General features: G+C 29.9%; 62 protein-coding genes and 1 riboswitch (1 of these 63 running past the window's edge). Of the genes, 49 read left to right on the top strand and 13 right to left on the bottom strand.

Annotation, left to right across the window (positions count from 1 at the left end; all coding sequences use genetic code 11):
• Window positions 1-203 carry the end of a porphobilinogen synthase gene (hemB, locus tag ABF633_RS10340; protein WP_415523622.1) on the top strand. The gene continues 766 nt to the left of window position 1, outside the view, so 203 of the gene's 969 nt are visible here — the last part of the coding sequence; its start codon lies off the left edge, out of view; its stop codon occupies window positions 201-203.
• A gap of 273 nt (window positions 204-476) precedes the next feature.
• Here the strand turns inward: hemB and ABF633_RS10335 are convergent, their stop codons facing one another.
• Window positions 477-1,043, bottom strand: coding sequence for a hypothetical protein (locus ABF633_RS10335; RefSeq protein ID WP_415523620.1), 567 nt, complete (start codon window positions 1,041-1,043; stop codon window positions 477-479).
• Window positions 1,044-1,770: 727 nt separating this feature from the next.
• Between ABF633_RS10335 and ABF633_RS10330 the strand changes: the two genes are divergently transcribed.
• From ABF633_RS10330 to ABF633_RS10305, 6 genes are all read left to right on the top strand, one after another.
• Window positions 1,771-3,018 (top strand): transposase, encoded by a 1,248-nt coding sequence (locus tag ABF633_RS10330; protein ID WP_415523619.1) that lies wholly within the window; start codon window positions 1,771-1,773, stop codon window positions 3,016-3,018.
• 336 nt (window positions 3,019-3,354) lie between these two features.
• A complete protein-coding gene (locus ABF633_RS10325; RefSeq protein ID WP_415523618.1) occupies window positions 3,355-3,852 on the top strand; it encodes a hypothetical protein in 498 nt (165 codons plus the stop codon).
• Window positions 3,840-4,304, top strand: a complete 465-nt coding sequence (locus ABF633_RS10320; protein ID WP_415523628.1) for an HNH endonuclease signature motif containing protein — start codon at window positions 3,840-3,842, stop codon at window positions 4,302-4,304. The genes ABF633_RS10325 and ABF633_RS10320 overlap by 13 nt, the downstream gene beginning before the upstream one ends.
• 101 nt (window positions 4,305-4,405) lie before the next feature.
• Window positions 4,406-6,757 carry a DNA phosphorothioation-dependent restriction protein DptF gene (gene dptF / locus ABF633_RS10315; protein WP_415523617.1) on the top strand — a complete coding sequence of 784 codons (2,352 nt, stop codon included), beginning with the start codon at window positions 4,406-4,408 and terminating at the stop codon, window positions 6,755-6,757.
• A gap of 1 nt (window position 6,758) precedes the next feature.
• A complete protein-coding gene (gene dptG, locus ABF633_RS10310; RefSeq protein ID WP_415523616.1) occupies window positions 6,759-8,171 on the top strand; it encodes a DNA phosphorothioation-dependent restriction protein DptG in 1,413 nt (470 codons plus the stop codon).
• Window positions 8,152-8,625 carry a hypothetical protein gene (locus tag ABF633_RS10305; RefSeq protein WP_415523614.1) on the top strand — a complete coding sequence of 158 codons (474 nt, stop codon included), beginning with the start codon at window positions 8,152-8,154 and terminating at the stop codon, window positions 8,623-8,625. The genes dptG and ABF633_RS10305 overlap by 20 nt, the downstream gene beginning before the upstream one ends.
• Here the strand turns inward: ABF633_RS10305 and ABF633_RS10300 are convergent.
• Genes ABF633_RS10300 through dndB form a run of 4 tightly spaced genes read right to left on the bottom strand, consistent with a single transcriptional unit; the run spans window position 8,577 to window position 13,732 of the window.
• The gene (locus ABF633_RS10300; RefSeq protein ID WP_415523613.1) at window positions 8,577-8,885 is read right to left on the bottom strand and encodes a DndE family protein; all 309 of its coding nucleotides are present in this window, start codon (window positions 8,883-8,885) and stop codon (window positions 8,577-8,579) included. The genes ABF633_RS10305 and ABF633_RS10300 overlap by 49 nt on opposite strands.
• A gap of 1 nt (window position 8,886) precedes the next feature.
• Entirely contained in the window at window positions 8,887-11,040 is a 2,154-nt protein-coding gene (gene dndD, locus ABF633_RS10295) for a DNA sulfur modification protein DndD (protein ID WP_415523611.1), read from the bottom strand.
• 2 nt (window positions 11,041-11,042) lie between these two features.
• Entirely contained in the window at window positions 11,043-12,644 is a 1,602-nt protein-coding gene (gene dndC, locus ABF633_RS10290) for a DNA phosphorothioation system sulfurtransferase DndC (protein ID WP_415523610.1), read from the bottom strand.
• 2 nt (window positions 12,645-12,646) lie between these two features.
• On the bottom strand, window positions 12,647-13,732 hold the full coding sequence (dndB, locus tag ABF633_RS10285; protein WP_415523609.1) for a DNA sulfur modification protein DndB: 1,086 nt from the start codon (window positions 13,730-13,732) through the stop codon (window positions 12,647-12,649).
• A gap of 712 nt (window positions 13,733-14,444) precedes the next feature.
• Here dndB and ABF633_RS10280 point away from each other — a divergent pair.
• Genes ABF633_RS10280 through ABF633_RS10270 form a run of 3 tightly spaced genes read left to right on the top strand, consistent with a single transcriptional unit; the run spans window position 14,445 to window position 16,268 of the window.
• A complete protein-coding gene (locus tag ABF633_RS10280; protein ID WP_415523608.1) occupies window positions 14,445-14,795 on the top strand; it encodes a helix-turn-helix transcriptional regulator in 351 nt (116 codons plus the stop codon).
• Window positions 14,788-15,600 carry an ImmA/IrrE family metallo-endopeptidase gene (locus ABF633_RS10275; protein ID WP_415523607.1) on the top strand — a complete coding sequence of 271 codons (813 nt, stop codon included), beginning with the start codon at window positions 14,788-14,790 and terminating at the stop codon, window positions 15,598-15,600. The genes ABF633_RS10280 and ABF633_RS10275 overlap by 8 nt, the downstream gene beginning before the upstream one ends.
• On the top strand, window positions 15,600-16,268 hold the full coding sequence (locus ABF633_RS10270; RefSeq protein WP_415523606.1) for a hypothetical protein: 669 nt from the start codon (window positions 15,600-15,602) through the stop codon (window positions 16,266-16,268). Before ABF633_RS10275 ends, ABF633_RS10270 begins: the two co-directional genes overlap by 1 nt.
• 140 nt (window positions 16,269-16,408) lie before the next feature.
• On the opposite strand, the gene rfbD is transcribed toward ABF633_RS10270, so the two are convergent.
• Window positions 16,409-17,074 carry a dTDP-4-dehydrorhamnose reductase gene (gene rfbD / locus ABF633_RS10265; RefSeq protein ID WP_415523627.1) on the bottom strand — a complete coding sequence of 222 codons (666 nt, stop codon included), beginning with the start codon at window positions 17,072-17,074 and terminating at the stop codon, window positions 16,409-16,411.
• A 686-nt stretch (window positions 17,075-17,760) separates the two neighbouring features.
• Here rfbD and ABF633_RS10260 point away from each other — a divergent pair.
• The 12 genes from ABF633_RS10260 to ABF633_RS10205 all read left to right on the top strand — a co-directional run bounded on the left by ABF633_RS10260 (window position 17,761) and on the right by ABF633_RS10205 (window position 30,028).
• Window positions 17,761-19,215, top strand: a complete 1,455-nt coding sequence (locus ABF633_RS10260; RefSeq protein ID WP_415523605.1) for an FTR1 family iron permease — start codon at window positions 17,761-17,763, stop codon at window positions 19,213-19,215.
• Window positions 19,216-19,243: 28 nt separating this feature from the next.
• Window positions 19,244-19,672 (top strand): hypothetical protein, encoded by a 429-nt coding sequence (locus ABF633_RS10255; protein ID WP_415523604.1) that lies wholly within the window; start codon window positions 19,244-19,246, stop codon window positions 19,670-19,672.
• 82 nt (window positions 19,673-19,754) lie between these two features.
• Window positions 19,755-19,942, top strand: a riboswitch (cobalamin riboswitch).
• A gap of 275 nt (window positions 19,943-20,217) precedes the next feature.
• Window positions 20,218-21,063, top strand: a complete 846-nt coding sequence (locus tag ABF633_RS10250) for a sirohydrochlorin cobaltochelatase (protein WP_415523603.1) — start codon at window positions 20,218-20,220, stop codon at window positions 21,061-21,063.
• A 2-nt stretch (window positions 21,064-21,065) separates the two neighbouring features.
• Window positions 21,066-22,589, top strand: a complete 1,524-nt coding sequence (locus ABF633_RS10245) for a cobyric acid synthase (protein ID WP_415523602.1) — start codon at window positions 21,066-21,068, stop codon at window positions 22,587-22,589.
• Window positions 22,586-23,554, top strand: coding sequence for an adenosylcobinamide-phosphate synthase CbiB (gene cbiB / locus ABF633_RS10240; RefSeq protein WP_415523601.1), 969 nt, complete (start codon window positions 22,586-22,588; stop codon window positions 23,552-23,554). The genes ABF633_RS10245 and cbiB overlap by 4 nt, the downstream gene beginning before the upstream one ends.
• 55 nt (window positions 23,555-23,609) lie before the next feature.
• Complete coding sequence (locus ABF633_RS10235; protein ID WP_415523600.1) at window positions 23,610-24,404, top strand: MerR family transcriptional regulator; 795 nt, start codon at window positions 23,610-23,612, stop codon at window positions 24,402-24,404.
• Window positions 24,405-24,415: 11 nt separating this feature from the next.
• Complete coding sequence (locus tag ABF633_RS10230) at window positions 24,416-25,075, top strand: GyrI-like domain-containing protein (protein WP_415523599.1); 660 nt, start codon at window positions 24,416-24,418, stop codon at window positions 25,073-25,075.
• Window positions 25,076-25,349: 274 nt separating this feature from the next.
• Complete coding sequence (locus ABF633_RS10225) at window positions 25,350-26,141, top strand: CPBP family intramembrane glutamic endopeptidase (RefSeq protein ID WP_415523598.1); 792 nt, start codon at window positions 25,350-25,352, stop codon at window positions 26,139-26,141.
• 92 nt (window positions 26,142-26,233) lie between these two features.
• Window positions 26,234-27,283, top strand: a complete 1,050-nt coding sequence (locus ABF633_RS10220; RefSeq protein WP_415523597.1) for a pyridoxal phosphate-dependent aminotransferase — start codon at window positions 26,234-26,236, stop codon at window positions 27,281-27,283.
• A gap of 174 nt (window positions 27,284-27,457) precedes the next feature.
• The gene (locus ABF633_RS10215) at window positions 27,458-27,997 is read left to right on the top strand and encodes a cob(I)yrinic acid a,c-diamide adenosyltransferase (protein ID WP_415523596.1); all 540 of its coding nucleotides are present in this window, start codon (window positions 27,458-27,460) and stop codon (window positions 27,995-27,997) included.
• Between the two features lie 4 nt (window positions 27,998-28,001).
• Window positions 28,002-29,318 (top strand): cobyrinate a,c-diamide synthase, encoded by a 1,317-nt coding sequence (locus ABF633_RS10210; protein WP_415523595.1) that lies wholly within the window; start codon window positions 28,002-28,004, stop codon window positions 29,316-29,318.
• On the top strand, window positions 29,315-30,028 hold the full coding sequence (locus ABF633_RS10205; protein WP_415523594.1) for an MBL fold metallo-hydrolase: 714 nt from the start codon (window positions 29,315-29,317) through the stop codon (window positions 30,026-30,028). The genes ABF633_RS10210 and ABF633_RS10205 overlap by 4 nt, the downstream gene beginning before the upstream one ends.
• Window positions 30,029-30,137: 109 nt before the next feature.
• On the opposite strand, the gene ABF633_RS10200 is transcribed toward ABF633_RS10205, so the two are convergent.
• Together ABF633_RS10200 and ABF633_RS10195 are read right to left on the bottom strand one after the other, a co-directional pair.
• Entirely contained in the window at window positions 30,138-30,587 is a 450-nt protein-coding gene (locus ABF633_RS10200) for a GyrI-like domain-containing protein (protein ID WP_415523593.1), read from the bottom strand.
• 72 nt (window positions 30,588-30,659) lie between these two features.
• Complete coding sequence (locus tag ABF633_RS10195; RefSeq protein ID WP_415523592.1) at window positions 30,660-31,631, bottom strand: helix-turn-helix transcriptional regulator; 972 nt, start codon at window positions 31,629-31,631, stop codon at window positions 30,660-30,662.
• Between the two features lie 350 nt (window positions 31,632-31,981).
• On the opposite strand from ABF633_RS10195, the gene ABF633_RS10190 reads away from it, so the two are divergent.
• From ABF633_RS10190 to ABF633_RS10090, 21 genes are all read left to right on the top strand, one after another.
• Window positions 31,982-32,734 (top strand): nitroreductase family protein, encoded by a 753-nt coding sequence (locus ABF633_RS10190; RefSeq protein WP_415523591.1) that lies wholly within the window; start codon window positions 31,982-31,984, stop codon window positions 32,732-32,734.
• A complete protein-coding gene (locus tag ABF633_RS10185) occupies window positions 32,724-32,906 on the top strand; it encodes a hypothetical protein (RefSeq protein WP_415523590.1) in 183 nt (60 codons plus the stop codon). Before ABF633_RS10190 ends, ABF633_RS10185 begins: the two co-directional genes overlap by 11 nt.
• A gap of 298 nt (window positions 32,907-33,204) precedes the next feature.
• Window positions 33,205-33,651: a GNAT family N-acetyltransferase gene (locus ABF633_RS10180; RefSeq protein ID WP_415523589.1), complete on the top strand. Its 447-nt coding sequence runs from the start codon at window positions 33,205-33,207 to the stop codon at window positions 33,649-33,651.
• A gap of 94 nt (window positions 33,652-33,745) precedes the next feature.
• Window positions 33,746-34,375, top strand: coding sequence for a precorrin-8X methylmutase (locus ABF633_RS10175; RefSeq protein ID WP_415523626.1), 630 nt, complete (start codon window positions 33,746-33,748; stop codon window positions 34,373-34,375).
• A 43-nt stretch (window positions 34,376-34,418) separates the two neighbouring features.
• Window positions 34,419-34,967, top strand: a complete 549-nt coding sequence (locus tag ABF633_RS10170) for a hypothetical protein (RefSeq protein ID WP_415523588.1) — start codon at window positions 34,419-34,421, stop codon at window positions 34,965-34,967.
• Window positions 34,968-35,077: 110 nt separating this feature from the next.
• A complete protein-coding gene (cbiD, locus tag ABF633_RS10165; protein ID WP_415523586.1) occupies window positions 35,078-36,169 on the top strand; it encodes a cobalt-precorrin-5B (C(1))-methyltransferase CbiD in 1,092 nt (363 codons plus the stop codon).
• 53 nt (window positions 36,170-36,222) lie between these two features.
• Window positions 36,223-36,555 (top strand): divalent cation tolerance protein CutA, encoded by a 333-nt coding sequence (gene cutA / locus ABF633_RS10160; RefSeq protein ID WP_415523585.1) that lies wholly within the window; start codon window positions 36,223-36,225, stop codon window positions 36,553-36,555.
• A gap of 48 nt (window positions 36,556-36,603) precedes the next feature.
• Complete coding sequence (cbiE, locus tag ABF633_RS10155; protein ID WP_415523584.1) at window positions 36,604-37,221, top strand: precorrin-6y C5,15-methyltransferase (decarboxylating) subunit CbiE; 618 nt, start codon at window positions 36,604-36,606, stop codon at window positions 37,219-37,221.
• Window positions 37,202-37,780: a precorrin-6Y C5,15-methyltransferase (decarboxylating) subunit CbiT gene (gene cbiT, locus ABF633_RS10150; RefSeq protein WP_415523583.1), complete on the top strand. Its 579-nt coding sequence runs from the start codon at window positions 37,202-37,204 to the stop codon at window positions 37,778-37,780. Before cbiE ends, cbiT begins: the two co-directional genes overlap by 20 nt.
• Entirely contained in the window at window positions 37,777-38,217 is a 441-nt protein-coding gene (locus ABF633_RS10145; RefSeq protein ID WP_415523582.1) for a YiiD C-terminal domain-containing protein, read from the top strand. The genes cbiT and ABF633_RS10145 overlap by 4 nt, the downstream gene beginning before the upstream one ends.
• 140 nt (window positions 38,218-38,357) lie before the next feature.
• The gene (locus ABF633_RS10140) at window positions 38,358-39,023 is read left to right on the top strand and encodes a cobalt-factor II C(20)-methyltransferase (protein WP_415523581.1); all 666 of its coding nucleotides are present in this window, start codon (window positions 38,358-38,360) and stop codon (window positions 39,021-39,023) included.
• Window positions 39,024-39,039: 16 nt separating this feature from the next.
• Window positions 39,040-39,816 (top strand): precorrin-4 C(11)-methyltransferase, encoded by a 777-nt coding sequence (gene cobM / locus ABF633_RS10135; protein WP_415523580.1) that lies wholly within the window; start codon window positions 39,040-39,042, stop codon window positions 39,814-39,816.
• Window positions 39,788-40,876: a cobalt-precorrin 5A hydrolase gene (cbiG, locus tag ABF633_RS10130; protein WP_415523579.1), complete on the top strand. Its 1,089-nt coding sequence runs from the start codon at window positions 39,788-39,790 to the stop codon at window positions 40,874-40,876. Before cobM ends, cbiG begins: the two co-directional genes overlap by 29 nt.
• A 190-nt stretch (window positions 40,877-41,066) precedes the next feature.
• On the top strand, window positions 41,067-41,783 hold the full coding sequence (cobJ, locus tag ABF633_RS10125; protein WP_415523577.1) for a precorrin-3B C(17)-methyltransferase: 717 nt from the start codon (window positions 41,067-41,069) through the stop codon (window positions 41,781-41,783).
• Complete coding sequence (locus ABF633_RS10120; RefSeq protein ID WP_415523576.1) at window positions 41,780-42,553, top strand: cobalt-precorrin-6A reductase; 774 nt, start codon at window positions 41,780-41,782, stop codon at window positions 42,551-42,553. Before cobJ ends, ABF633_RS10120 begins: the two co-directional genes overlap by 4 nt.
• 65 nt (window positions 42,554-42,618) lie before the next feature.
• Window positions 42,619-43,134 carry a GNAT family N-acetyltransferase gene (locus ABF633_RS10115; RefSeq protein WP_415523575.1) on the top strand — a complete coding sequence of 172 codons (516 nt, stop codon included), beginning with the start codon at window positions 42,619-42,621 and terminating at the stop codon, window positions 43,132-43,134.
• 60 nt (window positions 43,135-43,194) lie between these two features.
• Window positions 43,195-43,974, top strand: coding sequence for an alpha/beta fold hydrolase (locus ABF633_RS10110; RefSeq protein WP_415523574.1), 780 nt, complete (start codon window positions 43,195-43,197; stop codon window positions 43,972-43,974).
• Window positions 43,975-44,073: 99 nt separating this feature from the next.
• Complete coding sequence (locus tag ABF633_RS10105) at window positions 44,074-44,409, top strand: YnfA family protein (protein WP_415523573.1); 336 nt, start codon at window positions 44,074-44,076, stop codon at window positions 44,407-44,409.
• A gap of 188 nt (window positions 44,410-44,597) precedes the next feature.
• Window positions 44,598-45,083 (top strand): ECF transporter S component, encoded by a 486-nt coding sequence (locus ABF633_RS10100; RefSeq protein WP_415523572.1) that lies wholly within the window; start codon window positions 44,598-44,600, stop codon window positions 45,081-45,083.
• Complete coding sequence (locus ABF633_RS10095) at window positions 45,074-45,820, top strand: alpha-ribazole-5-phosphate synthase (protein WP_415523571.1); 747 nt, start codon at window positions 45,074-45,076, stop codon at window positions 45,818-45,820. Before ABF633_RS10100 ends, ABF633_RS10095 begins: the two co-directional genes overlap by 10 nt.
• Window positions 45,821-45,900: 80 nt before the next feature.
• On the top strand, window positions 45,901-46,761 hold the full coding sequence (locus tag ABF633_RS10090; RefSeq protein ID WP_415523569.1) for a kinase: 861 nt from the start codon (window positions 45,901-45,903) through the stop codon (window positions 46,759-46,761).
• A gap of 101 nt (window positions 46,762-46,862) precedes the next feature.
• On the opposite strand, the gene ABF633_RS10085 is transcribed toward ABF633_RS10090, so the two are convergent.
• Complete coding sequence (locus ABF633_RS10085; RefSeq protein ID WP_415523568.1) at window positions 46,863-47,018, bottom strand: hypothetical protein; 156 nt, start codon at window positions 47,016-47,018, stop codon at window positions 46,863-46,865.
• A gap of 428 nt (window positions 47,019-47,446) precedes the next feature.
• Here ABF633_RS10085 and ABF633_RS10080 point away from each other — a divergent pair, with 428 nt between their 5' ends.
• Window positions 47,447-48,013 (top strand): ECF transporter S component, encoded by a 567-nt coding sequence (locus ABF633_RS10080; protein ID WP_415523567.1) that lies wholly within the window; start codon window positions 47,447-47,449, stop codon window positions 48,011-48,013.
• Window positions 48,014-48,043: 30 nt separating this feature from the next.
• On the opposite strand, the gene ABF633_RS10075 is transcribed toward ABF633_RS10080, so the two are convergent.
• On the bottom strand, window positions 48,044-48,208 hold the full coding sequence (locus ABF633_RS10075; RefSeq protein ID WP_415523566.1) for a zinc-ribbon domain-containing protein: 165 nt from the start codon (window positions 48,206-48,208) through the stop codon (window positions 48,044-48,046).
• 569 nt (window positions 48,209-48,777) lie between these two features.
• Here ABF633_RS10075 and ABF633_RS10070 point away from each other — a divergent pair.
• A complete protein-coding gene (locus ABF633_RS10070) occupies window positions 48,778-49,863 on the top strand; it encodes a diguanylate cyclase domain-containing protein (protein ID WP_415523564.1) in 1,086 nt (361 codons plus the stop codon).
• A gap of 109 nt (window positions 49,864-49,972) precedes the next feature.
• Here the strand turns inward: ABF633_RS10070 and ABF633_RS10065 are convergent, their stop codons facing one another.
• A complete protein-coding gene (locus ABF633_RS10065) occupies window positions 49,973-50,800 on the bottom strand; it encodes an RMD1 family protein (RefSeq protein WP_415523563.1) in 828 nt (275 codons plus the stop codon).
• Between the two features lie 213 nt (window positions 50,801-51,013).
• Between ABF633_RS10065 and tyrS the strand changes: the two genes are divergently transcribed.
• The 4 genes from tyrS to ABF633_RS10045 all read left to right on the top strand — a co-directional run bounded on the left by tyrS (window position 51,014) and on the right by ABF633_RS10045 (window position 55,238).
• A complete protein-coding gene (gene tyrS, locus ABF633_RS10060; RefSeq protein ID WP_415523562.1) occupies window positions 51,014-52,234 on the top strand; it encodes a tyrosine--tRNA ligase in 1,221 nt (406 codons plus the stop codon).
• A 349-nt stretch (window positions 52,235-52,583) separates the two neighbouring features.
• Complete coding sequence (locus ABF633_RS10055) at window positions 52,584-54,041, top strand: hypothetical protein (RefSeq protein WP_415523561.1); 1,458 nt, start codon at window positions 52,584-52,586, stop codon at window positions 54,039-54,041.
• A 135-nt stretch (window positions 54,042-54,176) separates the two neighbouring features.
• Window positions 54,177-54,473 (top strand): EscU/YscU/HrcU family type III secretion system export apparatus switch protein, encoded by a 297-nt coding sequence (locus tag ABF633_RS10050; RefSeq protein WP_415523560.1) that lies wholly within the window; start codon window positions 54,177-54,179, stop codon window positions 54,471-54,473.
• 72 nt (window positions 54,474-54,545) lie between these two features.
• Window positions 54,546-55,238, top strand: a complete 693-nt coding sequence (locus tag ABF633_RS10045) for a metallophosphoesterase (protein WP_415523559.1) — start codon at window positions 54,546-54,548, stop codon at window positions 55,236-55,238.
• A gap of 55 nt (window positions 55,239-55,293) precedes the next feature.
• Here ABF633_RS10045 and ABF633_RS10040 read toward each other — a convergent pair whose 3' ends face one another.
• Window positions 55,294-56,280 carry a methyl-accepting chemotaxis protein gene (locus tag ABF633_RS10040; protein WP_415523558.1) on the bottom strand — a complete coding sequence of 329 codons (987 nt, stop codon included), beginning with the start codon at window positions 56,278-56,280 and terminating at the stop codon, window positions 55,294-55,296.
• Window positions 56,281-56,359: 79 nt separating this feature from the next.
• A complete protein-coding gene (locus ABF633_RS10035; protein WP_415523557.1) occupies window positions 56,360-57,232 on the bottom strand; it encodes a DUF2225 domain-containing protein in 873 nt (290 codons plus the stop codon).
• Window positions 57,233-57,671: the final 439 nt, after the last annotated feature.

Raw genomic sequence — 57,671 nt, 5'->3', positions numbered from 1 at the left:
GGGCAAGAGATAAATTTAATTATCCTGTAGCTGCTTATAGCGTAAGTGGTGAGTATGCCATGATTAAGGCTGCTGGAAAGCTTGGAGTTATAGACGAGAAGGCTACAGCTTTAGAGGTCTTGGTATCGCTAAAGAGAGCAGGGGCGGATATAATAATCACATATTTTGCATTGGATGCTTGTCACTGGCTGAGAGGGGAATAGTTTTAAAATGAGTTTCAAAACAGTGATGTAAGAAAATATATAATGTAAATTTTTTATTTTAGATAATCACTTCTAAACTTTAGGTATAAAAAATATATCTGAAGCTTAGAAGGCTGTTTCTATTGCTTACTTCAAGTCAAAAACTACATCGAAGTGTAGTTTTCAATTAAGTTGGTGTAAAATATTTTTGAAGTACGAAATAAAAACACCGTAAAATTCTTGATTGAATATGTGGTGCTTAAATAAAATATTTAATTTTTACGCTTACTTCATTTAATAAGAAAGATACAACATAACTGAAGCTAAAATTATGGGAACGTACATAGATTTGTGTAAATCAAATCTATGTACGTTCCCCAGTTTTTCTTTAATTAACCATTTTGTAGCATTAATGCAGTTTTTATCTGAATTCCAAAAGTTTCGTGGAACATTTGGTAATTCCCATTCTTTAAATTTATTAGGATAAGCAGCATTTATAGCTTCAAATGGGCTAGAATTAAAGCATCGTTGTATCATTCCATATAAGTTATTAGCTTTGTAAATCTGCCTTGAATAATTTTTCCTAATATCATCATCGCTCCATTTTAATTTATATTCAATCAGCCATTTGACAGCAAGTATACCTTCTTCTACAGTCCAATAGTCGTTTCTTACATGATCGCCAATTTCCCATTTTTTAAATTTTCCTGGATATATTGAATCTATGGCTTCAAATAGATGACAGTTAAAGGCTTTCTTTAACATGCCAATTAGATTATTATCTTTAAATACATCTTGATTTAAATTCTCTGTAATTTCTCTTTCAGACCATTTAAGCTTTTCTTCAATTAGCCACTTCATAGCAGCTATGGCATTTTCTCTTCCTTTTTCACCTTGCCAGTACTCATTAGGTGTATTAACAAAGTCACGCGCATGGAAGTTTTTCTCTGGATAAGCAGATGTAATTGCAGCAAATGCACCATCATTATATTTAATGCATAATAAACCTCCAAGACTATTTTTTCTAAATGTGTTTTTACGGATTTTTTTCTTAATATCTTCATCAGACCAATTTAATATATTTTCAATTAAATATCTTGTAAGCTTAGGCGCATATTCATTGCTTTCGTCACATTCTCAAAAGTACATTGGGAATTTTTTTAACTTCCCACTTCTAACTAATTCATATATTTCTATAACAGTAAGTTCAGATAAGTTGTATTTACTAGAGTTTCTATTAAAAGATTTCAAGCTAATCAAATCCTTTCAAGTAATTAAATAGAGTATACTGGAATTGGGATTTTAATTCTAGTTAATTTGATTATAACTGGGATAATGAAAATGAAAAAGACTTTGTAGAATTATTGGTTGCAAAATCAATAATATTAATTTACATTAGTCACAGAAGTTTCGCACTTGAAAATTTTTTAGGACGATAGTCCGTTGATTTATAACAATTCGTATCAGATTCAGGAAAAGTAATTAATTCTGATTTTTACTGGAAATTATAGATAAAAAATTTGCATAATAAAAGCATCCTTTTTATAATGGTTTTGACTAGAAACACAAAAGAAAAGGATGCTTAAAGATGGGAAAAAATTGTTTAAAACAAATTCTCACCTACATTAATAAGGTATATGATGTTGGTGAAAAAATCAATAGTTTGAAAAATAAAAACAAATCGCCAGTGAAAATTTCTACTATTTCATTTATCGTATTGTTTGGATTTATGCTCCAAATTAGCAGTTTTAATAGATTAGAACGCCTGCTTATAAGAAATAGATTTAAAAAGTTGTTACCTAAGAAAATAAAAATGCCCTACATTGATGCCGTTAGGCGATCACTTAGTGATTTCGATTTGGATGGGTTAAATGATTTTCATAGTCATATAGTAAAAACTACTATTGAAAATAAAGTTTTCAGAAATGGAACTATTGATGGTTTAAAAGTAGTTGCAATAGACGGGACAGAACTATTTGAAAGTACTAAAAAATGTTGCGATAAATGCCTTACGCGTAATGATAAAAATGGCACCAAACATTATTTTCATACATCCATTGTATGTGCCACAGTAGGCTCCGATCCACATGTTATTATGGGGCAAGAAATGCTGAATCCAAAGAAAGATAGTTCAGATAAAAATGAAGGTGAAATTACAGGTGCAAAAAGACTTATAAAGAAACTATATGAAGAGTTTCATCACTTTGCTGACATTATTGTTGCCGACGCTTTATATTGTAAATCTACTTGGGTTAAAGAGGTTCTTTCAATAGGCATGGATGCAGTTATAAGAGTTAAGAAAGAAAGGCTCCATATTGTTAAAGATGCATTAGCTTTATTTAAATGCCGTGAGGCAAATAAAGAATTGCTTATAAAACAAGATAATAAAAAATATACGATAATTAAAGTCTGGGATGAAGATAACTTTGAAATGTCAGATTCGAATATTAAAGTTAGATTTTTAAAGTTTGTAGAAGAAATCCATATCGGAGATAAAATAGAATTCAGAGAAGTATGGATTATAACAACAGACAAATTCACATCATCAGAAACTCTGTGGAAAATAATGCATAATAGATGGCATATCGAAAATAATGCATTTCACCAATTGAAAACTGAATGGCATTTAGATCATTGCTTTCTTCATAGCCCTGCGGGCGTTGAGGCGGTATTAATGTTTATAATCATTGCTTTTAATTTAATGCAGTTATATTTTTTTAGATGTATAAGAAATTTTAGAAAGAAACGATTGCTTCAAATAGATTTTATTGAAGATATAAAAGATGAACTTATCATAATAAATAATTGGATAAATCTTATATTTGAAACTGGATGACTTTGATTTGAACTGGAAAAATAAATATGAATAACTTTTGGGGTAAGGGGAAGTTATATTCATTATCACGACCTATCGGTCTGCGTGCTTACCAGCCCTTTAAGTAAGTGTAAAAATTAACAATTCCAGTAAAAATAAAATTTTTACTGGAATTTAGCTGCGAAAGTCCTGCATTAGTCATAAAAAATGGAAAATAAACACGTATTATGGTAAAATATAAAGTATATAAAAATACAAAATCGGTAAATAATCATAGCAGAGATTTCTATGGAAGGTTGGAAAATAAAAGAGGCACAATACATTAAAAGGCAATTACTAGAATAAGATATTTGGAGATTGTTTAATTATGTTTTTTCTTATAAATCCATTAATAATACTTCTTATAAGTTTGGTTTTTTTAAAGCTATTATCGAATGTGTTTATGAAGTAAATATAGAAGGAGAAATTTTATTAACAGATGTTTTTGCAAGATTTACAAGAATTTATTGGACTTTGATTATAAAGCATAACTTAAAGCAAGGATCAAATGCTACAAGAAATGGAAAAGTTAGTATTAATAAAATTTTTGATAGATATATTTTGGAAAATCAAAATTTAATAAACTGTGAATATGACATTATAGATGATGATGTGAAAAAATGTATTGAACATGAAGTTTATGCTGAATGCAAAAAATATGTTGTTGGTGCCTTTTATGGAGATACTGAAGGCTGTATTTATTCTTTTTCGCTTAAGAGGAATTATATAAAATTCAATCCAATGGTTTTAAACTTTATTCAAAGGTATAGTATTTCTCTTTTAAGCTTAATTATTTTGAATGGATTTCATTTTTAGAGAAAAATAATCCTCTTCAAAGTTGCTATAGTATAGCATCTAAACTTAATGAGGCATCTAAAAGGACAAACTTAACAGTATATAAAAATTTTCTTTATTACAATGTTGATGAAAAAGAGAAAAGATGTTTTTATTGTGATAAAGGTATTGAATATGGGAAAATGTACGTTGATCATTTTATTCCTTGGTCATTTATTAAGAATGATAAACTATGGAATTTGGTTAGCTCTTGCCCTAAATGCAATTTAAGTAAAAATGATAGGCTTACAGATAAGTATTTTTTAGAAAAATTGGTATATAGAGATGAAAATTTGGCTTTGCAAAAAGATCTATTGATTATAAAGGATTTTAAGGTATATAGCAAAAATAGATTAATAAATTATTATAATGCAGCTGAGTTTTGTGGTTTTAGAAAATGGAATTTCATTAGACCGAAGGAAATTATAGAATAGATATATTTATGATGCATGGAAAATAATAATGTTTTGGATATAGCATTTGGAGTATAGGATACTGTACATAAGGCCAGATTAACGGAAAGGAAGATTCTAAATTGGAAAAGGATGTTTTCAGTTATTTAGAAATAAACTATAGATATTTAAATAATTACATAAGAGATATGAATGAAGCATTATTTGTATCGCCTAATACATCAATAATTAAAGGAATCAGTTTTTTAGAAAATATTACACAAGAGATAGCTAATTTAAAGGGCTATGGATTATTGACTGATATGACACAGGCTGAAAGGTTAAAAAAGTTAGAAGTTGAAGGTGTTTTTACTGATAATATTAAAAGATTGTTTAATTCAGTTATATTGCAAGTAAATAAAGCAGCTCATTTAAATCTTGAAGGGCAACTTGAGGCTGCCATAAATATTAATATAAGTATTTATAAAATAGCATGTTGGTTTGTTGAAACTTATGTTGATTCCAATTTTGAAGCTTTACCTTATAAAAGTCCTATACCTTCATCAGAAAAAACTTATCCAATTGATAAAGAAGTAATTGAAGAAATAATAAAAAGAACTATAGAGAATTCTGAACAGAATAATTCAGGAATGGCTTCAACTTCATTAGAAAATGAAGAGGCGAGAGATGATGCACCTACAGGGGTAATGGCTGAAAGTATAGTAAATTTAACAGAACCAGATAAAAAATGTCTTGTGCAGGAATTATCAAAATTGAAGGAATCATCAAAAGAAGCAGTAGAAAGTATTGGTGATTTTACACCTTTTAAAAAGTACATGCATATAGAAAGAGATGCGCAAAAGGGTCTTGATGAATTAATACACAAAGCTATAGAATCTGATAAGGCTCAACTTATATTGGTATGTGGTAGTGTTGGTGATGGTAAATCACATATAATTTCTTATTTCAACGATAAGTATCCTGAAATTCAGGAAAATTTTATACTTCATAATGATGCAACTGAAAGCTTGGAACCTAATAAGACATCTATGGACACATTAAATGATGTTTTAGATGATTTTAGCGATGAAAAAATAGAAAATAGTAGTAAGAAAATTATATTAGCTGTTAATTTAGGAACTTTAAATAATTTTATAGATTCCGATAAGTATAGAGCAAGGTTTACTAAGTTAAAACAATTTGTAATAGAAAAGAAGATTTTAGAAAGCGCTATCGAAGATAGTAGCTTTGATGAGAAGAGCAGTTTTCAGTTTATAAATTTTAGTGATTATCATTTATTTACATTGAATAATGGGGAAGTTTATTCTGATTATATTAAATCCATAATACAAAAAATAACTAAATCTTCTGAGAAAAATTACTTTTACATTTATTATAAGCAGTATTGCATTAATTGTGAAAATAATAATTGCTGCCCAATTAAAGCCAATTATGAACTTTTATCAAAAGATAATGTTCAGAATTCAATTATTAATTTACTTGTACAATGTGTAGTTAAAAATAAAATAATAATTTCAACCAGAGCTTTATTAAACTTTATTTATGAACTTATTATTCCAAGATCTTATATTGATGTAAATTCAGCTACATTTAAAAATAAAATTATGAAATTGAATAATATAGAATATATAAATTCTTTAATGCCGAATATTATCTTTAATCATAGGGAATTATCTTTTATATTTGAAGCATTAAGCAGTATTGATCCTTTGAATGTACGAAATGAAAAGGTTGATGATTTTATTATCGATTTCAATAATGACAGCAATATAATTCAGTATTTTAATAAATATATTGATTTTCCAAAAGACTTCTTATGGAAAATAGAAAATACTGATATAAATAATACTGGAAGAAAAAAGGAAATACAGTATGAGTTGTTAAAGTTATTTATAAGAAGTTATTATATTTGTGGAGTAGAAGACCTGTTTTCTCTTAGAGATGCTATTTATGATGAATATATGAATGCATTATTTTATTATAACAGAGGGGACAAACTTAAGCTGAAGAATATATATGAAAATATTAAAAATGGAATTATGAAGTGGAATGGTGAAGCTGAAGAAAAATATTTGAACTTATTTATTGGAAAAAATCAGACTAAATACAAAGTTAGTGAAAAAGTTGAGTTAAAAGCTGATACAAGAAATTTACCTAAGAATGATGAAACTAATATTAAAAAGTTTATTGGAACATTGAAACTGCAATATAAGGATGAAAAAACACAAGAGTCTCAGGGTATAGATATAGATTATAGTTTATATAAGTTACTAGTTCAAATAAATAACGGATATAGACCAAACAAAAAAGATAGAAATCATTTCATTAAATTTATTGAATTTATAGGCAAGCTTGAAGATACAGGTTCTCAGAATAAGGAACTTGTATTTATGGAAAAGAATAGAGAAAACAACAGGAAGTATAAGCTTGAATTTGATGATGAGTTTGAAACATATAGATTTGTGGAGATATGATATGGAATATAATAGAGTTTATGAATTAAATTTAGCAGAAATAGAAAATGATTTTAAATTTAAAAAACCTGAAAGTGATATAGTTCAAGGAAAATGTAATTTGACTCATAGCCAGTCTAATAAGTTTAAATTATTACCGTATTCAGCTAATGAGACTAATTTAGTATCGAATTTTGACGGCGTTATTGGTGAATTTTCTAGAATAGTTTGTGATAAAGAACTTAAAGAAAAATTTGATGTAAGCAACTTTATTAAAAATGTAATGGTTGATGTAGAGGGACTTGAAGATGAAAATAATAAACAGAGTTTTAAAGATATAATAAAAACAATGTTTATTGATAATGAAAATTTAGTAGATTTTGATGTAAAGGCAATGAACTACATAGAATCATCAACGCAGGAAGAGAAAGTTGCAAGATTTATTTATTCATTATTTTTCGATAATGAATTAAAAGAATCCATTAAAGAACTTTATAATAAAGAAACTAAAAATATTTTGAAAAGGTTGGTTTTAGGGGCATTACCAGATTTATATGATAAAGAAATTAAAGTTGAAGAATATAAGTGTTATTTACCATTTATAAAAGAGATATTTAAAAAGGACTTTAATTTTTTAATGAGTGATGCAGAATTATATAAAAATTCAATTCAGAGATTTTTAGAATATTATAATATGTTTTATATATCACAGCTGTCAATGAAGCTTAATTCATTTGAACGTGCAAATTTAAATAACCCAGATCCGTTATATTATACATTAAGTTGGGAGAGTACTTCAAAGAACAGAACAGCTTATAAATTTGGATATGAGAATTTAAAGGAAAGTATGAAGTCACTATTTTCTCATGCGATTACACTTGAAATTTTAAATCATCATAATTTAGGTGTTCAGCTTGGATATGTGGAATTATATAAAATATTTATGGAAAATGATAGTTTGAAAATAGCAGAAGATATCGAAACATTAATAGAAGACTATGAAAAACGTATATGTGATAAAAACTGGGATGAATTTAAGGATGTTATTAAAGAAGATGAAAACATAGCTTTTAGTAAGGTTTATAAACTTTTTAAAGTTATTGAATTTCAGTTTGTTAAATCAGGAAGAACAAGAGCATATGAGTCTTATAAAAATTGGTTTAAAAGATTTATAGAGGAGAAATTCGGAAAAAGAAGAGGTTCTCTTGGATATAATTTGAATTTAACCGAAGAAGATATTATACTTCTTACAAAGATATGTATAAATACAAACCCAAAATTAAAAGTCAGAGTTTTATTTGAGGAATTTGAGAAGCGTGGAATTTGGTTTGATAGAGATTCAAAAACAAGAATTATTCAGTTATATGAAAAGTTAAATTTATTAGAAAAGAAGTCAGATAGCGGGGATGCACAATATGTTAAATCAGTTTTATAGTTATTTATCAGAAAAAATAATGGATTTTTTCCTTGCCAATCCTTTAAGTAAAGGTGCAAAATATAATATTCAGTTTGAAGATAAGGATCAAGTACAGGATTTATATGATGCTTTAAGACATAATAATGATTTATGTGAAGAATTTAAGTATAAGGCAAAAATTAATGACAAGGAAGTTACATATGATTCTTATGCAATAAGATTTAATGATGTTAAATTAATTGTTTCTGCAACAATAGGAGATGTGCAACCAGACTTTTTAACAAGACTTAGAAATATGGTTGGAGTTGAGAAGGAATATCAAGATAAGGCAATACTTTTTATCCATAATACTACATTAGATAGTATTATGGGAGGGACAGAATCATTTGTTAAAGAAGGAATGCCATTTCATATTAATTCAATTCAAAAAGATATACAAGCTAAAATGGCAACTAATAATTTTTGTGGGTAGTATTCATCATCACTTATATGTTTTTTTAGTTTAATTTCAATAAGAGCTTTATATATGGCATCAAATTCACCAGTAACTGTAGCTCTTTGTAGTTCAAGTCCATTTACATCATTGTTGATATACTCTTCAATAGAAATAGGTTCATTTAATGACATAGAAACTGCTATTTTACTTAAAGCAAATGGTTTGAGGTTCGAACTTTTTCCGATTTCTTCAAATATTTCTTTTGTTTTTCTTGATGTTTTTAATCTAAATCCCATATTACACCTCAAAATATCCATTTTTAATTTCAGTTTTTCTTAATTTATCATTGTATAAAAGTAAATATTCATCGCATACATAAGGCTTAATTACTTTATATAATTCACTGTCTATTTCTTTATTAGTAGAAAGAATTATTACTTGTTTACTTATGTGTGGTAAATAAGTAGTAGTTAATGAATTTCTATGAGTTTCATCTATACGAGCATAAGGTGTATCAATTATAAATGGTATTTCAATACCAGAACTTTTTATAATAGCCCAAATTAAGCAGAGAATATAAATTTGCTTTTCTCCATTTGAAAAGTCTTTTATATTTACTTTTGTGCTTAAACTAATAGATTCAAACGAAAAATCAGTATGTATTTTATTTTCTAATTCTTTATTAGTTTTTATATTGTAATGATTAAGTAAATCTTCAATAAATTTAGGACCATATTTTGTAGTTACAGCCTCTAAGCCAAGGTGATTTATTATGTTTATTACATCAGAAATAAAATAATCTTTGTTTATATAAAGTGTAGAATGGAAATTATCATCAATAAAAATACTATTTATATAATTATTTTTTCTGATTATTGTAGTAAATATCTTTACAAATTCATCTTGTATTAATGTTATCTTGTCTCTGGTTAAATTTATAAGCAATTCATCTAAGTAAGATATAAGTCCATTAGAGATATCTAAAACATTAACATTTTGGAGTAGAGTAGTATACTCATTTTTTGCTCTAGTAAGATGATACTCTTTATTTTTAAAATCACCATAATTTCTCTCAATAGCTGCTTTTGTAACAGCTAAAGTATTTTGAACTTTGTTTATTTCTTCATTTATAGAATGCAATGATTGCAAATAACTATTTAATATATCTTCTGAAATAGTTGAGTTTAACTTTTCCCTTAATGTTTTTAATTTTAATGCTATCTTTGAAGTTTTGCTAAACTTATTAATAACTTCTGTTTTGTCTTTTGATAAGATGTTGTCAATAATAAAGTTTATTGAATTTTTTTCTTCAAGAGACAATGCTAAAATATTTGACACATCTTCAATTTTCTTTGGATTAAACATTTTAGAAAGCAAGGTAACAGCTACTTTATTAAAATCATCATCTGATTTATTATTAAATATTTCATGTTCTAATAATGCTTCTTTTAAAATACTACCTGAAAGCTTATCTTTTATACTGTTATAGGAATTTAATGTTTCTTCCTTTTCTATTTGTTCTTTTGTTTCTTTTAAAATATTAGTTACTAATAAAAAGGGAAGGGTATCATTACAGAAATCCTTTATAGATTGATAAATTTCAGTACGCTTATTTTCAAGTTTAGCTATTTCAGAATTTAAAGCAGCTTTTTCACCGTCTAAAAGTCCACCACTATTTCTAAAGTCTTCTTCTATGTTACCTCTTTTTACTAATAGATTATCAAGCTGTTCTTCATCTAAAGTCAAAGTCTTCTCTAATTCTTTGATTTCATCTTTTATATTATTACACTCATTGGATAGGTCATCAAATTTCTTTCTGGCTTCTTCTAATTTTTCATTTGATTTAGTCTGAGCTCTTTGATGAGTTAGTAACTGCTTTTTTAATATTTCAAAAGTATCATAGTTAAATAGTTCAAGTACTGATTCTTTTAAGTTAGAACTTGCATTTTTACCAGTAAAGAAATCACTTAATTCTTCACCATCAAAGAAAAAGAAATCAAATAATGATGGTGGAATTACGGATTTTAAGTAATTATCAAAGTATAATTTATCTTCATCACTTAATCCTTTTCCGTGTAAGGTTACAGTAAATGTTTCATGTATTTTTTGATCTTCATATTTCCATGAACGATTTAAAGTGTATTCTTTCATTTCAGTACCTTCATTAAAAGATAAACTTAAACCAATAAAACAATCTACATGTTTATTTTTAAATGCATTGTCATTTATATTATTCTTAATCTTAGTTAAGTAATTATGATTTTGTCCTAAATATCCATAAATGGTAGGGCCATATATACATAATTTTATTGCTTCAAATAAAGTTGACTTACCAGCTCCATTTTCACCTCCAATTAAAACAATGTTTTTGTCATCTTTAGGAGCAAAGGAGAAGGTAGTTTCATCTTCATAGGATCTAAAGTTTTTAAGTGTAATACTGTTAATTATCATTCTTATATCTCCTCAACTATTGCTTTGTGTAAATGTCTTTGATTAAGAATTTTATTAATTGACTTATTTAATATAGTCTTATTTGTAAAATGTTTGCATTTATTTGTTTCTATTAAAAGCTTATTAATTAGATCTTCATCAAGTTCATGTTTTTCGCACAAATCTGATATTAGATTTAATGTATTATTATCAAATATTGGTTTTTTATAATTATCCCAAGGAAGTCTTTCGGAAGTAACATCATAATATAAATCAACTAATGACCTATGAGTTAAATCCTCTTCATCATCCCATATTTTATCTATGGCTTTAAGCTCCTCTTTAGTTATAAGTTCAATTTGAAATTCCTCATTAATAAGCTTTTGAATTTCCAAAAGCTTTCTTAGAATTAATTTTCTAGCTTTAAAGTTAAAAGGACCATATCCAAGAACATTAATATATTCACCTTTGGCATCAGTTTGAATTTTTGATTCTTCCAGTTGTAAGTTATCTGTTACGGGTAAAAGTTCTAGATAAACTTTATCGCTATTAGTAGAGGTTAAGATTTTACCTTCTTTTATTGCAGATTTAGAATTTTTTAAATCTATATAATACTCACCATTTTCATCAGAAAAAATATGATCATCATTTAAAGTGTAATAAGCTGATAAAGGAAGCTTTTCTAAATATAGCTTTTTATAATAGTGATTACCATCTCTTCTGTATTGCATTCTATATTCATGTTTATTACGAATGGTTAAAATCCAATTTCTAAAATCAAGTAGAGGTTGAAGCCATTCTTCACCATTAGTAATGAATCCAGTTAAAGATTTATCTTCATTTACAACGGTACAAATCCAACATCCAAATCTTGAATTACCACAAGAAGGAGTTTCTTTATCATTGGTAACAGTAAATGGACATTCTCCACCATCTGCCCCCATATATAATTGGTGCAAGTTGTTATTACTTGTACCCCAAGGTGTATTACCATTATTACTAAGCAGTATTTCCCAAACATCATCTGTAGTTAATTCCACAATTGGATTATAAACATAGGTATTTTGAAGAGAAACATGAGGTGTTAAAAGATAACCTTCAATTTCTCTATTTTTTATTCTTATATTTCTTGCGATACTTTCAGCTTTTCTAACTCCAAGTAATACAACAACTTCACCATTTTCTTTTACTTTTTCTTCAATAAATGAGTTGGATGGTTTAATTTTAAGACGTTCTGTACACCATCTGAATCTTATAGAAGTCGGAGTTGGTAAGCCTTTGCCTATTACATTAGTCCAGAATGTATTGCTGTAATCTGGATGAACCATGTGAGTATATAATGGAAGTCCTTGTGATTTAGCACCATCATTTATAAATTTAGAGTTTTGATTTAAGAAACCAAGAACAATAGGGTTTTCAATTAATGTATCAGATGAAACAACATAAATATCTTTATGTCTTTCTTCAGGAGGTAAACTTTGTAGCATTAAAAATGCCAATTGAACAACAGTAGTACTATCTTTACCGCCGCTATAACCTATAACCCAAGGTCTTTTATCATTTTTATATACCATCTTCATTTCTTCGAGGATATCATTCACTTTATTCTGTAATGCTATATTCATAATCAGCCTTCCTTTTTGCAGTCTTTTTCTAGTTTACGCTCTTCCTTAGTTAAAGAAAGACCAAGTTTGGTTTTTATCAAATTACTTGTAAGCCTAACATAAGTAACACTTTTAACAATTCGCCCATTTGGTCCTATTACTCTATGTTGCCAGTCCCCCAAATTCGTTCTATGCCAATCTATATTTTTGACATTGGAAAGAATTTCTTTCCAATCATTAGGCTTATTTTTATATAAGTAATTTGCTACTAAACCTAAAGCTTCAAGAACAACAGCGTTAGAATGTATATAATCACTCCTAAAATGATAAGGGTTAGTATCCTTATTAAATACAAATTGCCATTCTTTCATGTTTTCACATAATACATCCCAAAATTCCATTACAAAAGCAGGCGTTTTAGGATCGTTAGTGTTTAATTTGCTTAAAAGCTTCTTATTAGTTTTATTTATGCTACTCAAAGTGAATAACTTTGAGGAAAATTTAGATAAAGACGGATTTTCTTTATCAGTAAAGTTATTCAAATATTTATTTTTTTCAAGTAGAGATTTAGTAATCATAGCTATTGGATCTCTTGAATCGTACAATATTCCAATTGACTTGGATACATTAACGGCATGCTTATTTAAGTCTGCAAATATTTGCTGACTTCTATTTAAACCTTCATCAATAAACAAAACAACAGATATTGTTTCATCACCAAGTTCAGGTGATGCCTTAAGAGCTTCTTCAATAGCAGCCCTTCTATGTTGGCCATCATTTATAAGCAAACGACTATCCATAGAAACTTTAAGAACACCTATCTTCTCATCAAAATTCTCATTAAGTGGAGAGAATTCAAAAACTCCATCTATTGATGCCGTTACCGAAGAAAAAACGTAATCCATTGGATTATTAACTATATATGAGGCTATTTCAGGTATTCGTGCTTTATTAAGAATCCTTTGAGCTCGATGCTCAGGTGGAAGATCATCTTCATTAAATAAAAATAACTTAGGTAAAATTGCTAGAGGACACATTATAACAAAAAAGTCTCTAGCTGCCTGTTTCCCTTTGATTGCAGGGAATGTATAAAAGAAATTATTCTTCATAAGTCCTCCTACGTACGTATTTACACATATTTTCATTATATTACGTACGTAATGGAATGTAAAGTATTTTGACGAAAAAACAGAACGTAAGTTTGCTTTGTGGCAAAAACTCCTAAGTCGTGTAAAGACCTTTGAGCCTTAAATATTTCCAAGTACAATCTATTTAATTAAAATATAAACTGGGTCAAAATAAAGTTAAATAATAATTACACATTATTCTGTTAACTATTGATATGACTTAACTTAAGAAATGGTCGGAAAAATTAAAAATTCCACCATTCTTCCGACCATCAACAAGATATGCTCTATTATTTAAAAATACAATATGTAAAGAAATGATATTTTTAATCTAAGGTTTGATTTATTTTCAATGATAGCTAGATACAATAAAATATGTTAAGTTATGATTTAATAAAAGTATTCAACATACGCCTCACGTTGAAATTACTATTCAAAATAAGAGTGTGTTTTATTATATTTTAAATTAAGAATTTTATTAAAAAATTCAATTTTAAAGAATCTAAAAAATTTCTAACCAGACTACATGGAACTTGATTTTATAAATTTATTGAAAAATTTTAATTTATGTTTTTAAATTATAACATTTATATGTATAATTTAACAGGAACATGTTATAATAAATAATAATGTTACAAAACTATAACATTATTATTAGCATTAGCATATAGTAATATTGAAAGGAAGTGTTAGTATGAATGCAATTTTGGGAGCAAGAATTAGAACTTTACGTGAATATAAAGGATTAACTCAGGAACAAGTTGCTGAAAAATTAAATTGTACTAGACAAAAGTATGCCAGAATTGAAAAAGGGTTAATAGATATATCATATGCTAGTATCACAAGCATTGCTGGGATTTTAAAAGTTAATGCTGAGGATATAACTTCTGCTGTGAATAATGTAGATCAAAAAGAACCAATGTTTAGAAAAAATGGAGAATGTATTGATGGAGATGGATTTGAGTTTATAAATGAAATGATTAATACATTTTATGCTCATCGAAAATTATATAATAGTATAAGGCAGGTTGAGATAAATGAATAAAACAAGCCAGCTTGAAATCGAAAAAATAGCTGATTCTGTTAGGGATCAATGCAAAGTAATAGATTATGGTTTTCAAAATATATTTGAGGCTGCTGCTAAAATAGGATATAGAGTTATTAGATATCCTATTGGAAGTGATTCTATATTAGGATTTGCCTTAATAAAGGATAGTGAGAAAATTATCTTTTCTAACTCATCATTAATATTGTCTAGGGAAATTTTTTCTGTAGCTCACGAAATTGGACATCACAAATTGCATTTATCAGAACAAGAACTTACAATAATAAAGGATAATGATTTTAATGATAGAGATGAGTATGAACATGAGGCTAATTATTTTGCAGCATGTTTATTAATGCCAAGAGAAAAGGTAAGTACATTTATTAGGGTAGAGTTAGATGATAAAAGCATTGATAAATTGAGTGGATTGGATATTGCAAGAATACAAACTGCATTTAATGTCAGCTATGATATGGTACTTATTAGATTAAAAGCATTAGGGATACTAGATGATATTTTAATAGATAAATTAAAACTAGAAAAATTAGAAAAAACAACATCAAGGTTACTGAATGCTATTGGAGGAAATGCCGATTTGTGCAAACCGACTGAAGCTAAAAAAGTACCAGCTGACTACTTAGAATGGGTTATTTCAAATTACAACGAGAAATTAATTCCAATTAAGAGTGTAGAAAAAGCTTTAAATTATGTAAATTTAAATGCGGAAGATTTAGAAGACTTATCAGAACAAAAAAGTCTTGAGGAGGATGAAAGTTTTGATGATTTGATCGGGAGGATGGATTAATGGAGGCATCACTAGATACAAATGTTATTATCCATCTGTACAATGGAAATTATCAACATATATTGTTTAATAGATTTGAAAAATTGAAGGTATATGAATTTATTCGTTATCATGAGATGGAAAACCATGCGACAAAAGAAGTTATAGATCTATTTGATAAAGATGTAGAAGCAGGCAGAATAGAAATGATTACTAATGATTATTTAAAGAGTATTGGAATGTATAACGTATTTAAAGAACATGTGAGTGATATTAGAATTCTTTATGATGGTGGCGATCTCGGAGAAGTTTATGCAATAGCAATGGCTAAGACGCTAGGATGTATAACTTTAGTAACTGATGATATCAAAGAATATGGACCACATTATACATTAATGAGAATACCTGACTCAGATGTTATGCCTTTTGCATTTTATGAAATATTACTGCTAGATTATTTAGAAGGCATAATATCAGAAAAGGATCTGGAAAATCAATTTAATATTATTTGTAGCTTATCAGATTTGAATATGAATTTTTCTTCAAAATTAAAGGCATTTATAGGAAGATTTTGGATTAGTCCTTATAGTCAAAGTGAGAAGCAATGGATGATTTATTTTTGCAATGAGAATGATATAAATGCTAAACAGAAGATTCAAAATCTAAGTACGTATTTAAAACATAAATAGGTTAAAATTAATATAAAAAAGTATGAAGAGGTACCATTTAAAATAAGTGCCTCTTCATGCTTTTTGTATGCTAACTAATACTATTCTATAAGGGGCAAAAATAAAATATCCCTTCTAATAAATGCTTATATTACTCAGTTTTACTTAGATAATGGCTTATTTAATATATGATTGCAAAAATCAAAAATTTCTTCAGCAAATTCATCCCAGGAGCAGAAACCTTCATTTGAAATATTGTATTTTCCATATTTGTCTGTCTGAATTATATCAACCATAATTTGGGCAACATCCACAGTATATGTTGGAGAAGCAACTTGGTCAGAAACTACCGTTATTTCATTGTTAGTTTCAGAAAGTTTCAACATAGATTTAACAAAATCTTTTCCATTAATTCCAAATACCCATGAAATTCTAACTATAAAATATTTATCAAGCAAACTATCAACTGCTAACTCTCCTTGATACTTGCTTTTTCCATACTGACTAACTGGTTTTCTTTCATCATCTGGTTTCCATGGTTCTGTACCATCGCCACTAAACACATAATCTGTGCTTACATACAATAGCTTTATATCATATTTCTTACAAGCCAATGCAATATTTTTAGTTCCTTCTACATTGATTAAATTACATTTATCTATTTCAATTTCTGCATTATCAACGGCAGTATAACCAGCACAATGAATAATTGCATTAGGTCTTACATTTTCAATTGTCTGAAAGACGGCATTTTTAACTGTAATATCACAATCTTTTGAACCAATACCTACTGCGTCTATATTTCTTTTTTTGAGTTCTTTTATAATATCGTATCCTAACTATCCTGTTGCACCAGTTACTAAAACTTTCATTTATTTATCATCCCTTCATATATAGCCAGCTCTTTATACACAAAATCTTTGCTTAACTAACTTACAAATTACTATTTATTGAGTTGTTTATATCGTTAATATGTCACACTTTCTAAGAATTTCAACCTAAATTATATAGAAATTGTACCAATATATTCTATATAATTCATTATTACAAATAGAATATATTGGAAATTTATTTTATAAACATCATATTATTAAATTTTTTAAAATACAATTTTGCTTACCTGTTTAGTTCGCTTTATTATTAGTTTTTGAACAAACTTTTTTACAAAGCTACACCAAGAGTGTTATTTTAATGAAACATTTCAAGAATAGCTTATAAAGTAAAATGTTTAGTAGAATAGCTTAATTGCTTTTTATTATTAAACATTTTATTTTTTTGCAAAAAATAATTATAATTTAACAATTTTTATTTTTTCATACATTGCTGTATTTTATCAAATATGAATAACGATCAGCATGTAATTTAACAATGTAAAAAATTTCATTATAAAAAATATTATTAGATGTATTGACAGTAAGAAATATTTTTAATAATATATTAATGATACTAATTATCATTTGCAAGAGAAATGAATTTTCAATGTTTAAAATACATATTAAGGAGTTGATGACACTTGAAAAAAATAATAACTTTACTTACTGTGCTGTTAATGTTGTTGATTATGCCGGTTACTACTTTTGCTGCCGATGTAAACAAAAGTCTTGTGGAGGCAAATAAATCGGTGAATAAAGCACAGCAACTTGTTCAAGCAGGAGATATAGACAAAGGGAAGGCAGAATACGATGCATACAATAAAGCTTGGCTGGAACTTGAAGATGGGGTTAAAGGCCAATCAAAACTAGCTTATGGGGATATAGAGGAAAAAATGGGAATGGTGCAGTTTTTATTCTCTCAAAATCCTGTTCAGAAGGATAAAGTTGCTGAAGCTTTAAATGACTTAAAGGGAACTAATGAAAAATTTATTAATGGTAAATATGAAAATCAAACATCTAATAAAAATGATAAAAATGTCACAGTTAAGGACTTATTAAATATTTTGGGAAAAGCTAAAGAGCAGATAAAAAATGGTGACAATGGGGCCGCATTAAAGTCAATGAATGAATTTAGTTCATCTTGGCTGGATGTTGAAGGAGTGATACTTACAAAATCACAGAAAATATACAGTGATGCAGAAAAAGATATGGTCACAGCTAAAGCCTATCTTTCCATGAAGCCTGTACAGACCTTTAAGGCTGAAATGGTTATTGATAGAATGTACAATTACCTATCTACTGTAGAAGGTAAAAACTCATATGGAATAATGGATGTTATAACAATAATTCTTAGAGAAGGAATTGAAGCATTATTAGTTGTTATTGCTTTGCTTGGATTCATTAAAAAATCCGGACATGAAGATAAAAAAGGATGGATTTTTGGTGGAGTAGGTGTTGGATTAATTATAAGTATTATATTAGCAATAATTATTAAGGTATTATTTACATCTGGAACCTTTGGGAATAATAATTTTTTAATAGCTGGATGGACAGGTGTTTTTGCAGCAGTGATGCTGATCTATGTGAGTTACTGGCTTCATAGCAAATCCAGTGCAGAACAATGGAATGATTATATTAAGAATAAAAGTACCCAGGCAATTGCCACAGGAAGTTTATTTTCTCTTGGACTTTTAGCATTTCTTGCAGTTTTTCGTGAGGGAACAGAAACTGTACTGTTTTATATAGGAATGGCATCATCTATTAGTTTAACTACATTGATATCAGGAATAGTGTTAGGTGCTTTAATATTAGTAGTTATAGCATTTTTAATATTAAAAGTAGGGTTAAAGATTCCAATGAGACCATTTTTTATTGTTTCAAGCTTATTAGTATTTTATCTAGGAATAAAATTTACGGGTATGGGTATTAATGGATTGCAAATAGCAGGGATATTACCAACGACTACCAATGATGTTTTGCCAACTATAGATTGGCTTGGTGTATATCCATCCCTTCAAAGTTTAATTCCACAATTAATTTTAATAGTGTCAGCTATTGCAATGGTAGTTTGGAGACATGTTAAAACAAATAAATAATGTATATATTATTAGGGGGTTTTTCAAAATGATGAATTTTAAAAAAATATTTGCAGCAACAACGATAACAGCACTTTTATTAACTGGATGCAGTTCTAATGCAGGAGCACCTAAGACTCAAAATACAGAACAAAATGAATCTGCTGCTAAAGGTGAAAAAACATTAAGTATATCTGAAGGTTCTAAAAATATGAAAGATGTTTTAAAGGATATGAAATCAAAACTTGAGAATAAAGATGAGGAAGGTGCTATAAATGCATCCGCAGGACTTGAGGATAACTGGAAGATATTTGAAGATAACGTTAAAGATAAAAATAAGGAATTGTATGAAAAAGTTGAACAGCCTCTACATACAATAAATGCAGCAGTAAAAATAAAACCACTTGATACTAAGACTTTGATTGATGCCATTGATGCTTTAGATAAACAACTTGATGAAGTGGGAAAATTAAAATAGAGTATTCTATACAATTAATTACTGAAGTATTTTTTACCACACGTATTGCTATAATATTCATTATGATATAAACTAAAGTAGAAAATTTAATAGAAGCTTAGGTGCCTTGCAAAAAGGTGAAAAGGGAATGCGGTTGAAGTCCGCAGCAGCCCCCGCTACTGTAAATGAGGACGAATCTTAATATGCCACTTATATATTAAATTATATGGGGAAGGCTAAGACTAGGATGATACATAAGTCAGGAGACCTGCCTAAGTTGTAATTTGTCCGAGGACTACCAGCTCTAATACTCCCATCGCATTCTGTGAAAGTGGGAGTAAGGAGCGGCTCCGTCCCTGGATAACGATTTCTAAGCATCAGATGGGATAAAAACTCCACCTGATGCCAAGAACTCTGTTTATGAAGCTTTCGGAGGGAAGGATCTTTTCATGATAAAAATTTCTGATAACTTGTGAATTTTTTATTTTAGAAGGTAGTGTTACTGAAAGCACTACCTTTTTTATTTCTTACAAATTTTGCGACTATTTTGATTGGAGGAAAAGTGTTTGCAGAAGAAAAAGGATAAGGTGATACTTGTAGTAAGTTTTGGAACTACTTATGGGGAAACTAGAAAATTGACTATAGACAGTATTGAACAGTGCATACAGGATAGGTTTAAGGATTATGATATGAAGAGGGCATTCACTTCCCATATGATAATTAAAGTACTTAGGGAAAGAGACAGATATATTGTAGATACTCCAGAAGAAGCTTTAGAAAAGATAGCTGAGGAAGGCTACAAAGAGGTCATTGTTCAGTCACTGCATATAATGCCTGGAGAGGAATATGAGTATGTAGAAAGGGTAGTGGAAAGCTACAGACAAAAGGATGTATTTAATAAAATAGAATTGGGAAGACCTATACTTTATTTTAAGGGAGATGGTGAACAGCTTCAGGATGATTATTTAATGGCTATGCAAGCTATAAAACTTCAGATGCCTGAAACTGGTTCAGTAGTGTTTATGGGGCATGGAACAACTCATCCTGCAAATGCCTGTTATTCCTGTCTTCAGATGGTACTTAGGGATCATCAGATAAATAATGTATATATTGGAACGGTGGAAGGCTATCCTTCGCTGGACAATATTATAAATACACTAAAAAGAGATAAGGTAGAAGAAGTTACGTTAATGCCTCTTATGGTGGTGGCTGGAGATCACTGTAATAATGACATGGCTTCAGATGAAGAGGATTCATGGAAGAGAGTTCTTGAAAAAGAGGGTTTTAAAGTTAATTTATATATGCATGGTATGGGAGAAAATCCTCTATTTAGAGAAATATTTGTAAATCATGTAGAAGACACTATTATAGGTAAATATAAAAATATGGGAAGAAGTAAAAAGGGGATTTAAATATGGCAAAGATAATGATACAGGGTACAGCCTCTTCTGTAGGTAAAAGTATTCTTGTAACTGCATTATGCAGGATTTTTAAGCAGAATGGTTACAAGGTTGTGCCTTATAAATCTCAAAATATGTCTTTGAATTCTTATATAACTTTAGATGGAAAAGAAATGGGCAGGGCACAGGTACTTCAGGCCTATGCATGTGGTATGGAGCCAGAGGCTTATATGAATCCTATACTGCTTAAACCTACTTCTGATAAGAAATCTCAGGTTATAGTTAATGGGAAAGTCTATGGAAATTATACCGCCATGGAATATCATAATATGAAACCTGTGTTTAGGGATATGTTAAAGCAGCAATTTGAGGAACTGGAAAAAGAATTTGATATAATAGTTATGGAAGGAGCAGGAAGTCCTGCAGAGATAAATCTAAGAGATAGAGATATAGTTAATATGGGTATGGCAGAACTGGTAGATGCCCCTGTAATACTAGCAGGAGATATTGATAAAGGTGGAGTTTTTGCTTCTCTTGCAGGTACTATGCTTTTATTGAATGAGGACGAAAAGAAGAGAGTTAAGGGTACTATTATAAACAAATTCAGAGGGGACATAGATATATTAAAACCAGGTCTCAATATGCTTCAGGATATAGTAAAAATACCCTGTATTGGAGTAGTACCCTATTTTAATTTGCAGCTGGAAGATGAGGACGGAGCAGTGGAATTTGAAAATAAACCTCATGGAGCTATAGATATAGCCGTTGTTAAGCTTCCGCATATATCTAATTTTACAGACTTGGACGCACTTAAAGCAGAAGAGGATGTATCCATAAGATTTATAACTGATGTAGAAGAGTTTGGAAATCCTGATATGATAATTATACCGGGAAGTAAGAATACCATAGAGGATTTATTAAAGCTTCGTGAAAATGGTTTGGAAGCAAAGATAAAAGAATACAGCAAAACTGGAATTGTTATAGGTATATGTGGTGGATATCAGATGCTTGGAAACTCTGTTAAAGATCCTTATGGAGTGGAAACAGATAGTCTAAACACAGAAGGAATGAAGCTGTTAGATATTGATACAAGTTTTGAAGAAGAAAAGGTTACAACAAGGGTAAAGGCAGTTATGGCTTCTGATGATTTATTGAGGAGTGTTAATAAATATATAGTAAATTACAATATAAATAAAGAAGTTTATGGCTATGAAATTCACATGGGAATATGTAAATACGGAGAAAACTCAAAACCTCTTTTTAATATAATAGATAAAAATGGACTGAAAGTAAATTATAGTGATGGTGCAATTAATAAAAGAGGAAATGTTATGGGTACCTATATTCATGGAATATTTGACAGCATTTATTTTAGAGAGTACATAGTGAATTTATTAAGAAGTAAAAAAGGTATAAATCTTAAAGAATCCAAGGAATATGAAAAGCTTAGAGAAAAAGAGCTGGATAAATTAGCAGCTATAGTCAGGGAATCTTTAGATATGGAGAGTATATATGAAATTATGGGGTTGAAAAAATGATGCATACAGCTTTGGATATAGTTTTAGCAGTAATTTTAGATTTCATATTGGGAGACCCAAGATGGCTTCCGCACCCTATAATATACGTTGGAAAAATCATAAGCTTTTTAGAAAAGAAAGCTAGAAAATTGTCTAGAAATAATAATCAGTTAAGATTATTTGGTGCTTTAATCGTAATAGTTGTTGGATTTATTAGCTTTATTATTCCATTTTGTGTATTAGAAATTGTTAAACCATTTACAGTACTACATCACGTATTGAATGTACTGATAATTTGGACGACACTAGCAGCAAAGAGTTTACATACAGAAGCGTTGAAAGTACATATTTCCCTTGAAAATAAGGATATAGAGGATGCCAGAATAAAGCTTTCCTACATTGTAGGCAGAGATACAAAAGAACTTTCGGAGGAGGAAATAATAAGGGCAGATGTGGAAACTGTGGCGGAGAATACTTCTGATGGAGTTATAGCACCTCTCATTTTTGCCATTATTGGTGGAGCACCTTTAGCTATGCTGTATAAAGGAGTGAATACCATGGATTCTATGTTGGGCTATAAAAATAAGAAATATTACTATATAGGTTTTTTCCCAGCAAAGACAGATGATTTATTTAATTTAATACCGGCTAGAATTACAGGTATACTTATAGCATTGGTTTCTCCTTTGGTGAAGGGAAATATTTTAGAAAGCCTCAAAATAATGATTAGGGATAGAAAAAATCATAAGAGTCCAAACTGTGCCTACCCTGAGGCAGCAGCTGCTGGTGCAATGAAAATACAACTGGGTGGTACTAACAGCTATTTTGGGGAACTTGTTTACAAGCCTACCTTAGGGGATAAAAAGCAAAATTTGGATAAAAGACATGTTAAAGAAGTTATTAGGCTGATGTATGGTTCGGAGATATTGTTAATCATTATGTATATTAGTGTAGTTTATTTGATTACTAATATCTTTTTAAAATAATGCTTGACTCTCCTGTGTGGGAGATAGTTTATACTGAGAATGTAGAGGTGATAATATGTATAAAATAGGGGGATTTTCTAAAATAACAAAGCTTACAGTAAAAACATTACGATATTATGATGATGAAAATATACTTAAGCCATCTTATCGTAATGAAGAAAATGGCTATAGATTTTATGAAGAAAATGATTTTAAAAAAGCGGAATTAATTGTATTACTGCGGAATCTTGGATTTTCAATTTCTGAAATAAAAGATGTCCTTAGTAATTATGAAACCTCTTCAGATTTATCATATTTTTTAGAAGAAAAGAAAAAAATGATTGAAGATAAAATCCAAAAAGAAAAATCCTTATTGAAAAAAATTGACCTCTATATTAAACCAAATCAAATGGAGGGTGATTGTATGAACTATAAAATTGAAGTCAAGAATATTGAAGCTATAACAGTGGCAGCAATTAGATACAAAGGTAAATATAGCGATGTTGGAAAGTATATTGGTAAGGTATATGCAGCAGTTAAAGGCAATGCTAATGGTTATCCTTTTAATTGTTACTATGATAGTGAATACAGAGAGGACGCAGATATTGAGGCATGCTTACCAATCTCAAAATTAATTAAACATCCTGATATTACAGTAAAACAGTTACCACAGATAAAAGCACTTTGTACTACACATATTGGCACTTATGAAAGTTTAAATATGGCATACAAAGCTATATTGGATTACGCTGGAGAGCATGATTTAAAATGTCTCACTCCTTCAAGAGAAATATATTTAAAAGGTCCAGGCATGATATTTAAAGGGAATCCCAATAAATATGTAACTGAGATAATTATTCCAATAGAATAGGAGGGAAAACTATGGTTACAAATAGATTAGATTATAAAAAGGAATTTAAAGATCTATATATGCCAAAGAGCAAGCCAACCCTTATTGATGTGCCAACCATGAATTTTATTATGGTAGATGGAAAAGGAAACCCTAATGAGAAGGAAGCGGAATATGAATCAGCTGTAGAGCTTTTATATGCGCTCTCTTATACAATTAAAATGAGTAAAATGGGTAATTACCAGCCAAAGGGGTATTTTGAATATGTAGTCCCTCCACTGGAAGGATTGTGGTGGATGAAGGATTGTAAAATAGATTTTTCTAATAAGGATAAATTCTGTTGGACATCAATGATTAGGCAGCCTGAATTTGTTACAAATGAAGTATTTCAGTGGGCGTGTTCTGAAATTATAAAAAAGAAGCCACACCTTGATATTTCAAAGGCGCGACTTGAGACATTTAATGAAGGTTTGTGTGTACAAATGATGCATATTGGACCCTATGATGATGAACCTAAAACAGTTGAACAAATTGAAACCTATATTGAAGGTAATAATTTGATAGATGCTATTTCAACGATTCAACCAGATGGAACAATAAGAAGACATCACGAAATCTATTTATCTGATCCACGAAAAACAAGTCCTGAAAAATTAAAAACTGTTTTAAGGCATCCTGTTGAGTATAAGTAACAATTCAGATTGCCTAGACGCTGTCTGGACAATTGAGCTAGTATCATCATTATGCAAGGAGACAAAAAATTTTTTTGCCATTAATTGAAAAGAAAAAATATAGGTATTAATAATAATGATGAGTTGCAATAGTAAATTAAGATGAACTATGCAGGAGAGGAAAAATGAAAAGAAAATTGGTTAATACTATTATTGAATAAACTGACATTATGTTTTCTAGCATGACTATAACCTTAAATACCTGTAACCTAAATGCTATTGTGAGGATATCAATATGAAAGATGAAAATGTTAAGAAATATATTGGGTTATTTTTGATTTTGGTGTTTGGTTTACCGTTGATATGCGTATTTTTAGTAAAGAATTTTAGCATTTTTCAATCGGGAACGCTGAGCTTTATTTTGTATGGCATTGAAGCAATGACACCAACACTTGCAGCATTGATTGCAACTGCAATTTTGGGTGGCAGTAGAAAAATACGGGTATTTTTAAAAAAGTGCTATTTTGATAATATAAAAATACGCTGCATTGTATTAGCGGTAATACTACCGTTAGCTGTATTAACTATCACAAAGTTAACATCGCTTATTTTTGTCGATGGTATTCCATTTATAGCAGGTATTACTGCAAAGAGACTGATAATAGTTATGTGGGCTTTGATTGCAGAAGAAATAGGATGGAGAGGGTTTCTACAAGAAAAATTAGATAAGCGTTGTGGTAACTTAGCAACACCTATACTTCTTGGCAGTATTTGGGCATTATGGCATTATCATTTCTTTTGGTTAGGAAATATGTCGGCACCGTTGATTTTATTTTTACTTGGGTGTATTACAGATAGTTTTGGATATTATTGGGTTACTAAAAAATCAAAAGGAAATGTTATTCCGGCTTCCATATGGCATTTTGCAGGAAATTTATGTTTCAATCTTTTTTTGATAAGTCCTGAATACAATCAAGGTAGTATTGTGCCATATTTCCTATTTGTAGTTTATTCAACTATTATGGCTGTAGGCATAAGCAGATGGGGATTCCTTTCTATAAAAAAAGACAGTGTTATAAACTGCTAATATGAAGAGTGTTAGCGTGATCTTTGACTATTATTACATAATACAAATCTATTCATAGGACGAATTATATGCGGAGATGAGGAGGCTTATATATGATTCATGGCGGAGACATATACACTGAAGGCGTTTTTAAAGGACAACAACTCTTAGATTTTAGCTCAAATATAAATCCACTTGGAGTACCTGAAGGCTTCAAAAATAATATAGCTGAAGCACTAAATAATGTAACCAGATACCCTGATATTAAGTATAGAGAAGTATGTAAAGAGCTCTCAGATTATACTGGCACTGTAGAAGAAAATTTTGTGTTGGGAAATGGTGCAGCGGAAATTATAGATTTAGTTATAAGTAATTTTAAAAGTATATTGATAGTAGTGCCTTCCTTTGTGGAATATGAAATAGATGCAAAGAAGTGGGGTTGTCACGTAGAATATTCCAAGTTATTAGATAATATGGATTTTGATTATAAGGATATTGAGAATAAGCTTACTGAGGTAGAGGCAGTTATAATAGGCAATCCCAATAATCCTAACGGGAATATCATAGATAAAGCTAAATTTGAGACTATTATAGAGATTTGTGAAGTTAAGAATAAAACAGTAATTATAGATGAAGCTTTTATAGAATTTACAGGAGGAATAAAAAATAGTTTCATTGATAAAATAGAAGATAATAAATGTATTTTTATTATAAGAGCTATTACTAAATTTTTTGCTATGCCGGGAGTGAGGTTTGGATATGGCATTAGTAGTGATAGAGAACTACTAAATAATATAAGAAAAAAGCAAAATCCATGGAACATAAATTGTTTTGCAGAATTAGCAGTTAAATACTCCCTAAAAGATAAAGAATATATTAAAAAATCTCTTCAGTGGATAGAAGAAGAAAAAGAAGTCTTCGTTAACCAGCTAAAAGAGATTCCCTGTATAGAGCAAACTTTTAAAAGTTTTTCAAATTTTGTCCTTTGTAAGCTAAGGAACGTAGATGAAGAAAAACTATATAAATATTGCCTTGAGAATGGGATAATTATTAGAAAAGCCAGTAATTTTAGAGGACTTGATAAGAGTTATGTAAGATTTGCTATTAAGGACAGAATAGCTAACGAGAGTCTAATTAAGGTATTAAAAAATATTAGTTTTTAAAGAATTAAGCAATAGAATATATGCTAACAAGTATTTGTTATATTGTGAATTTTATTAGAATAAATTCATTATTTTAGAATTCGTTATCCATAAGTATAATGTTGTTATTGCAAGAATGAAAGTGGTTGGGCTATAGCGGTTAGTAATCGGATGATGTTAGAAAAGAGGAGTTTTATGGGAAAGCTATCTAAAGGTTATGTACAGATTTATACAGGAAACGGAAAAGGTAAAACTACTGCTGCTGTGGGCCTGGGAGTTAGGGCAGCAGGAGATGATTATAGTGTATTCATGGTTCAATTTTTAAAATCTGGTTCCACTGGAGAACTTGAAAGTATAAAAAAGTTAGAACCTAATTTTAAGATTTTTAGGTTTGAAAAAAAGAGAGGCTTCTTTTGGACTTTAAATGATGAAGAAAAAGCAGAACTAAAGCTTGAAATACAGGAGGCTTATAAATTTTGTCTAGAGACTTTAAAAAACAATAAATGTGATATTTTGATTATGGATGAAATTATGGGGGCTCTGTCAAATGAACTCGTGTCAAGGAAACAGGTACTGCAGCTTATAGATGATAAGCCTGATAATATGGAGCTTATACTAACGGGAAGAAATGTACCAGAGGAAATAGTAGATAGGGCAGATTTGGTTACAGAAATGAGAGAAATAAAGCATTATTTTGGTAAAGGAGTTCCCGCTAGAGAAGGGATAGAGTATTAAGCATATGAAAAGTATTGTTATATCCTCTAATGGAAGTTCAGGGGGGAAAACCACAATAACCATGGGACTATTAAAGGTTCTTAAAGACAGAGGATTTGAGGTACAAAGCTATAAGGTGGGTCCTGATTATATAGATCCAGATTTTCATGAATACATTACAAAAGTGCCAGCTAGGAATCTAGATTTGTATCTTATGGGAGAAGAGGGGGTTAAAGCTAGCTTTTCCAGAGGTAAAGGTGATTATTCTGTAGTGGAAGGGGTTATGGGCCTTTATGATGGAAAGGGAATAAGTACTCAGTATTCTACAGCACATGTATCAAGGGTACTTAATTTACCTGTAATTTTAGTCTTATCACCAAAAGCTAAAGCTTCTACTTTGTGTGCAGAAATACAGGGATTGGTGAATTTTGAAAGTATAAATATAGCAGGAATAATATTTAATAATATAAAGGAAAGCTACTACAAGCTTTTAAGGGCAGCTGTAGAGAAATATTGTAACATCAAAGTCTTTGGATATGTTCCAAAAGATGAGAGACTTTCCATAAAGAGTAGGCATTTAGGACTTGTACAAAGCAGCGAGATTGAAGATTTAAAGAAAAAAATTGAGATCTGTGCACAGCTTATAGAAAATAATGTGGATGTTGATTTGCTGTTAAAGTACTTTGTCCCTGCTGAAAAATACAGTGATAATTTTCATGTAAAGAATATGAAAATAAAATCAGCAGTGGCCTATGACAAGGCTTTTAGCTTTTATTATAAGGAAAATATAGAGCTTTTGCAGGAAGTAGGGCAGGTACAGTTTTTTAGTCCACTAGAAGACAAAGAACTACCAAAAGATGTGGATTTCATCTACCTAGGAGGAGGCTATCCAGAGGTATTTATAGAAAGACTTAGTGAAAATAAAACCATGCTAAATAGTATAAGAAATGCATTAAATTCTGGAATAAGATGTTATGCAGAGTGTGGAGGTTTGATGTATCTTACAGAAGCAATAGATGGAAGAGAAACTGTAGGATTTTTTAAAGGTGAGTCTAACATGACTAATAAGCTTCAGAATTTTGGGTATGCAGAAGTTAGGGTAATCAATAAGAATTCAATACTACCTGTAGGTTTAAGATTTAATTGTCATGAGTTTCATAAGTCTCAAGTTAGTTTAGAAGAGAGCAGTGTATATGAGATTGCAAAGGTTAGCTATGATGGCTTCAGAAAGCAGTGGAGCTGTGGTTATGTTAAAGGTAACGCACTAGGGAGTTATGCTCATGTGCATTTCTTTGGAAATCTAGAGATGTTTAATGATTTAATTGGGAGGATTAATATATGAAATCTTGGACTACAAAAAATGGACAAAAGATATATCAAACTTTAGATGGAAGAAGTAATTCATTTTTAGTTTCAAACGGAGAAAAGTATATATTAATTGATACTGGGAGAAAAAACAAATGGAAGGAGCTGAAAAATAAACTAGATGAACTTGGAGTAAATGAGAATTCTATAGATTCATTGATATTGACACACACTCATTTTGATCATGCAGAAAATGCATATAATATAAAAGAAAATTATAAAGCTAATTTAATTGTTCATAAGAGTGAAGAAGATTTTATTAGAAATGGAAATAATCCAGTAATAAAAGGAACAAATTTAGCAACTGGTTTTATTACAAGAATATTAGGAGAAAGCTTAAGGAAGTTTTATAAATATAAAGCAGTAACTTGTGACATTGTAGTTGAAGATAATTTTAATTTGGTGGATTTGGGATTTGAAGCATATATTCTTCATACTCCGGGCCACTCAATAGGTTCATTAAGTATAATTATAGATAATGAAATAGCTATAGTTGGTGATACTATGTTTGGTGTCTTCAGAAATTCAGTTTTTCCACCCTATGCAGAAGATAAAATTACTATGATAAAAAGCTGGAAAAAATTATTAAATACAGGTTGTTCATTATTTATTCCTGCCCATGGTACAGAAAATAGTAAAGAACTATTACAAAAGGAATATGAAAAATATTTAAACAAAGTAGAATGATTAAAAGTAGCAATGGCATCTGCCTATTTGTGTAAGGATATTATGTTCTAACTCAAAGACAGAAAAAGGACATGCTGCATGCATATCCTTTTTACTATACCTAAAAGTTCTACTTAATTGGTATATATATGTCGAATTCTCCGTTGTTCATAAATCTTTCATCGTATAATTCAAGCTGAGGTCTGAAATCAATTTCATATCCTGAAGTTGGAAGCCACTTGGCAAATATATTATCATAAAATTTACCTATGTTTTGTATAGCTCCGCTATAAGTATATACAAGGTATTTACCTTCTGGCACAACCTTTGTTTCCATACCTTCTAGTATATCCTGAAAGCTGTCTACCTCTGCGCAAGCGGTATAGTGGAATCTGCCTTCTGAATCTGGTGCATCATCACATATACCATAACACAGCATAGATTTACTTTTTTGTTTTATGTCTTTGTAGCGTTTGTTAAACACCTCCCAAAGATTTGGAATTTCTCCATTAGTATTGTTCCCAAAATAGGTAATACCTACAGCTTTGAAGCCTTCAATGCTTATTATTTTTCCTTCCATAATTGTAATCCCCTTTCAATATTTTATATGTTAATTATATCAAGTAATCCTTGCCAACATTATGTCAGGAATTTATTTAACTTTATATAAATTTAAAATTTTATTGGTTTTTCTGATTATGTACTCCATAAGTTCTGTAGGCTCTAAAACTTCTATCCTGTCACTTAAAGGGAAAATTACACTGCAGGCAGTTTTGAAGCTTATCATATCAATATCATAAATACAAATATTTTCTACTTTCATGGAAGATATTACATGAAAGCCTTCAAGCAGTTTTTTCTTTTCCTCATAGAATTTAATTTTGACAGCATATGTATTGTGATCTATTTCAAGGGAGGTTTGTTTTATAAAGTGCTGTTTGCTATTGCTCCAAAATTTTTCAAGGCAAAAGTTTTTAGGCATGCTGAAGCTTTTATTCAGTACTTCTATATTTGTAATCCTGCTGCATTTAAAAACTCTAATCTCGTTTTTTACTTCACAAAAAGCCGCTACATACCACTGAGAATTTTTTACCACCACACCATAAGGTCTTATAATCCTTTCTGATACTTCTCCATCATATTTTTTATAGTATACCTTCAGCTTTTTTAAATTCAGTACTGATTTTTTTATTATATCTACATTTTTATTCGGCAACCTTTTGCCCCACCAAGGTTCTGCGTCAATAAAGAATCTTTCCTTAGCCTTAATAATTTCTTCCCTGTGTTCTTCTGATAAACTGTTTTCAAGCTTAATAATGGCATTTTTTAATTGTTGTGCTGTTTCTGTATTCTTTTCTGGGCTGATACCCATACTTGAAAATAAAAGATTAAAAACATCTCCACTCTCCAACACATTTGAATTGATTTTATAGTCATCCATAAAAGAAAAACCGCCATTAGGACCTGAAATTGACTGAATAGGAATACCAGCTTCACACAATATATCAATGTCTCTATATATTGTTCTTTCTGAGGTTTCAAGTAATTTGGCTAAATTTCCTGCTTTCATTATTCCACGTGAATCAAGCAGCATAATAATTCCTAAAAGTCTGTGAAGTCTCATGAACACACACTCCTATCCTAGTTTTTTATTAGTTTGTTAAAAGTAAAAAATAGTATATTGAAATACCAATGAATCTTACTTAGTGGGAGTTTGTATTCCCACTAAGTTTAGATGAATTATCCAGGAACGTGCCGCTGTTATCGGATAACTCTATTAAGGGTTAGTAGATGATATTCCTTATAACTATTATAAAGAATTAAATAAGTTAATTGAAGAAATAATTTTAAGTTTTAGATAGAATAGGATATAGTATTATTGACGATATCTGTTTATAGCAGTTGAAAGAATTGCATAGAAATTTGTATGAGATAGGATATAGATTAAAGTGTATAGTTAAGGGGAGAAGAACTATGAACGAAGTCTTAAAACAAATAAAAAATAGAAAATCAATGAGAGTATTTGAAAATAGGCCAATTTCAGATGAGATAAAAAAGAAAATATTAAAGGCTGCATTTGAAGCTCCAACTGCAGGTGCAATGATGCTTTATAGCATACTTGATATTACTGATGAAAGATTAAAGGAAAAATTGGCAGTAACCTGTGATAACCAGCCTTTTATTGCAAAGGCACCTTTGGTGATAGTATTCCTTGCAGATTATCAGAGATGGTATGATTCTTTTTGCTTTGAAAACTGCAATCCAAGAAAACCAGGAGAGGGAGATATTCTTCTTGCCTGTGCAGATGCAATAATAGCTGCTCAAAATACAGTAGTAGCGGCAGAGTCATTGGAAATTGGTTCATGCTATATTGGAGATATCATTGAAAATTGTGAAACTGTCAGGGAACTTTTAGATTTACCTGATTATGTTTTGCCTGCTGCTATGGTGGTTTATGGTTATCCTGTTGAAGCTCAAAAGAATAGAAGAAAACCTGCCCGTTTTGAAAAGCAGTATTTAGTGTTTGAAAACAAATATCACAGACTAACTAAGGAAGAGCATATGGAAATGCATCTAAAAAGAAATGAAAAGACAGGTTTAGCAGATAAGAATATCAGGGAAGATATTAAGGCATTCTGCAACCGCAAGTATATGTCAGCTTTCGCCTTGGAGATGAATCGTTCAGCAGCAGAGTATCTTAAAAAATTTAGGAGTGATGAGTTATAGATTATTTAGAACAAAGTACAGAATAGCAGTATTTACTTTAAAACCTTTATCATTTAATGAACTTTTAAATATTAATAATAATGAAATTAATAATTTTGAAACTTTTATTGAATTAGAATCAATATTTGATTTTGTTAAATTAGCAGTATCAAAGAAAATAGAGAAAATGTAAAAGGCTAATGAAGATGTTCATGAGTGGTATACATACTGGCTGATTATTGATAAGGAGAATGAAAATTGAATGTGTTGATATGATTAGGAGCAGCGTGGATTTATAAAGGAACAATATGCTATAATACCTATTATAAATTATAATATATTAAGGCTCTCTGTTTTTTATGTAGATATTTTAGATACATTGTTTTTAGGATTTACGTGGAGTATGGCGCTTAATTTTTAAAATTATAAACAAAGCTAAAATGAGTTCAATACGATTTTGAATTGAAAAAATATTTAATGGAGGCAATTAAATGTCTGAATTTGTAAGGTTTATAAAATATAATGAGCTAAATGAATTACTTGATTTATACAGACAGTTACAGCCTGAAGACCCAGATGCGTTAAATAACGAAAATTTACATAGAGTATGGAATTCAATATATAATAATTCCAATTTATATTATATTGTTGTTGAAGTGGATGGTAAAATAGTATCTTCTTGCAATATATCAATTATAGAAAATCTTACTAGAAACATACGACCTTATGGACTTATAGAGAATGTTATTACAGATTCAGCTTATAGGAAAAGAGGGTATGCAACCAAAGTATTGAACAAAGCAGTAGAAATTGCAAAAGAAAAGAATTGTTATAAAGTTATGCTGTTAACAGGTTCAAAAAAAGAAGAAATTTTGAGGTTCTATGAAAAAGCTGGATTTGCCAGGGGTATAAAGACAGGCTTTATAATAAAGCTTTAATTAAAGTATTGTAAGCTAAGTTAGATACGGAATAGAAAGGAAGTGACACTTTAGTGAGTTCTGTTATTTACATATTTTTACTCACTAAAAATAAATTATGGATTATATAAAAATGCCTACGGATATAGAGAAGAGAAGCTTTGAAATAATAGGGGAAGAAATGGGAGAGTATAATTTGCCAGAAAGAGAGCTTAACATAGTAAAGAGAGTAATACATACCACAGCAGATTTTGAGTACAAGGATTTGCTTTATATACGAGAGGGTTCTATTGACAGGGCTCTGGAATTATTAAAGAATGGTACTACTATTTACACGGATACAAATATGGCTTTAGCAGGGATAAACAAGAAGGCACTTAAGGAGCTAAATTGCAAAGTGGAGTGCTTTGTGTCAAGAGAGGATGTAGCTAAAGAGGCTAAGGAGAGAAAGATAACCCGTTCTATGGCAGCTGTAGAGAAGGCAGTAGAGGAAGGTGTGAAATTTTTTGTGTTTGGAAATGCGCCAACGGCTTTATATAGGCTTAAGGAACTTATAGAAGAAGGCAAAGCTGATGTAAAATTCATAGTAGGGGCGCCTATAGGTTTTGTTGGGGCAGCTGAGTCGAAAAAAGAAATAGAAAAATTGGATTTACCACTGATAACTGTGAGAGGCAGAAAGGGTGGAAGTACAGTGGCAGCGGCTATTGTAAATGCACTTATGTATATGCTTGTAGAGAGAAATTAATATCATCTTAGTAGAATATAAAGAAGTAGAGGTGAGACTGAAAATGCTTGATACTTTAAGTTATATAGGTGAAAAGCTTAATAAAGGAAGCGTTTTGTGGGGAGTTGGTGGATCTATATTATTAAATCACTATAGACTTATAGATAAACCTAATGATATTGACATTTTAGTGGATTTAAATGATATTGAAAAAGCAGATAGAATTCTAAAAAGTATTGGAGAAAAGAAAGTCTGGGAAAAGTCAAATACATATTCTACAAAATATTTTTATGAATATGTTGTAAATGGTTTTGAGGTTGATGTTATGGCTGGATTGAGCATTAACCATAAGGAAGGAATGTACAGATACTTTTTTGATAATAAATCAATTTTACAAACTATTAAAATTAATAATATAGACATACCTTTAACTTCTTTAGAAGATTGGTATGTTATATATCAATTGATGCCAAATAAAGAAATAAAAGCTGGAATAATAGAAAACTATCTACTATCAAATGAAATAAAGAGGTTTGATTTATTAGAAAGAGCATTAAAAGGAAATCTGACAAGTGACGTAAGAAAAAATATTGAAAAAATGTTGAAGTTGTAAAATTCTATTATAACGAATTATCAACGTGCTATGCATAAAATAGTGTAAGAAAGGAGGTAAGTATTTAGTTTGTTTGTGTACTTGTAACGCACTCTGGCTAAAGATAAAATATGCTTGATTTGTATATAAATTGTGATGGAAAAAAGCTTAGATGTGGATATACTACAGGTTCCTGCGCAGCAGCAGCAGCTAAAGCAGCGGCTGTTATGCTTTATTATGGCAATGAAGTGAAGGAAATCAGAATAGATACACCTAAGGGAATAGAACTTTTATTGGAAATTAAGAAAATAGATAAAGGTGAAAATTATGTGGAATGCTGTATTGTAAAAGATGGTGGGGATGATCCAGATATAACTCATGGACTTGAAATATGGGCAAGAGCAGAGAAAAAGGGCAGTGGCTATACTTTAAAGGGTGGGAAAGGTGTAGGTATTGTTAAAGGTGAAGGTTTATATGTTAAAAAAGGTGAGCCAGCCATAAATCCAGTGCCAAGAAATATGATAGAAAAAGAGGTAAGAGAGGTTTTACCTAAGGATAAAGGAATAGAAATAACTATATTTGTACCAAAGGGAGAAGAAATAGCTAAAAATACCTTTAATCCAAGACTTAATATAGAAGGCGGCATTTCTATACTGGGTACAACGGGAATAGTAGTGCCTATGTCTGAAGAAGCACTAAAGGAATCCATAAAGCTGGAGATAAATCAAAAAGCTGCGTTGGGTTATAAAGAACTAGTTTTAGTTTTTGGAAATATGGGAGAGGATAAAGCCAAAGAGCTGGATATTGACCCTAAAAAAATAGTATCCATGTCTAACTATGTAGGTTTTGCATTAAATAGTTGTGCAGAAAAAAAGATAAAAAAAATTACGGTTATAGGTCACATAGGAAAGCTATGTAAAGTAGCAGCTGGTTGTTTTAACACTCACAGCAGAGTATGTGGTGTAAGACTTGAGGTAATAGCTCTTGAACTGGCACTTATGGGAGAGCGTACAGAAATTGTACAAAAGGTTTATGATCAGAAAACTACTGAAGGGGCAGTTGATTTTTTAGGTAATAATTATGAAGAGATTTATTATAGAATAGGAAACAAGATAAAGCAGAGAATAGAGCAGTTTTCCTATAATCAAATAGAGGCAGAAGTCATTATGTTCTCTATGGGAAGAGGAGTACTTTTTGATAGTAGAGATAATGTCAATAAATAATTGTAAGATATTATGATACCACAAGAATTAATATATGTAAGGAGAATTAATTCATGGAATTCAAAGAAGTAAAAATTGAAATATATGTTCCAGAAGAATATATAATAAAATTAAGAGATGAACTTAATAAAGTTAACGCTTGTAAGATTGGAGATTATGATAATGTTATCTCTATAACAAATGTCAGAGGATACTGGAGACCTTTAGAAGGCTCAAAGCCATTTAATGGTGAAGTGGGTAAAGTGTGTGAAGGTGAAGAATGTAAGATTGAGATAAGATGTAAAAGAGAATATGTTAAGAATGCCATTAGGATTATCAAAGAAATTCATCCTTATGAAGAGCCGTTAATTAATATTATACCAATTATAAATGAATTATTTGAATAGAAAACTTAATACTTTGTAAAAGATTTTTTAGAATTGTGAGGATAAAATATGGTTTACATAGTGGGAATTGGACCTGGCAGCAGAGAATATATGCTGGTTAAGACTATAGAAATTTTAGAAAAGTCAGATATTATTATAGGTTTTAAAAGAGCAATAAAGAGTATAGCTTTTATTAAAGATAAAAATAGAATATTAGTAAAGACTTTAAAGGAAATACTGGATATAATAAATAATAATAAGGATAAGAGTATTTCCATTGTGGCATCTGGAGATCCTTGTTTCTATGGAATTTCAGATTATATAAATAGGAATTACAAAGGTGAATTAATCACAATACCAGGTATAAGCTCTTTTCAATATCTCATGGCAAAACTCAATAAATCCTGGCAGGAAGCCTATCTTGGAAGTCTCCATGGAAGAAAAGAAAACTTAATACAGATGATTAAAGAGAATAAAGTTTCCATATGGCTTACAGATAAAATTAATTCTCCAAAGGAAATTTGTAAAAGATTATTTAATGAGAAGCTTTTAGTTAAGGTATATATAGGAGAAAACTTGTCTTATGATGATGAAAGAATTTTAATTGGAAGGCCGGAGGAATTTATACATAGAGAATTTGATGATTTGGCGGTGGTGGTGATAGAAAATGAAATACATAAAGGATGAAGAATTTATAAGAGGTAAAACCCCTATGACAAAGGAAGAAATACGAATACTCAGTATTTCTAAGCTTAATTTAGAAAAAGACTTTAAGGTGCTGGATGTAGGGGCTGGAACTGGTTCTGTATCTGTGCAGATGAGCAAAATCTGTTATGAGGGACAGATTACAGCTATTGAAAGAGACAAAGAAGCAATAGATCTAATAGAGAAAAATAAAGAGAAATTTAGTGTTCATAATATTAGTATTATAGAAGAAGAAGCTCTTCAGGCAGTAAATAGTATACAAGGAGAATTTGATGCTATATTTATCGGCGGCAGTGGTGGAAATATAGAGGATATAATAACTAGCTATGGAGGAAAGTTAAAACGGGGAAAGAATATGGTGCTAAATTTTATTACCATTGATAATGTATATAGAGCAATGCACACACTTAGGAATCTGGAATATGATACGGATTTAATTCAGGTGGCAGTGAGTAAAGGTAAGGGAAAAAGCTCCATGCTGGTGGCAAACAACTCTATTTTTATAGTAACAGCAGTAAAGAAGCATGGAGAGATATTATGAATAAAAATGAATTTGAAGAATTTCTGCATAAGAAAATACCGATTACAAAAGCAATGGGATTTAGTGTTGTAGAGTTTACGCCAGAGAGAATAAGAATATCTGCAAAGCTAGAACCAAATATAAACCATAAAGGAACAGCATTTGGTGGAAGTATAGATTGTCTGATGGTTGTTTGTGGATGGGCAATGGTGTTCATAAATATTAAAGAAATAGACCCGCATGCTCATATTGTAATTCAAAAAAGCAATATAAATTATTTATTACCTATCAAGGAAGATTTTATTGCAGAATGCAATTTATCAGATGAGGAAAGTAAAAGAAAATTTTTTGAAATGTATACTAAACACAAAAAAGGCAGATTAAATCTTAAAGTATCTTGTTATAACAAAGAAACTTTATTAGCAGAATTCAAAGGACAATATGTGGCGTTTAAATAAAAATATAATAATAAAAAATTATATCAAAAACGTGGTTTTGTATATAGTTAAATGTTACAGTGACTAGTCATGAGATAAAAATAATTTTAAATCGTGATGTTTTTAATAGATAAAATTTAGTAGAAAAACAGGAGGGAAAAATGGCTAAATTATATGGCGTAGGGGTTGGACCTGGAGATAAGGAACTGCTTACCCTTAAAGCAGTTAAAACAATAAAAAATTGCGAAGTAGTAGTAGTTCCAAGTGGTATGTCAGGAGGACGAAGTATAGCCCTGGAAATAGCAGAGGATTACATAAGTAAGGATACAGAAATAATAGTAAAGCATTTTCCGATGGGGGGACAGAAGCAAGAAGAAAAAATATACGAAGCCTTTAAAGCTATAGAAGAAAAGCTTACAGAGGGTAAGGATGTAGCTTTTCTAACTATAGGAGATCCCTTTGTATACAGTACTTACATATATCTTTTAAAATACATAGAAGAAAAAGGTTATGAAACTGAAACGGTGCCTGGAATAACTTCCTTCTGCGCCTGTGCCAGTCTTGCAAAGGAGCCTTTAGTAATTGGCAATGAACCACTTCTGATAGTGCCAGGCGAAAAGGTAAATACTATAAAAGATGAAAAATATGTAGTTATTATGAAGATCTATAAAATGGAGGAAAAAATACTCAATATTTTAGAAGAAAAAGGGTTTACATATGTATACATAAAAAAGGCTGGCAGAGAAGGGCAGGAAGTTTTAAGAAATAGAGATGACATATTAAAAAACAGAGAATATATGTCACTTATTATAGCAAATAGGAAATAGAAAAGGGAGTGAGTGCATGGTTTATTTTATAGGAGCAGGCCCTGGAGATGTAGATCTTATAACAGTAAAGGGAAGAGACACTATAGCTAAGGCTGACATAGTGATTTATGCAGGTTCCTTAGTTAGTAAGGAACATATGAGTTTCTGTAAAAAAGATGTGGAGATTTACAATTCTGCCTCAATGAATTTAGATGAGGTAATTGCAGTTATTAAGAAAGGTAGTTCAGAAGGTAAGATTATAGTTAGATTACATACAGGAGATCCGGCTATATATGGTGCTATAAAGGAGCAAATGGATATACTGGATAGCTTTAATATAAGCTATGAAGTTATTCCGGGAGTGAGCTCTTTTACAGCAGCGGCAGCGGCAATAAAGAGAGAATTTACTCTTCCAAAGGTGAGCCAAACTGTAATTCTCACAAGAATAGAAGGCAGAACGCCAGTACCAAAGGGTGAAGATCTTGAAAAATTAGCAGCTATAGGAGCCTCTATGGCAATTTTTCTATCGGTTAGTATGATTGATAAAGTAGTGGAAAAATTGAAAAAGGGTTATGGCAGAAATGTACCAGTAGCAATAGTGGAAAGAGCTACCTGGGAAGATGAGAGGACTATTATTGGCACTTTAGATGATATTTCTGAGAAGGTAAAAGAAGCAAATATAACTAAATGTGCACAGATACTGGTTGGAGATTTCATAGATTGTGAATATGAAAAGAGTAAGCTTTATGATAAAAGCTTTACTCATATGTTTAGAGAGGGTATAAATGAGGATAGCAGTAATAAGTCTGAATAAAAAAGGAGATATTATAGCTGCTAATATTGCAAAAGTCATTACTGTAGATCTATATTCTAAGACTAAAGTACAAAATTTTAATATTAAGGACATAACTAGAGAACTTATGGAAAAGTACGAAGCGGTAGTCTTTCTATCCTCTACAGGTATTGCAGTAAGGTCTATAGCTCCTTATATAAAAGCAAAAGATGTAGATCCTGCAGTTATAGTTATAGATATACTTGGCAAATATGTTATAAGTCTTCTAAGTGGTCACTTAGGTGGAGCCAATGCTCTCTCTATGAAGCTTGCGGAGATAGTAGGAGCATTACCAGTTATAACTACAGCTACAGATATTTTAAAGATAAAGGCACCAGATATTATTGCAGTGGAGAATAATTTAATAATAGATAATCTAAAGGATGCAAAGGAAATATCTGCTCTATTGGTGGATGGGAGAAAAGTGGCCTTTGTAGATGATAAAAATGAAATTAATTTGCCTAAGGGATATATTAATTTAAAAGACAAACTTGAAAGTTACAGGTTAATGAATTCAGATGATGATAGTGATTGTAGATTACATACAAAAGAGGTAAGCCTAAAAAAAGAAAAAGAACAGATTAATGGAATTGTATATGTAACTGATAAGTCTAAGATACAAGACTTTAGCAAAGCTGAGTACGATAATTTAAAAAAACTAAAACTTATAAGAAGAGATGTTGTGCTTGGAATAGGTTGTAAAAAGAATTACCCAGCAGAAAAGATGATAGAGCAGGTTTGTGAAAAATTAGAAGAACTTAATATAGATAAAAGAGCAGTAAAATATGTAACCACTGTAGAGATAAAAAAGGATGAAAAGGCTATTTTGGAATTAAATAAGGCTTTAAAGGGAGAAATGAAAGTTTTTACTAGAGAGGCTATAATGAAAGTTCAGCACAAATATAAAGGCAGTGATTTTGTGGAGAAGAGTATAGGTATAAGAGCAGTTTGTGAACCTTGTGTAGAACTATGCGGTGGCACACTTTTAACAGAAAAGCTGAGTCTTTCAGGAATGACTCTATGCGTGGGAAGAATTTTATAAATTACATTTACATATTACCATCCATGCTGGCTGCAGCACAGCAAGGGATGAAAATACTGCTGGATAAGTATTTACTAATTAATAGATATTTAGAAATGTATTACTGTTGTATATATTTTTGCTATGGATAAGTTATATTTTTAGAAATTTTGGGATAAAGTAAAAAATCTTGTTGGAAAGGTGAGTATAAATGGGAAAATTGTACGTTGTAGGTATAGGACCTGGAGGTCTTCAGCATATGACAATAAGGGCTAGAGAGGTAATAGAAGAGAGCGAAATTATAGTGGGATACACTAAATATATTGATCTTATAAAACCTTTAATAAAAGACAAAGAAATATTTTCTACAGGAATGATGAAGGAAGAGGAAAGGTGCAGAGAAGCGTTGAGACTTTCGAAGGATAAGGCAGTATCCATCATTAGTACTGGAGATGCAGGAATCTATGGAATGGCAGGGCTTGTTTTAGAAATGAGAAAAGATGAACAGGTAGAAGTAATACCAGGGGTTACAGCTTCCAGTGCAGCAGCTTCTGTTTTAGGAGCACCTATTATGCATGACAGCTGTAATATAAGTCTCAGTGATCTTATGACTCCCTATGAACTCATAAAAAAAAGAGTTGAAATGGCAGCACAAGGAGATTTTGTAATTACACTTTACAATCCTAAAAGCAAAGGAAGACAACATTACCTTAAGGAAAGTATAGAAATAATAAAGAGATACAGGAAGGGCCATACTCCTGTGGCAATAGTTAAAAATGCTCTAAGGGAAGGACAAAAACAGCAATTATTTACTTTGGATTCTTTTGATGATAGTGATGCAGATATGCTTTCTGTTGTTATTATTGGAAACAGCCAAAGCTTTGTAAGAAATGGAATATTCATAACTCCTAGAGGGTATAAGCTATGATAGGCCTTATACTTGGTACTTCAGATGGTAAAAATATACTTTCAAAGCTTAACCTGTATACTGATAATATATTTATTACAACAGCTACTGAGTATGGTGGACAATTGCTTGAAAATTTTAAATTTAAAAAGCTAAATACAAAACCCCTTGTTTTGGATGAACTTATAGATCAGCTAAAGGAAAACCATATAGAAATTTTAGTAGATGCATCCCATCCCTATGCTTTAGTTATTACACAAAATGCTATTGAGGCATGTAAAATACTTGGAATAACTTATGTTAGGTATGAGAGAAAATCTGTTTTAGATAAATTTAAAGGAAATAATAATATAATTCAAGTTAAAGATTATAACGAGCTTAAAGAAGAACTTCTACATATTAATGGAACAATTTTAAATACTACAGGCAGCAATAATATTGATAAGTTTATGACTATGAAATTAAACAACAGAATAATACATAGAGTACTTCCTTCCGTTAAGGTTATGGATAAATGTTTTAAGTTAGGTGTAAAGACAGATGACATAATAGCAATTAAGGGGCCTATAGGCTATGAACTTAACTGTGGCTTTATAAATGAATATGATGTAGCAGCAATGATTCTTAAGGATAGTGGCGTTCAGGGTGGTACAGAGGAAAAGCTGAGAGCTGCTATAGATATGGGGATAAAAGCACTGGTTATTGAAAGACACACAATTAATACTGAAAATAGTTTTAGCAGTGAAGATGAGGTAGTTAATTTTGTAGTGAGTAAATTATCGTTAATGTGAGAAACTGCGAAGTAAATATTATTTGTATAATCTACAGACAAATAGTAATTTGGAGGTGAATTGATATGGATTTGAGATTGGCTAATATTAACGACTTATCGAAACTCAAAGCTGTGTATGGAAACATAATTGATAATATGATAAGAAACAACATGCCGATTTGGGACGAAATCTACCCGTGCGAGTTTTTTAGCGATGATATTGAAAATAATCGCCTTTATTTATTGGTCGAGGAGCATGATGATATAGTTGCAGCGTTTGCATTATGTGAATCAAATGCTGGAGAAAGTTATGTGAAATGGGAAAATGCCCATGACAAGGCATTATATCTTGACCGCTTTGGAGTTAATGTTGATTATTCAAGACGAGGAATTGGCAGTATAATGCTTAAGCATGCTATTACACTCACTAAGCAGAAGAATGCTAAATATTTAAGGCTTTTTGTTGTGGATATAAATAAACCAGCTATAAATGTATATTTAAAAAACGGATTTAAGCAGGTAGATGGAATCTATGAAGAAAGAATCGATGATGACCTTATATTGCGTGAATATGGATTTGAAATAGAAGTATTAAGGTAACACAAATTCCAATTTAGTTGAAAAGATTTAAAACATTTATATACAACACGGAGGTTTTTTATGAAAGAATACATAGTAGATAACCTAAACAATAAGATGAGGTATCATGATTTACCTGGTAAAGATATGCCAATACTATTTATTCATGGCTTAGGCTGTGCTGGTTCATTTGATTATCCTGAAGTAGCAGCACAAACTGATTTAATAAATCACAGACGAATATTAATAGACTTGCTTGGTAGTGGATTTAGTGATAAACCAGACAATTATTTATATACTGTAAAAGAACATGCAAACTATTTGTATAATTTTGTACAAGACCTAAAGCTTGATAAATTTATTATTTTTGCACATAGTTTAGGTGGAGCTGTTGCACTTGAACTTGCTAATAAATGTAGAGAGAATATAGAAACAATTATTCTTAGTGAAGCTAATTTAGATAAAAGTAGTCAAGGTTCATCAAGTTATGAATTTGGAACCTATCAAGAAGAAGATTTTGTAAATGGAATATTTGATGAAATTGTTAATGAAAATTCTAGTGTAAATTCTATGTGGACAGCCACATTATCAGTTTGTTCTTCTACAGCAATTAATAGAATTTCAAAGTCAGCAGTTACTGGCTCAGAGCCATCATGGCGTGAAATATTATATTCATTGCAATGTAAAAGGACATTTATTTTTGGTGAAAAATCTTTACCAGATGATGATAAAATTGAGTTGGAGAGACACATGATAAATATTGAAATTGTAAAATCAGCAGGACATTCTATGGCTTGGGAAAATCCGAAGGGATTAGCAGAAGCAATCAAGAAAGGTATTATTTATGCACGAGGATTATAGACTTTGGAAATAAATTTCAATATTTATAGAGTTGAAGTAGCATAATTTTAGTTTCAGTTAATTCATAATCTTCTAATTATAAGAAAGGAGGTTCTACTTATGGGAATACTTAAATCAATATTTTATTTTGTATTAGCTGGAGTATTTGAAATAGGCGGAGGATATCTTATATGGATGTGGCTTAGGGATGGTAAAAGCATATGGTACGGCTTAGCAGGAGCTTTAAGTTTAATTATTTATGGAGTAGTACCAACATTACAACCAACCAGTTCCAGTTTTGGACGGGTATATGCAGCCTATGGAGGAATATTTATTGTTCTTTCAATTTTATGGGGATGGAAGATAGACAAGGTTATTCCAGATAGATTTGATTTAATTGGAGGATTTATTGCACTTATAGGTGTTTTAATAATAATGTATTATCCAAGAGGGTAAGGTAGCAATTTAATAAGTGAATTTCAACTAAGGAAGCTCTCATTTCTAAATATATTATAGATAGCAATATGTTATTAAGCAATTTTAAAATTATATTTACATTGATTGTATGTAATTCATGTAAAAATAGTCATGACAATAGATTTAGTACATTGTATACTAAATATAAGTGAAAGAAGGTATTAGACATGAAAACAAGAAAACTAGTTATAATGGCATTGTTCATTGCTGTAAGCTTTTTAGGTGCCAACATAAAAATAATGGGGACCATAGCTTTTGACTCCATGGCAGGCTTCTTAGGCTGTTTAATCTTAGGCCCAGTTTATGGTGCTGTTATAGGAGCCCTAGGACATTTTTTAACTGCTGCAACTAGTGGTTTTCCATATACATTGCCTGTACATATGTTAATTATGGTAGATATGGCTCTTACTATGTTTTTTTTCGGAATAATATATAATAAACTTTCTAAAGTGAATAAGTATTTGGGAATAATTGCAGCAGTCATTATAGGAATAATAATAAATGGACCTATATCTGTACTTATGATAGTACCAATTATGGGATGGGGAATGATATCAATGATTCCTATTCTTTGTCTGGCAGCATTTTTAAATATATTAATAGCCTATTTAATATATAAATTTTTACCGGAGAATATAAAAGCATGGAAGTAAGAAAGATTAGAGATTTAAGTTTAATTTCTATAGATGAAGAGCGTATTATGGTCATAGCTTGTGATAGCTGCGGTGGCATAGGAGTGAAGGAGGGAGATACTCTCAAGGTTCCTACTATTTATGTAGCTAGGTTTACTGTAAGAGTAGCCATTATGGAGGTTATATGTTCTGGTGCTGAAATTATTACTATTACCAATGCAGTTTGTAATGAAATGAAGGATACCGGTATAGAGGTTATAAAGGGAATAAAGGAAGAATTAAGGCTGGCTGGAATAGATGATATAGCCCTTACAGGAAGTACTGAGGAGAACTTTAAAACTATTTCTACGGGAATTGGAATAACAGCTATAGGTATGGTCAGCAAAGATAAGCTTAAAGTTAATTCTGTTAAAGAAGAAGCTATTATAGTGAGTATAGGTATTCCTAAGGTAGGAGATGAAATTGATCTTGTTAAAGATGCTGAAATTGTAGATTATGTTACCCTCTATAAGCTTCAGCAATCAGAATATGTCTACGAAATAGTACCTGTAGGTTCCAAGGGTATTGCCTATGAGGCAGAAATGCTGGCAAAGAATAACGGATTTAAAGTGAAATTTAACACAGGGCTTTTAGTTGATATACATAAGTCAGGAGGACCTTCTACCTGTGTTATTGCTGCTGTAAATTCAAAGAAGATTGGCGAAATAATAAAAAATTTTAATAATGTAAACATAATAGCTTATCTAGTAAAAAACTAAATTTATTTTTCAGTATACGGAAAAAGTAAATTCGTTTCAATAATACATAAGCTGGAGTTTTATTTATATAGGAGAAACCAATGGAAGCTACTGCATACTACCCAGGAAGTGTAGGAGAAATAGTACAAGGTAATATGAGAGGTTTAGATGTGTTAGCATCTTGTCCTATTAATCTTTACACTAAAGTAAGGATTTCTGAAGATAGCTGCCTATACAGGCGGCAGGGTAATTATAAGACAAATAAATTTATGATTAATATATTGAAAGCATGGGGATATGAAGAATTTAGTAAAACACTAAAGATAAATATAAATTCGCATATTCCTATAGGAAAGGGTTTTGCCAGCAGTACGGCAGATTTATGTGCCCTTTATAATGCATTGCTTAAACTCTTTAATAGAAAATTTAATCAGGAAGAGCTTATAAGAGAATGCCTGAAAATAGAACCTACAGACAGCATTATATTCAAAAAAATGACTTTATTTGATTATAAAAGAGGAACTTTTAAGAAAATCATAGGAAATTATATGGAGTTTTATGTATTGATTTTTGAGGGCAGAAGTAAAATTAATACAATTGAATTTAATAAAAAAGCTCTACCACCTCATGGTGATATCTCAGATTTAATTCCGATTTTAATTGAAGGAGTTAGAGAAAGAAATTTAGAAAAATTAGCTTTTTGTTCTACAGAAAGCATAATTAGAAATCAACATAGACTTAAATATGATTTTTTAGATGAAATTTTACACATAATGAAGTATATTGGTGGCATTGGAATATTAGGAGCTCACAGTGGAAACTGCTTAGGTATAATACTGGATGATTTAGAAAAGCTCAATTACTACATAAATCCAAATGATAGAAATGAATTAAAAGAGTATAGTACATATTTAGTTAGAACTATAGGTGATATTAATAGAACTCTACAACCATTATCTTAAAGTAGGGTTCTACTCTGTTTATGAAAAATATACATATATAAATAGTTCAATGAACTACTTGACCAATTTAAGTTCATATAAGAATTAGTTTAATAACATTCTTATATAGATTTTCTTCTCTGAATAAACATATCTAAAATCAGCAAAAATGCAGAGAGAATTAATACTATGTTTATTAAATTACTTCCAGCCTTAAATATTATTGCTGCGATAGAAAGCAATAAAAAAAGACTGCCTATCCAACGTAAAAATTTCATTTGTATCCTCCACCTCCATGTAAGTTATAAATTTCATTTAGGCATCTTCAAAAAATAACTAAGTCAGTATGCTAGCCTATTTTGAATCTCACTGCGTCAACAGAACCTTCTGATAGCCTAACTATCATCAGAACCTGTTTCCTTGTTGGATTCAAAATATTCGTCGCATCTTTGACTTCTTATTTATTTTCAGATGCCTTATTTTTTAATTAATCCAATATTAATTATATTTTATCCAAAATAATGATTAATATTCGTAGCATCTATATATTAAGTTTGATGATTGTATGGATACATTTGCAATACAGCATATTTTATTTATAATTAAAGAAATTAATAAATATTGAAACATATTTTAGAATACTAAATATGTTAAGAACTTATTGACTTATTATGTATAATCTAAACAGATATTTGGAGGGGTAAAAATGGAATTAAAACAAGCTAGAAGAAGGATAAGTACTATTGATATGGTACAAATAGCTCTAATGGCGGCAATAGTGTATGTTGCCACAGCAATGATTAATGTGCCAGTAGGCCTTGGATACAAAGGGGTAGTGCACTTAGGAGATAGTATGGTATTTCTAGCAGCAGTACTGCTTGGAAAGAAAAAGGCAGCTTTAGCTGCAGCTATAGGAATGAGTTTATTTGATTTACTATCACCCTATTCTATATGGGCACCATATACTTTTGTTATAAAAGGAGTAATGGGTTATATTGCAGCAGTTATAGCCTATAGGAGCAGTTATAAAGGTGAAAATGTAATTAACAATATATTCGGTTTTATTATTGCAGGAATTTGGATGATAGGGGCTTACTACCTTGCAGGAGTATTTATAGAACATTTTTATACTAATGTGCCATTAAATCAAGCACTCATTATTGAATCGACTCATGTACCTGGAAATATAGCACAGGTTGTAGTTGGAATACTCATAGCAGTACCTATAAGTGAATTGTTAATAAAAAATAATATTAAAAGAATCATAAAATAAAAGAGAGGTAAATCCTCTCTTTTATTATTATTACTCTCTGTGGAAATTATTTCTGTTAGCTTTTCTTGCTCTTCTACATTCAGGGCATCTAACTGGGTCATTTTCAAATCCTTTTTCTTTGTAGAATGCTTGTTCACCTTCAGTGAATACAAATTCCTTTCCACAGTCTTTACATACGATAGTCTTATCAGCCATTATAAAAAAACCTCCTTGAAAATATCATAGGAATAATGTATCTTGATAATTAACCTTCTCCTATGATAAAAGAGGAGTTGAAATCACCTTGATAATTAACCTACTGAATTATGAGTAGTTTACTCTATGGATTATTATATCATATAGATTGGAAAATTCAACATTATTAACTTATTTAATTTAGGCACATTCAAATAAATAACTAGTCAGTATGCTAGCCTATTTTTCACCTGACTAACTTGGCGTAAGTCCCCCACTTTTTCAAGAGGGAGTACAACGCCAAGTAAGCCATGCATTTGCAGTTCTAAAATTCAGATGGGGTAAAAGAATCCCCACCTGAATTAAGAACTTGCTTCAATCCTACTGCGTCAACAGAACCCTCAGATAGCTCACTATCTTCGGAACCTGTTTCCTTGTATGATTCAAAATATCCGTCGCATCTTTGACTTACTATTTATTTTCATATGCCTTAAGCAACAAAAAATAAATATATCATTTATTTTTTTTAGATTTTGAAATATAATTACTATAGGACAACAGATATGATATAAAAGGGAAAGTGTAAATTTATGAATGAAAAAGATGATATTCAATCACAATTTTTAAAGCTTAAAGAGGAATTTGAAACTTATCAGAACTTTGCAGAAAGTACTATTCAAATGATGAATGAAAAAAATACACAACTAGAGAAGAAACTAGACTCACTTACTAACATTGTAGAGGTAAGTAAATATATTAATTCTAATGTAAGTGCGGACAATCTTATTACTATGATTAATGATATGATTATTGGTATATTGGGAGTTATATATTCATCTATTTGTCTTATAGATAAAGCTACAAATCATTTAATAGTGAAAGCTACAAATGTTAAGACATGTAAGCTTGACTTTGAAAATGATGAATTCTTTAAAAGTCTTAATAATGGGCAGCCCTTTGTGCTTAATTGCAAGGATTCTATATTTCTGGGATGTAATTGTAAAGCAGATATCCACTCGGTAATAGGTGTACCGGTATATCTTAGAGATGAGTTTAGGGGATATATAATAGTAGAACATACGCTTTTTAATTTTTTTAGTCATGATCACATAACATTTATATCTGCCATTGCAAATCAAATAGCCATAGCTCTTGAAAATAATTTCCTATATAATCAGGTTAAAGAGAGTTCCATTAGAGATCCGCTTATGGGAATATATAATAGAAGGTATTTTTTTGAGTTTTTAGAAAAAAAACTATTGGAAAAGCGGAAAAAGGAATTTGCAATTGTAATGATGGATATAGATAATTTTAAGAGATTTAACGATTCTTATGGACATCAATTTGGGGATAAAGTACTTATAGCTGTAGTTGATATATTAAAAGAGTGTATGGAAGACGGGGATTGTTTGGCGCGATATGGTGGAGAAGAGATAGTTATATATATAAGCAAAGCTGATAATCATGGAGAGGTTTTTAATAGAATAGAGGAAATAAGAAAAAGAATTTGTGAAAATATTGTGGAGTATGACGGAAATAAGAAATCTATATCGGCCAGCTTTGGTATAAGTTATTATCCACAAAATGGATATACAGTGCAAAAAGTATTAAGTGTAGCAGATGCAATGCTTTATGAAGCTAAAGATTCAGGAAGAAATAAAGTTGTTACTGCCTAATTCTAATTGCCATGTACAGAGTTATTTTGTGTAGATATAATTTTTAATATTTATGTCATTATCGTAGGATTACAATAGTACTGGGAAAAATAAAACTTAACAAAGGATATTAGAATAGCTTAAAAATTAATTCAGCTATACCAATAATCAACTCCAAGAGTATCAGTATAATAACCATTATTTCTAGTTTAGTACCTCTTTTTTCATGAGAAAGAGAAGAAAATACAGAGGTTATATCTTTTAATACTTCAGTTTTATGAGATATCTTTTTATATCTATCCTGTATTTCAAAGAGCTCAGATATTTCAGAAAAGAAATTTTCTATATCCTCATTATCCCAGGCAGATTTGGGCTTATCAAGTAGCATAAGATAGGATAGAGTATCATATTTAAATCTTAAAATTTTAGCTGAGGTCTTAGAAATTTCAGTATCTGACATATTGAATTTACCCTTATCCAGATAATCTATGACATCTTCTATATTATCTAAAAGCTTATCTATATTCATTTCAATTTTATGTAGGGATGTGGATTTCGAAAGTACCAGAGATATTATATCAAGATAGTAGGGCCTGAATTCATTTGAGGTCATAAGATCATTATATAGTGCATATTCATAATCGGAAGATACTTCTAGATTGTATTCATCTATATACTCACTGGGATTATTATTTCTTAGAGTCTCATCCACTTCCTTCAAATATTTTATAACATCTTGAATTTCATGATATTCCATGTTGATAAATACCAAGGAGCCATAATGATAAATATATACAGTTTTGTTTTCTGGAACTTTAAGAATTCCATTTAGCCTGTTATCTGTGAGAACTAAAGGATCTCCCCATTTGAATTTCTTATTTATTCCAAAATGGCCTGCTATGGTGTTTAAATTTATTTCGCTGCTTAGTACAAGAGATTTAAAACTCCAACCCTGCATGAATAAAATCTTCCTTTCAAGTAAATTATTATAATAAGGCATATGAAAAAAATAGTAAGTGAAAGATGCTAGCATACTGACTAAGTATTTTTTTCAATATGCCTAAATTCTATCACAAAAATAAGTTTATATACAGTATATTATTGATAATTATCAAATTTACATATATACTAGTAAAATAGGTGAAAATTTTAGCTTTATGGAGTGATTTAATTGTCAAGTGTAGTAGATACTTTAATAGAACGTGGATTTATAAAACAGTTTACACATGAAGAAGAGATAAAAGAACTTCTTGAAAAGGAAAAAATAACTTTTTACATAGGTATTGATCCAACAGCTGACAGCTTACATATTGGTCATTTTTTAGCTCTTATGCTTATGTCTCATATGCAAAAGGCAGGACACAGACCAATAGTGCTTATGGGTGGAGGAACAGCCATGATTGGCGATCCATCAGGTAAGACAGATATGAGAAAAATGCTTACAAGGGAAGATATTGATCATAATGTAGAATGTATAAAAGCCCAGGTAAGCAGGTTTATTGATTTTAGTGATGATAAAGCAATTTTAGCAAATAATGCAGACTGGCTTATGGACTTAAATTATATAAGCTTTTTAAGAGAAGTGGGAGTACATTTTTCCGTAAACAGAATGCTTACAGCAGAATGCTATAAGCAGAGATTAGAAAAAGGTCTTACATTTTTAGAATTTAACTATATGCTTATGCAGGGTTATGACTTTTTACAGCTGAATAAAAAATACAACTGTGTAATGGAACTTGGTGGAGATGATCAGTGGTCCAATATGATTTCAGGCGTAGAGCTTATCAGAAGAAAAGAAGGGAAACCAGCCTATGCCATGACAGCTACACTGCTTACTAATAGTGAGGGTAAGAAAATGGGAAAAACTGAAAGTGGTGCTGTATGGCTTGATCCTGAAAAGACTACACCTTATGATTTCTATCAATATTGGAGAAATGTAGCTGATTCTGACGTAGAAAAATGTCTTTCTCTTTTAACCTTTGTTCCTATGGATGAGGTAAAAAGACTTGCAGCTTTAAAAGACGCAGCAATAAATGAGGCAAAAAAGATACTTGCCTTTGAAGTTACGAAGCTTGTTCATGGAGAAGATGAGGCTAAAAAAGCTGAAAAAGCAGCAGAAGCACTTTTCTCAGGTGGAAATGATATGAGTAATGTTCCAACAGTAGCCATAGCTAAAGAGATGCTTGGAGGATCACTTCTGGATGCATTGGCATATACAAAGATAATACCTTCAAAATCAGAAGGAAGAAGACTTATACAGCAGGGTGGTATTGTAGTAAATGATACTAAAGTTACCGATGTAAATGCAGTGATTAGTGAAGATGATTTTAAGGATGGCAGCATTCTTCTAAAAAGAGGAAAGAAGAAATTTTACAAGATAGTAGTGGAATAAAAATAAAGAAGAAATTAAAAGACAAAAAGACTTTGAATCTGATTCAAAGATGTTTATCATATGTGCCATCAAATAAAAATACAGCTTCAGATAAGTATCATCTGAGGCTGTATTTTTTATTGTAATTAAATATAATCTAATAAGTGAAAAAATACAATAAATTAACGATAATATATAATAAGATAAAACTATTAAATTACAAATTATTATAATATGAAGTATATATAATAAGATAAAATATTGTAAAAGGTTTATTGAAGGAATGGTAAATAACTGGTCAGTATACTGGCCTATCTTTGAATCTTTATTTTAACAAACCTAATTATAGATTAAGAAAGGGGGTACTGTAATGGCTGGAATATCAAATATTAATAATCTTGTTCAGTATAATGCTGGAAAAGCTGTTCGTAAACTCAGCTTCGAAATCGGTGAAGTTTTTTCTGCTAAAATATTGGATGAAAATACTGATGAAGGTGAGGTTACATTAAAATTAAATAATGGCTGGAAATTTAGTGCAAGACTCACTAAAGATATAAATTATGATTCTAATATCTTTAACAAATTTATAGTAGAGGGTTATGAAGATGGTAAAATAAAGCTTAAAATACTTCCCAATAACTTAGAAAATAATAGGCCTTTAATTGACCCACAGCAGAACATATTAAAAGACTATATAGCAAATACATATAGTAAGGAAAACTACAATATACTAAAATCTTTATTGGATCATAATATACCACTTACTAAGGAAAATATTTCAAATGTAAAATCACTTATAAAATTTAAAGATGATATAATTGAAAGTCCTGATAAAGAAAATGAATTTATAAGCCAGTACATGGCAAGAAATAATATAGATGTGAATAGTGATAGAGGTAGAGAAGTAAAAAAATTACTGGAAAGTTTTTTTAAAGAGTTAAAAGGTCTTAGCTTAGATGAACTTACTACTTTTATTGAAAATGGAATAGAAATTAGTGGAGAAAATATAAAAAGTTTTAATAAAATTTTTAAACAGGATGCAGCTATATATAAATCTTTAGAGGGCATAGATAATAAAATAAATCAGCTTGATGTGTCAGAGGAACAAAAAGATGCAATAAAACAACAAATTCCAGACAAGGCATCTAATAAAATCTTAGATAATGAATTTTCTAGCAAAGAAATAGATAATAAATTAATTGCAGATGAAAAAAATAATTTAAATAAATCAATAGAAAATAATTTAAGCGATAAATTAAATGCTAGTTTAAATAATGGTTTAAGCAGGAAAGTTATCAATGAAATAAATTCAAAGATTAATTTTATGAAGGATACTCTTAAAGAGTTAATTAGTAAGGGAAACTTAAATAGAGAAAGTTTGGAAAAAATATCAAATATTTTAGGAAATAATATAAATGATATAAAATTATTCAATGATATATCTGAAGGATATTATTATTTGGACATACCATTGAATTTCAAGAATAATGATTATAATTTTAAGTTTATTGTTAAGGATGATAGAAAAAGTGGGAAAAAAATAGACTCAAAAAATGTAAAGCTCATAGCTTCTATTAAAACTGTAAATATGGGTGTAATAGATACTTTTATAACTGTAAATAATAAGATTTTAAACGTAGATATGAAATCAGAAGAAAGATGGATTAAACTCTTGAAAGTAGCTCAAGATAATCTATTGAATAAGATAGCAGATATGGGGTATACAGTAAATTTAAAGGTAAGACCAAAAGAAAGTGAGGTTGATATAGTAAGTTGCAGAAATTTTTTTAATACTGAGTATAATAATAATTTAGATAGAAGAGTGTAGTGCTTACTTAGATTTTAATTATTAATTTAAGAAGATGTCGAACTACAACTGGAAAAATTTACAACCCAGGGGCGTAAATTTTTCCAGTTATTAGTTTGTATTTTCTCACAATGATGAATTTAGGAGGAATACAAAATGTCTTATGAAAGGAAAAAAGCAGCGGCTCTGAAATATGATAAAGGCTATGAAGCACCAATGGTTACGGCAGCAGGAGTTGGATTATTGGCAGATAAGATTATAGAAAAAGCTGATGAAAATAAAGTTCCTATAGTGTATAATAAGGAGTTAGCAGATTTATTACTAAATGTTGACATAGGTGATAGCATACCTGCAGAATTATATGAGATAGTTGCAGAGATAATAAGCTATGTTATGGATGTAGATAGTAATTTAAATCAGCAAACTGAAAAAACACCGGATAAGGATAGTTAATAACTAATCCTATTAATGTGGAGAAGTATTTATTTAATTTGAATACATGCTAATAGACAAGGGGGGAATTTAATGGCTTTATACGCTATATCAGACCTTCATTTAGCTTTAAGTGGAGACAAACCAATGAATATATTTGGGGATAATTGGTATAAGCATGATGAAAAAATAAAAAATAATTGGTTATCTACTATTACGGAAAAAGATACAGTACTGGTTGCAGGAGATATATCCTGGTCTATGCACATGGAAGAGGGAATAAAAGATCTGGAATGGATTCATAAGCTGCCGGGCACCAAAATATTTGTAAAGGGAAATCATGACTACTTTTGGACTTCTATAACTAAGTTAAATAGACTTTATGAAGATATGAAATTTATACAAAATAACTTTTATACATACGGAGACTATGCTATTTGTGGAACAAGGGGCTGGAATAATCCCAAATTTGAAAGCTTTACAGAGCATGATGAAAAAATATATAAAAGAGAAATTATAAGATTAAAATTATCCTTAGATGCTGCTGTTAAAAGTGGATACAATAAAATAATAGTAATGCTTCATTTTCCACCTTTTTCTGAGAAAGAAGAGGATAATGCTATGACTGCTTTATTAGAAGAATATAAAGTAGAAAAAATAATTTATGGCCATTTACATGGAAGTTCACTTCAAAGAATAAAGTCAGTGATTAAAAAAAATAACTTGGAGTATATAATAACTTCCTGTGATTATATAAATTTTGCCCCAATAAAAATTTTAACATGATTTTCATTGAGGCTGAATTATATATGTACTAAAAAATGAAATAAGTAGTATTATTTTATTTGGAAAAATTATTTATTTTTAAGACTGTGTTTTTAAGATCATTTACTGTAGTATTAATTGTTTCCAAAAGCTGAGACTGATTTTCAACATAAGATGTAATTCCATTGGATATATCTGAATTCTGTTTTCTAAGGGAAGATATATTTTCAAAGGTTTCCTTTATAGAATTTTCCTTTTCCTTTACTTCTACTAATGAATCTATGCTTACTTTTATCTCACCTAAAGTATCGTCAATAGAATTTTTTATTCCAGAAAGAGATCCTTTAGTGGTTTTAATAGTTTCGTTTTGTAAGCTAATAGCACTATTAGCAGTGGACATAGTTGAGGAAGTATTCAATATATCATTTTTAATTTCTTCAAGTATTTTAGTACTGTTCTCCACTGCAGATTTAGTGCTTTCAGCTAATTTTCTTATTTCATCAGCAACTACGCCAAAGCCTCTACCAGCTTCTCCAGCTCTTGCAGCCTCTATAGCAGCATTAAGGGCAAGAAGATTGGTTTGACTTGCAATTTGACTTATGGTATCTGTTATAATATTAACTGATTCTATTTTTGAAACCATATCATTAACTATTGATGAAGAACCTTTAAAGGCAGATTCAAGATCGCTAAGGGATGAATCCAGATTTTTAATTTGATTTAGACTATTTTCTGTGAGGCTACTGGAATCAGCTATTTTTTTGTTTACATCCTCAATATTGGAACCTATTGAATTTGTATATTCAGTGTATTCTTCAAGTAAGCTTATAGATTTTTCAAAATTTTCTTCTTGTTCATTAATAGATGAGGCCATTTCAGTTAAAGAAGAATCAATTGTAGAAGTTGTATTTGAAATAGCTAAAGAATTGGAAGTTATTCTTTCTATAGCGGAGTCTATTTCTTTAGAAATTTCATTTATAAAGCTTTTGTATGATTCTAACTTGTTTATATTATTTTCGGCTGTATTAGAAATGGAAGTTTTATTTTTCTTAAAAAGTGACATATGAATCCTCCTCTTTATAATGTTTCACAGTTTATTTCTCGTATATCATTGTTAAAACTGTAGAGAAATATATTTTAAATTAGAAAAACTTTGAGAAAAATCCTTTCTTCTTAGGTCTTTTAATTTCTATGTTTTTATTAATGGTGGAGTCAGAAGAATTTATATCTTTTTTAGTAAGAATTATTAAATCTTTCTGATCCCTTGCCATAGATTTAAGTTTTTGATTTATACCCTGACTTGTTATAACATTACCAAACCAAAGTAAGGCTTCCTCAAAATTATCTAGGCGTCTATTTAACTCACCTATTAAATACATCATAGTAAATTTATCCATATTATATATGGGAAAGTTTTCATTAATATATGAATCCTTAAAACCTATAAGAGCATTTTTTATAAATAAATTTTCAGCTTCGTTTTGTGAAAGTATTCTGTACATCCATGCTATTTTTAAGCAGTTCATGGCCTTTTTACTTGAAGAAGAATCCATTACAGTATAATTTAAAAGAGAAAGTTTATATCTTTCTATAGCTATATTCACATCATAAATCTCAGGATAGTTTTTACTATGCCATTTTGTGCTTATATTTTTCTTGATAATATCCTTCTGAGATTCTTTTATTGTATTAAAATCAGTTTTCATAGAGGTATAGCCACAAGAATTACATATCCAAACATCATAGAAGTAAGGATTGATAATACTGTAATTTATGAAAAAATCGCTGTCTTTCTTTAATATTCTGTAAGATGATGTTTTAATAGATCTTGCTTTAAAAACATTTCCACATACAGGACAAGTGATAGTTTTATCATATAGAAGGGAGGTGGAAGGAATTTTATTATTTAATTCAAATTTTTTTGGTTCTTCTTTTGTTTTATATATTTTCAAATTGTCAATGTTTTCAAAACCTAAATCATCTAAACCTGAAAAAATACTATTGCTATCAGCCATAAAAATCACCTCGTAATCTATAAAGTAGCTAATTTTTATTATATCAAAAAAGCCAATAAGTGACATGAATTTTATGAAATTAAATTCAATATTTTTTTATTGATTATGGATTTTAAATAAGTTAAAGTTTTACAAACAACATATGTAAATATTTATATTAATATATATTATGTGTAATATTTTGTTTGAAAATAATTAAATTTATTAATAACGATTTGCTGAATTTAAATAGAGAGTTCTAAATATTTAAATAAAATCAATATTAATTGGTACAATTTTTTTTAACTAATTGAAAAATATAACATATAATATTATAATGATTTACTGTGGATAAAGTTTTATAAATTAATAGTGCTTAATTGAACTATATATTACCCACTTTAATAGAAAAGCAGAGAACCAAAATCTTAGATTTTGTGTGAATCGCTTTCACAGAGTG

Origin of the sequence: Clostridium sp. (assembly GCF_047718555.1) — a bacterium.
Taxonomy (GTDB): domain Bacteria; phylum Bacillota; class Clostridia; order Clostridiales; family Clostridiaceae; genus Clostridium_I.
Note: the sequence above shows the minus strand (reverse complement) of the source record. Positions and strands in the feature narration are given on the sequence as shown.

Coding starts and splice junctions, on each gene's coding strand:
- ABF633_RS10335 (WP_415523620.1), bottom strand. CDS start 1,043: ATGAAGTGGCTAATTGAAGAAAAGCTTAAATGGTCTGAAAGAGAAATT.
- ABF633_RS10330 (WP_415523619.1), top strand. CDS start 1,771: ATGGGAAAAAATTGTTTAAAACAAATTCTCACCTACATTAATAAGGTA.
- dptG (WP_415523616.1), top strand. CDS start 6,759: ATGGAATATAATAGAGTTTATGAATTAAATTTAGCAGAAATAGAAAAT.
- ABF633_RS10305 (WP_415523614.1), top strand. CDS start 8,152: ATGTTAAATCAGTTTTATAGTTATTTATCAGAAAAAATAATGGATTTT.
- ABF633_RS10300 (WP_415523613.1), bottom strand. CDS start 8,885: ATGGGATTTAGATTAAAAACATCAAGAAAAACAAAAGAAATATTTGAA.
- dndD (WP_415523611.1), bottom strand. CDS start 11,040: ATGATAATTAACAGTATTACACTTAAAAACTTTAGATCCTATGAAGAT.
- dndC (WP_415523610.1), bottom strand. CDS start 12,644: ATGAATATAGCATTACAGAATAAAGTGAATGATATCCTCGAAGAAATG.
- dndB (WP_415523609.1), bottom strand. CDS start 13,732: ATGAAGAATAATTTCTTTTATACATTCCCTGCAATCAAAGGGAAACAG.
- ABF633_RS10280 (WP_415523608.1), top strand. CDS start 14,445: ATGAATGCAATTTTGGGAGCAAGAATTAGAACTTTACGTGAATATAAA.
- ABF633_RS10275 (WP_415523607.1), top strand. CDS start 14,788: ATGAATAAAACAAGCCAGCTTGAAATCGAAAAAATAGCTGATTCTGTT.
- ABF633_RS10270 (WP_415523606.1), top strand. CDS start 15,600: ATGGAGGCATCACTAGATACAAATGTTATTATCCATCTGTACAATGGA.
- ABF633_RS10255 (WP_415523604.1), top strand. CDS start 19,244: ATGATGAATTTTAAAAAAATATTTGCAGCAACAACGATAACAGCACTT.
- ABF633_RS10245 (WP_415523602.1), top strand. CDS start 21,066: ATGGCAAAGATAATGATACAGGGTACAGCCTCTTCTGTAGGTAAAAGT.
- cbiB (WP_415523601.1), top strand. CDS start 22,586: ATGATGCATACAGCTTTGGATATAGTTTTAGCAGTAATTTTAGATTTC.
- ABF633_RS10235 (WP_415523600.1), top strand. CDS start 23,610: ATGTATAAAATAGGGGGATTTTCTAAAATAACAAAGCTTACAGTAAAA.
- ABF633_RS10230 (WP_415523599.1), top strand. CDS start 24,416: ATGGTTACAAATAGATTAGATTATAAAAAGGAATTTAAAGATCTATAT.
- ABF633_RS10225 (WP_415523598.1), top strand. CDS start 25,350: ATGAAAGATGAAAATGTTAAGAAATATATTGGGTTATTTTTGATTTTG.
- ABF633_RS10220 (WP_415523597.1), top strand. CDS start 26,234: ATGATTCATGGCGGAGACATATACACTGAAGGCGTTTTTAAAGGACAA.
- ABF633_RS10215 (WP_415523596.1), top strand. CDS start 27,458: ATGGGAAAGCTATCTAAAGGTTATGTACAGATTTATACAGGAAACGGA.
- ABF633_RS10210 (WP_415523595.1), top strand. CDS start 28,002: ATGAAAAGTATTGTTATATCCTCTAATGGAAGTTCAGGGGGGAAAACC.
- ABF633_RS10205 (WP_415523594.1), top strand. CDS start 29,315: ATGAAATCTTGGACTACAAAAAATGGACAAAAGATATATCAAACTTTA.
- ABF633_RS10200 (WP_415523593.1), bottom strand. CDS start 30,587: ATGGAAGGAAAAATAATAAGCATTGAAGGCTTCAAAGCTGTAGGTATT.
- ABF633_RS10195 (WP_415523592.1), bottom strand. CDS start 31,631: ATGAGACTTCACAGACTTTTAGGAATTATTATGCTGCTTGATTCACGT.
- ABF633_RS10190 (WP_415523591.1), top strand. CDS start 31,982: ATGAACGAAGTCTTAAAACAAATAAAAAATAGAAAATCAATGAGAGTA.
- ABF633_RS10185 (WP_415523590.1), top strand. CDS start 32,724: ATGAGTTATAGATTATTTAGAACAAAGTACAGAATAGCAGTATTTACT.
- ABF633_RS10180 (WP_415523589.1), top strand. CDS start 33,205: ATGTCTGAATTTGTAAGGTTTATAAAATATAATGAGCTAAATGAATTA.
- ABF633_RS10170 (WP_415523588.1), top strand. CDS start 34,419: ATGCTTGATACTTTAAGTTATATAGGTGAAAAGCTTAATAAAGGAAGC.
- cbiD (WP_415523586.1), top strand. CDS start 35,078: ATGCTTGATTTGTATATAAATTGTGATGGAAAAAAGCTTAGATGTGGA.
- cutA (WP_415523585.1), top strand. CDS start 36,223: ATGGAATTCAAAGAAGTAAAAATTGAAATATATGTTCCAGAAGAATAT.
- cbiE (WP_415523584.1), top strand. CDS start 36,604: ATGGTTTACATAGTGGGAATTGGACCTGGCAGCAGAGAATATATGCTG.
- cbiT (WP_415523583.1), top strand. CDS start 37,202: ATGAAATACATAAAGGATGAAGAATTTATAAGAGGTAAAACCCCTATG.
- ABF633_RS10145 (WP_415523582.1), top strand. CDS start 37,777: ATGAATAAAAATGAATTTGAAGAATTTCTGCATAAGAAAATACCGATT.
- ABF633_RS10140 (WP_415523581.1), top strand. CDS start 38,358: ATGGCTAAATTATATGGCGTAGGGGTTGGACCTGGAGATAAGGAACTG.
- cobM (WP_415523580.1), top strand. CDS start 39,040: ATGGTTTATTTTATAGGAGCAGGCCCTGGAGATGTAGATCTTATAACA.
- cbiG (WP_415523579.1), top strand. CDS start 39,788: ATGAGGATAGCAGTAATAAGTCTGAATAAAAAAGGAGATATTATAGCT.
- cobJ (WP_415523577.1), top strand. CDS start 41,067: ATGGGAAAATTGTACGTTGTAGGTATAGGACCTGGAGGTCTTCAGCAT.
- ABF633_RS10120 (WP_415523576.1), top strand. CDS start 41,780: ATGATAGGCCTTATACTTGGTACTTCAGATGGTAAAAATATACTTTCA.
- ABF633_RS10115 (WP_415523575.1), top strand. CDS start 42,619: ATGGATTTGAGATTGGCTAATATTAACGACTTATCGAAACTCAAAGCT.
- ABF633_RS10110 (WP_415523574.1), top strand. CDS start 43,195: ATGAAAGAATACATAGTAGATAACCTAAACAATAAGATGAGGTATCAT.
- ABF633_RS10105 (WP_415523573.1), top strand. CDS start 44,074: ATGGGAATACTTAAATCAATATTTTATTTTGTATTAGCTGGAGTATTT.
- ABF633_RS10100 (WP_415523572.1), top strand. CDS start 44,598: ATGAAAACAAGAAAACTAGTTATAATGGCATTGTTCATTGCTGTAAGC.
- ABF633_RS10095 (WP_415523571.1), top strand. CDS start 45,074: ATGGAAGTAAGAAAGATTAGAGATTTAAGTTTAATTTCTATAGATGAA.
- ABF633_RS10090 (WP_415523569.1), top strand. CDS start 45,901: ATGGAAGCTACTGCATACTACCCAGGAAGTGTAGGAGAAATAGTACAA.
- ABF633_RS10085 (WP_415523568.1), bottom strand. CDS start 47,018: ATGAAATTTTTACGTTGGATAGGCAGTCTTTTTTTATTGCTTTCTATC.
- ABF633_RS10080 (WP_415523567.1), top strand. CDS start 47,447: ATGGAATTAAAACAAGCTAGAAGAAGGATAAGTACTATTGATATGGTA.
- ABF633_RS10075 (WP_415523566.1), bottom strand. CDS start 48,208: ATGGCTGATAAGACTATCGTATGTAAAGACTGTGGAAAGGAATTTGTA.
- ABF633_RS10070 (WP_415523564.1), top strand. CDS start 48,778: ATGAATGAAAAAGATGATATTCAATCACAATTTTTAAAGCTTAAAGAG.
- ABF633_RS10065 (WP_415523563.1), bottom strand. CDS start 50,800: ATGCAGGGTTGGAGTTTTAAATCTCTTGTACTAAGCAGCGAAATAAAT.
- ABF633_RS10055 (WP_415523561.1), top strand. CDS start 52,584: ATGGCTGGAATATCAAATATTAATAATCTTGTTCAGTATAATGCTGGA.
- ABF633_RS10050 (WP_415523560.1), top strand. CDS start 54,177: ATGTCTTATGAAAGGAAAAAAGCAGCGGCTCTGAAATATGATAAAGGC.
- ABF633_RS10045 (WP_415523559.1), top strand. CDS start 54,546: ATGGCTTTATACGCTATATCAGACCTTCATTTAGCTTTAAGTGGAGAC.
- ABF633_RS10040 (WP_415523558.1), bottom strand. CDS start 56,280: ATGTCACTTTTTAAGAAAAATAAAACTTCCATTTCTAATACAGCCGAA.
- ABF633_RS10035 (WP_415523557.1), bottom strand. CDS start 57,232: ATGGCTGATAGCAATAGTATTTTTTCAGGTTTAGATGATTTAGGTTTT.